This is a genomic window from Legionella sheltonii (genome assembly GCF_026191355.1).
Lineage (GTDB): Bacteria > Pseudomonadota > Gammaproteobacteria > Legionellales > Legionellaceae > Legionella > Legionella sheltonii.
In genome coordinates this window covers 372364-430034 of sequence record NZ_JAPHOQ010000001.1, presented here as the reverse complement: position 1 = coordinate 430034, position 57671 = coordinate 372364, and the positions used below count along the sequence as shown (strand labels likewise).

Genomic DNA, 57671 nt, shown 5'->3' with positions numbered 1-57671 from the left:
TCGCGGTTTGAATTCTGCATTCACTGTTCGTAAAATCTCTCACGGTGTTGGTGTAGAGCGTGTGTTCCAAACTTACAGTCCTATTGTTGATAGCATTACCGTAAAAAGACGTGGTGATGTGCGTCGTGCTAAACTTTATTACCTCCGTAACTTAGCTGGTCGTGCAGCACGTATCAAAGAAAAGTTAACCGGTAAAAAAGCAGATTAATACCTAATTCCTGGACATCAATGATCCCCGTGCATACGGGGATTTCTTATTTATAGTAAGCATTAACGCCCTATTCACTAAAAGTCTTGTGTCAAAATTAAGCCCAAAGATTCAAACTGCCCGCTAGACTTTTTATACGAAAAAATTTTGCTTTGAAACTAAAATATTCCTAATCCAAAGTTTTTCTAAAAAGTAAAACTGCTGAAAAAACCATAACAACCATAAAGAGTAGAATAGGCCAAATATCAGGCCAGAGAATGCTAAAATCCGCCCCCTTCAACATTATATTTCGTGTAATTCTTAAAAAGTGCGTTAATGGGATCAATTGACCTATGTATTGCGCCCACATTGGCATTCCGCTGAATGGAAACAAAAAACCCGAAATCATTATTACAATTAACATATAGGCATTAGTTGAAGCAACCGCTTGAAATTGGGTTTTTGCGAAGGCGGACATAGCCAACCCCATTGCCAAACTTCCAATAGAGTAAGGTGCCATGATGACCAGATACAGAAGTAAACTTCCATGAAAAGGCACAGAGAAAACAAAATAAGAAATAAATAAGAGCATAAATAAGATCAAATACCCCACTATAAAATGTGGAATGACTTTACCCAAAATAATATTTGCTGCGCTCAGTGGCGTGATTAATAGTGTTTCGAAAGTACCTACCTCATATTCAGCTGTAATTGACATCGCAGTTAGAAGGGTCAGTGTTGTAAGCATCAATACGGCAATTAATCCAGGAACAATATTATATTGTGAGAACCCTTCAGGATTAAACTTGGCATGTATATCCAATTCAAAAGGGGTCTGTTTTGAAGAAAGATAAGCAAGAGAACCACGCAGATCATGTTCAAATAATTGGGCCGGGAGAGCGGCGGCTGCTCGAAATGCATTTGAAATTGCAACTGGGTCGGAGGCATCCGCTTCAATGAGCACATGCGGTTTTCTTCCTCTCAATAAATCCCTTGAAAAATTGGGCGGTATATTAATAACAAAAAGGCCTCTTCCGCTAAGCAATAAATTATCGGCCTCTTTTTCAGTTCGGGCAATAGAATCTAAGGAAAAGTATTCTGTATGTTTAAGACCTTCCAATAAAGTGCGGGTAAATGAATTAATTTCAGAGGATATAACGGTCGTTGGTAAAAATTTGGGATTCGTATTAATCATAAAACCAAATAATAATATTTGCAGAACAGGAACTAAGAATAGGAACATAAACGTAGAAATGTTTCGTTTGATCTGGATAAATTCCTTTTTAGCAACCGATATGACACGACAAAAATCTGTTTTTATCATTTATAATCTCTGATCGCCATACGTAGAGAGCCAAACAAAAACATCATCTAAAGTCGAATCAATTATTTTCCCATAAAAACACTCACTTTCGATATAGGGCTGGATTGCTCTCGACAAATCCTCCTTATTTTTACTGCTTACATGGAGTGAATTATGAAATCGTAAAACTTGATCGACTCCCACGGTAGACTCTAATTGATGGGATAGCATCGCAATATTTTTGCCTTTTATTTCCCATGTGGTCAAATTTACAGAGTTTAAAATTTCTTCAATCGTTCCCGACATGAGGGTTCGTCCATAACACATGTATGCAATTTTATTACATTTATCTACTTCATCTAAATTATGAGAACTCAATAAAATGGTAATTCCTTCTCTTGATAATTGATGCATCAAATCCCAAAACTCTCGTCTTGCTTTGGGATCAATATTAGCGGTTGGTTCATCTAATAATAACAATAAGGGATCATGCAATAAAGAAACAGCCAGTGATAAGCGTTGTTTCCACCCCCCAGATAAAGTTCCTGAAATTTGATCTTTGTATTTTTCCAAATCAAATTTGTGCAAGTACTTTTCTATTTGATTCTTTCGATCAACTACACCATAAACCTCAGAGAAAAAAAGCATATTTTCATAGACAGTCAGATCTTTATACAGACCAAAACTCTGCGACATATATCCAACAAGTGCTTTGATCCGACGAGATTCTGTTAAGATGTCAAAGCCAACACACTCACCAGTACCCGAATCAGGAATGATCAGACCGCATAGCATTCTTATGGAAGTAGTTTTTCCAGCTCCATTGGGACCAAGAAAGCCATAAATATCACCATATTCAACTTTAAGATTAAGATTGCTAACTGCCTGATAGGTATTGAATTTTTTAGTTAAATTTCTTACATCGATAATATAATTGCTTTTATCCATAAAAAACCTTATTTCTTTCCAGAAAATTTCAACCAAAGCTGTTGAAATAAAGATGGTTGATGTATGGTTATAAATTTTTTAACAAGCTCTGTTTCTATAACTAATAACTCACTATCAATTTTTGCTAACGCGGCTTCAGTTCTCTTTATATCCTTCATAAATTCTGCATCCCCAAACATTTGATTTATTTTAATTACCTTAAGAGTGCTCTCTTTTTTATTAAGAAGAACAACCTCACCTTTGAGGAGATAATAACAAGCATCAGCAGCATCCCCCTCTTTATACAAATAGGTACCTGAAGTAACCTGAATATTTATTGCTGTTTTCACCATTGTCTGTATTTTCTCATGGGAAAAATTACTAAACAGATGATGAGCACGAATAAACTGAATTAAAAGAAATTCTTCACTTAACTTTTTCAAATTAGGATATTTTATCTCCGGCTGCTCCAAAAAACCGAGAAAATCATAAAGACTAATTTTTAGTAATTGCATAGGGGTAAGTGCTTTCACTGTGGCCGTACGAAGACCTGTCTGAGAAACAAAACCCTCTGAGGATAATCCTATAATATCGCCTTTTCTTAATTCAGATATACGCATAGACTGTCTTGTTCCCTGCGCATGCACAGCTCTTGTTACTTCTGCTCTTCCTGCAACGATTAAAAAAATACAATCAATCGGTTCACCCTCAACAACAATAACTTGATCCGCTTCAACATGCCCAGGTTTCGCATATCCAATTAATTGATGCGCATTTGAACGATTGAGAAGACAGAAAAGAGGATGCTGTAAAATAAGCTCCTCATAATTGTCAGCATTCTTTTTCATAAACTATCTGTTCTCTCATCAGCAAGACATTATTATCATGATAAATTAGTCTAAGGTTCTTCTAAAAAGTACGATTCCCAAAAAAATAATAACTATGGAAAATAAAATTATAGGCCACGTATCAGGCCATAAAATATCCCAACCGGCACCTTTTAACATGCTGTTTCTCGTGATCCTTAAAAAATGCGTCAGCGGTATCGTTTGACTGATTGATTGTGCCCAATGTGGTACGCCAGTAAATGGAAATAAAAAACCCGAGACCATAATTGCTACCAGACCATAGGCGTTCGTTAAACCTACCGCCGCAAATTGTGTTCGAGTAACAGCCGAGATGGCAAGTCCTGTTCCTAGGCTGGAAATAGAGTAAGGGGCTAAAAGTAATAAATACAGGAAAAAGCTGCCATGAAAAGGAATGGAAAAAATAAAATAAGCGATTGCCAACAATATAAATAAAAGTAAATACCCTAAAATAAAATAGGGTATCACCTTACCAAAAATAATATTAACTGGAGTTAAAGGCGTTATTAATAAGGTCTCGAAAGTTCCTCGTTCAAATTCTGAGTTTATAGATACCGCTGTTAAAACAGTTAATGTTGAAAAGATCAATAAAGCAATTAATCCAGGTATGGTATTGTATTGTGGAATACTTTCAGGATTGTATTTAGCTTGAATATCAAAAATGAATGGAGCATCCGTGGATGCTAAATAACTCAGTGGGCCCTGTAAATCATGTTCAAAAACTTTAGAAGGTAATTCAGATGCAGCACGAAACGCATTTGAAACCGCTACAGGGTCTGAAGCATCAGCCTCGATCAATACATGCGGGTGCTTTCCACGAATTAAATCCCGGGTAAAATTGGGAGGAATATTAATAACAAAAAGGACCTTTCCACTCAGTAATAAGCGCGCGGCTTTTTTTTCATCCGCAGTTATGGTTTCAATTGAAAAATAATTCGTGTTTTTTAGACCCTCTAACAAAGTTCGGGTTAAAGGAGTATCCTCAGAGGTAATCACTACGGTTGGAAGATTTTTGGGATTGGTGTTTATAATCGCCCCAAACAATAGTATTTGTGTCACTGGGATGATAATCAACCATGAGAAAATCAAAAAATCTCGTTTGATTTGAATAATTTCTTTTTTTGCAATCGACCAGATACGAAGAAATTCATTTTTTATCATTTATCATCCTTGAATGAGAATTAGAAATACTCAATTTTTCTCAAAACAATGTCTGAATTTTGCCAGAAAATGTCCAAATATCCATAAAGATGATTTTGTTGATACGGGGCATTATGGTCTATGGTATCGTAATATGATCATCACTGACAGTCTATTTTTCAATGTGATTTCTTTCACTAATGAACAACAGTCACGAAATCGACAGTCAGCAAGCAGACAATAAGCAACATGTTAGGGTTCCTTGATATAGGCGCGGTTTTTTGGACGAAAAAAGGTAATTTTTAAGAGCTATTCTTCTAAGTAACAGAGGAGAATAGAATGAGCAAAAAAAGAAACTATTACACGGCATCAAAAAAATCAAAGATAGCAGTTGCGGCAATTGAAGGAAAATTGACTCAGGCTCAACTGACCAGCGAATACGGTGTGCATCCTACCCAAATTAAAGCATGGAAGCAAACAGCATTGCAGGCTATTTCAGATGCTTTTTCCAATTCTCATGATAAGGATAAAAAAGAGCAAGCCGAGCTTGTTGGTGCTTTGTATGAGGAAATTGGTCGACTTCAAGCCCAATTATCATGGTTAAAAAAAAAGACTGCCACTGAGCTTGGATGAAAAGCGTAAGCTGATTGATAGCAACGCTGAAATATCAATCCGAGAACAATGCATGCTACTCGGATTGAGTATTTCCAGTTATTATTACAAAGCGTCTCCTATATCAGCAGAGGACGAGCGGCTCATGGCGCTGTTAGACGAGCATTATCTCCAGTATCCATGTGAAGGTAAAGTGAAGCGCGCACAATGGTTGTCCCTTGAAGTTGGCTATCCTGTTGGTAAACGACGCATCAAGAGACTCATGGAGGCTATGGGATTAGAAACCGTCTACCCAAAGCCAAATACAAGCGTTCCCAATAAAGAGCACACCGTGTACCCCTATCTATTACGTGACATCGATATCACTAAGCCTAATCAGGTCTGGGCTGCTGATATTACCTACGTGCGTATGAAGGGAGGCCATGTTTACTTGGTTGCCATCATGGACTGGTATAGTCGGTATGTGCTTCAATGGGCGGTGTCCCCAACATTAGAAGCAGAATTTTGTGTAGAGGCGCTAAAAAACGCGTTATTACAGGGGCGGTGTGATATTTTTAATACCGATCAGGGTGCTCAGTTCACGTCTAATGATTGGATCAATACCTTGAAGGCCCACAAAATCTCTATCAGTATGGATGGGCGCGGCCGATACCTCGATAATATTTTCATAGAACGTTTATGGCGCAGTGTTAAGCAAGAAAAACTCTATCGGTATGATTTCGAAACAATCGAAGAGATAGAGCTGGAATTAGCTGAGTATTTTGAATATTATAACAACCGAAGACTCCATCAGTCTTTTGGATATTTAACACCAGCTCAAGTGTATTTCGGACACCCTAGTACGGTTTCTAAAACATAGTTCGGTGTGTCATGGCTTACCCACAGGGTCCACAGGCCTATCCGAGACGATGAAGGCTCTACTGGCCTATGGACTTGTGGATAAGCCATTCTGTGAGAGCAGGAGTTAATAAACCAATTCGGAATAGCTCTTATTTTTCCTGAATTTTGTTCCAGATTACCAGACCTAGATTACCTGGCATTACTTTTTGACGCAATTTTAAAATTAATTACAAAAAAACTTTTCATTTTCTTAGATATACTTATGTCAGTGTATTGTCAGGTGCTGTCATTTGGTGGTAAGTTTTTTTATTTGTTTCAATTCATTTGATTGATTCGTTTGAGATCAAAATAATATGCGAAAACTCACTCAGCGAGGGTTGTTTCTATTGATAATTTGCACACTTACAGTGAGTTGCAAAAGAGAGAACAATTCATTGCAGGGATATATCGATGCTGATTATACTTATATCTCAAGCAATTTTGCAGGTAATCTTATCAGTCTTGATGCCTCTAAAGGAACTATGGTTCATAAAGGAGATAGGCTATTCACCCTGGATGTACAACCACAAAAATCCCAGCTCAACAGAGCTCAAGCCAATCTTACCCAAGCTTTGGCACAAGTCGAAGTAAAACAAGCCGAACTTGATTACCAGAGTAAATTATTAACTCGTTATCAAAGACTGGTAAAGTCAGGCGGGGTTAGCCTTGAAGAACTTGAAGAAGTAAAAAATAATTACCTTAATGCTAAAGCATCATTAATCTCCCAACAGGCATTAGTCGAATCGTCCAGGGCAGACTTAACCGAAGCAAAATGGAACAAATCAAATAAAGAAGTATATTCTTCAATTTCAGGCTATGTTTACAACACCTATTTCACTGTTGGTGAATTAGTATTATCTGGACGCCCAGTATTATCTATCGTTTCACCTGAAAATCTAAAGGTTGTTTTTTATGTTCCTGAGCCCTTATTAGCTCAGTTAAAATTAAACAGCCAAGTCACCATCAGTTGTGATGGGTGCAAAGAAAATTACCCTGCGACGATAAACTATATTTCTTCAAAAACAGAATATACGCCTCCTTATATTTTTAGTGAGAGCTCAAGAACCAAATTTGTTTATCGTGTCGAGGCAAAACCAATCAAAACAGCATTCAATAATTTACATCCAGGACAGCCGGTCAGTATCAACTTGATTTTATGATCGTTTAAACGAATTGGTTTTGTTCTCATTGTTAATACATCTATTTAGATAAGAAGATCAAATGCAAAGAATCTATTTATTTTTATGCACATTAATCCTTACAAGTTGTAAAGTTGGGCCTAATTTTCATTCACCAGATGCTCCAAAAGCAACCCACTATAATACAGGTCCGGTGAAAAATAGAACAGTTGGCGTAAAGAGCCGAGCGGGTCAACCCCAACACTTTAATTTTAAAAAGAAGATATCCGCATCATGGTGGGAGATATTTCATTCCAAAGAATTAAATTCATTTATAGAAAAAGGATTAAAAAATAATCCATCAATAGAAATGAGTAAGGCTAATTTGCGTAAAGCACAGGCCAATTTACTTGCTGAGGCAGGACACAATTTATTTCCTACCGTGGATACTCAATTTCTGGCGAGTCGTGAGAGAAATAGTTTACTTGCCACCGGAATTAATATTACACCTATTCCGGGAACTAAACTTCCATTTTCTTCAGTCAATACTTTCGACCTGTACAATACCTCTATCAGCGTTCGATATAATTTAGACTTATTTGGCGGCACTCGTCGTCAATTAGAGTCCCTAAGAGCCGCAATTGATTATGAACGTTTTGAATTGGAAGCGACTTATTTAACGCTAACAGCGAATATAGTGACAACAAGCATCACGATTGCATCATTGCAAGAACAGATTAAAACCACAAAAGAGCTTATAGCATGTCAAAAGGAATTGGTAAAATTAGAAAATAGCAACTATGTTCAAGGACATACTTCCAAGCTTACTCTACTCGATAGTGACAATCGACTTAAGAAAACTCAAGCACAACTCCCTACCCTCAAAAATGATTTGGCTAAAAAATATAATGCTCTTGCAATACTTATAGGATCATTGCCGAGCGAAACAGAATTTTTTGATTTTACACTGCAAAATATCCGTTTACCCACGGATCTTCCCGTTACTCTGCCTTCACTTCTTGTCAAACAACGACCCGATATAAAATCCTCTGAATCATTACTGCATAAAGCGAGCGCAGAAATTGGAGTGGCAACCGCTAATCTTTACCCTCAATTAAATATAGGTGCTACCTATGCCTGGTACTCAACTGCACTAAGTACCTTGTTCAATCCTGCAAATAATGTGTGGAATTATGGTGGTCAAATATTCCAAACACTGCTGAAAGGAGGTGAATTACGTGCAAAACGCCAACTCGCTATTGCGGTGTATGATTATGAACTTGCACGATATAAGAAAGTGGTACTTGATGCCTTTCAACAAGTTGCAGATGCCTTACATGCTCTTGAGTTCGATGCTGAGTTATTGCGTGAACAAGTGAATTCAGAAACAAACACACGGGAACAATTTAAAATAGTGAGAATGCAATACCAACTCGGTAAAGCGAACTATTTAGCCGTTTTAAGGGCAAAAGAATCCTATTTAAAAATACACTTAAAAGTAATTCAAGCTGAAACAGCTCGTTATAATGATACTGCCGCGCTCTTTCAATCACTCGGCGGAGGCTGGTGGAATAATGGGTAGGCCCTGTTTTCAATTCTACTTTCTTGGCCAAAATGCGTATAAACAGACCCTAGTGTTTCTGGAGTTCGTATCCCACTCCTTTTCTTTCCACAGTTGCAATGGTACGAAGTTTCGCTAAATTTAATTTCATTAACATCTTAATATAAAACCAACCGAGATCAAATTCATCATCCAACAAGGATAGTTTTGCAGAGGTAGGATTGTTATGATGGTTGTTATGTAATTCTTCCCCATTCAACAAAATACCTATATGCATTAGATTATGCGAATTATCCTTTGTGTTGAAGTTTCGATAACCATATACATGAGTCAAAGCAGCAAATGCTCCGAATAATACCATAGTAATCGCAATAATATTGATGTCCCACATGACCATACCCCACAACCCAAAGAGTAGAATGTATAGAGATAAAAAGATGACTAATCCTAACGATTGAAATTTACTAAAGAGCAATTTCTCAAGCGCGTCGTTATCAGAAATACTTCCATATTTTTCTATAAGAGATGAGGGGTTACATTGAGCACAAATTTCAAACCCCCCCACAAATAAATTTAGTGTCCCTTTATATAACGGGCTATGTGGATCATTAGGCGAATCTGGGTTTTGATGGTGTAATCTATGGATTGCAACCCATTCTGCTCTGTTTAGTCCCGTAGCAAACCAAAGCCAAAAACGGCTAAAATATCTTATTGAGGGTGCGAGCTCAATTGACCTATGAGTTTCGCTTCGATGTAAATAAATACTGAATACAACAATCGTTATGTGGTAAATAATAAGACAAAATATGACTTTTCCTTTCCATCCTAGATTCACTAACCCGTGAATAAGAATTTGATTGTTGAAAATCAGACAAGAAAACAAATAAATAAACAGAAAAAAGGATACTACTAAAACATCTTTAGATAGAATTCTTTGATTTTGAATTTTCATTACTACCTCACTTCCCTAAAACTTAGATAAATCAAATAGAGTCATCGCCCATACATTAAAAAACTCTATTCCGCATTTAACTTATTAAAGTTTTTTTCATCCAAAGATTTGATTACCCCATTCGTTTTCCTTAACTCCATTGGAACTCTATTAAGATCATGAACAACTTTAATTTTCTCTAAAAAGCATAATAAATAATAAGTTATATCTATTTGCCACCAGCGAAATCCCTGGCTTGTTGATCTCTGATAGTAGTGATGATTATTGTGCCAACCCTCACCCAGAGTAATTAAAGCCAGTAGGAAATTATTGCGACTCTCATCTCCTGTATCAAACGGTTTTGTACCCCATACATGACAGAGAGAATTGATAGAAAAAGTAACATGGAAGAGAATAATTGTTGAAATAATGCCCCAAACAACTAACTGTAGACCATTAGTATGCAGATTAGGATAATGATTTTCTAAAAAACCACCCATAAAATAGAGTAAGAACAGCGTACAAAGAGGTACCACATTATCAAAACGATTCAACCAGCGTAATTCTGGATATTTTGCAAAATCCCGTATTGCAGTGTAGTCTGTTTTAAAATTGTTTGAATAAAAAATCCATCCAACATGGCTCCACAATAAACCATGTTTTATAGGAGAATGAGGATCTTGTATTTGCTCTGTATGTCGATGATGAATACGGTGATGGCTTGCCCACCAGAGTGGTCCTCTTTGTACGGAGGCATTACCCAATACTGCAAAAATAAATTGCCAAAAACGATTTGTTTTAAAAGTCTTATGTGAAAAATAGCGATGATAAAAACCAGTTATTGCAAACATCCTAAGGAAATAGAGCACAGCAGCAGTAAAAACCGATGTAAAACTCCATCCAACCCAAAACACCCCCAAACAACACAAATGAAGTAATACAAAGATGAAAACACGAGCCCAATGTATCGTGTCTTGTTGTACATTACTTTCTTTTAATTCGGTATCCAACCACCCGTATATAGAGAGAACTAAAGACTTGAGTTTCATTTTTGCCATCTACAAAAAAACAAATGAAAATGAACTGAGTGAAAGGTTTTATATCTTCTCTGAGTCAAGCATCTTAATTTTTAAAATAAGCTTGTTGTTTTTTACATCATTTGAAAATACAACGCTCCCACTAACATTAACCCAGCATCTGTCTATGTTGCAGGCAGAAAACCATGATTTTAAAAGTGTAGCAGATACTAAAAATTTGGTATTAAATATAGGCTAATAAGCAAAAAAATTACTGAAATTTAACAAAACTAAGGGTTAAGGCCTCCATCCTTTCCCGAAATTAACTCGCTAATTGATTTTTCATGTAAGACCAAGCTGAAAAAACCAATTCCTATCCCAGTAACCCAACGCCAGGTATTTTCGAGGGCTGAAGGAGGGCAAATGTTATCCAAACACGCTAACTCTCCTTTCCCCGGACCCAATTCACGAAGCGAGTTCACATAAGTAGCAATTACCTCGGCTACTTTGGGGGTCAACTCCGTTTGTTCATATAAATAACCAAGAAAGCGTTTTGCCATGCTTAATCGTGTGGCATAAAGTTTATCGTCTTTTATTTTTATGCGTTCTAAATGCAAAATATAATCTTCAAGGAGGTATCTAGGCTCAGTAATAGCACGGATATTTTTAAAAGCATCAACTACCTCTTTTTGATCAGCACCTTCTGCGTACTGATAAAACTGTGTTTGCATATCTTCTAATCGCTTTTTATAGGTAAATGGGTTTAACTGAGCAAGATTTTGTGCAATCAGCAAATCTGCTTCACGGGGCTTTATTTTTTTTTGCGGGGTTAAGGACACATTGATATCTGAGAGCCTAAAAACCATGCACATAAATAATGCAGTAGTAATTATTTTAAGCGAATAATCCAATTTACCTTGTAACGTTTTAGACTCCAAATCATATACCGCCTGTAAGACAGCTACTTTTTTTGCATCCTCTTCTGAATAATCATTGCTTAGCCATTCAAGAATCAAAAAATTTACGGTGTCTTCTGCACCCATCAGCTCATATTTCTGAGTAATAAAATCGACCCACTCCAAAAAAAGGAGGTACTTTCCTTCATGTAGCGCTTTAATGTATTCAGAACTAGATAAAAGCATAATGGTCCCTTGACTGCTTTTTTCGAATCTTATCCTATACTTAAAAAACACAAACATGCAAATGGTGCACACTATGAAAAGGAAGTGGTATGTAACTATTGCTGTATCTCTTTTACCCTTGAGTTTAGCACTTGCCAATTCCGCAAATTGTGATTTAACACAATTTCGTTGGGAATGTGATTTACCGGTACAGGTTAAACCAAAGCCTGGAGCCACATCACTGGTGTATTGTGGTAACTCTTATGGCTATCTCACCAAACAGGAGTATGACATATTGGCTCGCTATCAACGCGCCAATGTGAATATGGTTTTAAATATTAATGGTGAATATATAGACAGTCCTTGTATCGGCGCGCAAAGATAGTACAATAGATCGCTTTCTTATCCCGATTATATATTTGGGAAATATCGTAGCCCGGGTACAGCGCAGCAGAACCCGGGTTTTTCTATATTTAGTTTTCCGAATAAGTAGATTAATGAGATGATCATTGAACTCGATGGTATTCCTATAGAAATATCACGAAAAAAAATTAAAAACATGCACTTACGTATTTATCCCCCTGATGGATTAGTTAAAGTGAGTGCCCCTCTGCGGTTCAGTGAACAGCTGATAAGACAAAATCTTGAATCTAAAACTGCATGGATACATCAGCAAAGAGAACGCATCCGTAATCGGGCCATTGCTGAAGAATGTACCTTTGCAACGGGAGCCACTGTACCATTCAAAGGGAAAAAGTATTTACTAATCATTGAAGAACATCATGGCCCTACACAGATTAAAATTAATGATGAGCTGATGTACTGTTTTACACAGCCTAATAGTTCTCCTCCACAGATACAAACCATTCTAGAACGTTGGTATAAACATCAAATGCAGATATTATTGCCTGATCTCATTCAACATTGGGAAACGATAATTGGTGTCAAAGTCAACGAATGGGGAATAAGAAAAATGAAAACCCGTTGGGGTTCATGTAATACTAAAGCAGCACGTATCTGGCTGAATCTCAACCTCATCAAAAAACCTGCGATTTGTCTGGAGTATGTTCTTGTTCATGAATTAATTCATCTGCTGGAACCAAGCCATAATAAACGCTTTTATGAACTAATGAGCCAATTCATGCCACAATGGCGTGAATATGAATACCAACTTGAAGGACGAGTGCTTTGATTGATTCAGAACAACTTATTCACAACCTTTGTACTCAAGGGTTTTATATTATCGACGGTTTTTTAGAACCCAACCAATGCCGCTCATTACGTCTAATAGCCCAAGAATTGTATGAACAAGGGCTATTTCGAGAGGCTAAAATTGGCCGTAGATTGTATTCGCACCATAATGAGATCATTCGCTCTGATGAAATTTTTTGGTTGGATGAATATGAGAGCAATCCGACAATACAAGTCTTCTTAGAGCAAATGCTGTATTTAGCTCAAATATTGAATCAGTCACTCTTTTTAGGTTTACATGAATTTGAAACCCATTTTGCTGCCTATCAGCCAGGCACCTTTTATAAAAAGCATGTCGATCAGTTTGCCACACAAAAAACACGCAAAATCTCTTGTGTCTATTATTTAAATAATAATTGGGAACCTGAATATGGTGGTGAGTTAAAACTCTACAACACAGAAAATCAATTGCTTAAAAAGGTTTTACCCTCCGAAAATCGCTTCATATGTTTTAATAGTGAATTACCTCATGAGGTTTGTGTTACTCATCAACCTCGATACAGCATTACTGGTTGGATGAAAACTCAATCGTCTTGTTTATTGAATCGGAGCGAGTTCTCCAATTCACTCACATCATCCAAAGGGTAGAAACTCAACGCAGTCGCATCGTGTTACGATGAAAGCTTCCTCTTCATTTGGGGTGAGGGAGGAATGACTCGCGAAATCATAGGATTAGAGTGTATAATAATCTTTTTATTTTCACTAAATCTCTATGCACGCCTTAGACATTAAACAGTTACATAAAACCTATGCGAATGGGGTACAAGCCTTAAAGGGCATTGATTTAACCATAAACCAGGGTGATTTTTTTGCTTTATTGGGTGCTAACGGCGCGGGAAAATCAACTACCATTGGTTTAATTACCACATTACTTAATAAGACCTCTGGAAGCATCAGTATTCATGGTTATGATTTAGAAAAAGAAGCGGAGAAAGCCAAATCGTGTTTAGGACTTGTCCCCCAAGAAATCAATCTCAATATTTTTGAAACCTGTGAACAAACCCTCCTAAATCAAGCCGGCTACTATGGAATTTCACGAAAATGCGCACAACCCCGAGTTGAGTCCCTTCTACAGCAATTAGGCCTCTGGGAAAAAAGAAACTCAATAGCACGCCATTTATCGGGAGGAATGAAACGTCGACTCATGATCGCCAGAGCCTTAGTCCACCAACCCAAGGTATTGATTCTTGATGAGCCTACGGCTGGTGTCGATATAGAAATCCGCCACAGTATGTGGGAATTCTTAACCCGAACCAATGCAGAAGGGACAACCATTATTCTCACCACTCATTATCTGGAAGAAGCAGAACAACTGTGTAAAAACATTGCCATCATTGATCAAGGAGAAATAATAAAAAATACGTCCATGAAGGCGTTGTTACAAACCCTACACCATCAAACGTTTATTTTCAACACAGAAAACCGTATCGATCTTTTACCCGATTTACATCCCTTTAAACCGGCTTTGATTGATAGCACTACAATAGAGCTCCGGGTAGATAACCATTTGAATTTAAACGATGCATTTGCCCTGTTCACAAAACACGGCATAAAAATTCATAGTATGCGTAATAAAACGAATCGCTTAGAAGAACTCTTTTTGGATCTGATAAAAAATGGCCATTAAAAAACAAACTATCGCATTATATACTTTGGTTAGACGCGAATTAGTTCGTATGTTTCGCATTTCAACTCAAGTCTTTTTGCCACCAGTGATTACGACGACACTTTATTTTCTCATCTTCGGTAGTTTAATTGGACCTCGTATCGGCTCGATTCAAGGAGTCAGTTATCCAATGTTCATTGCTCCTGGATTGATTATGATGTCAGTCATTGTCAATTCCTATGGAAACGTATCTTCCTCACTTTATAGCGTCCGCTTTCAAAAAAGCATTGATGAAATGCTCGTAAGTCCAATGCATAACAGCCTTTTGCTGCTTGGATATGTTTTGGGAGGAGTATTTAGAGGATTAATCGTTGCTGCATTGGTCTATATTGTTGCTAGCTTTTTCTTAACTATTGAGCTAGGCCATTTGCCTATGACCTTGCTGGTTGTATTGCTGGTCTCTGCTGTATTTTCCCTGGCAGGTTTTACCAATGCCATGGTGGCCCGAAATTTTGATGATATTATGATTATTCCAACCTTTGTGCTCACTCCCCTCACCTATTTAGGTGGAGTATTTTACAGTATCAACATGCTTCCTGAATTCTGGCAAAAAGTTTCTTGGCTTAATCCTATTCTCTATATGGTCAATGCGCTTAGAAATGCGATGATTGGTCAAAGTGAAGTCAATACATCTTTAGCCATGGGAATTATTGTCCTTATGTTGGCATTGCTCACGCTCCTTAACATGATTTTATTAAAAAAAGGGGTGGGGTTTCGCGAATAATCGCCGCCTTCTTTTTCCGGAGTTGCCCGCAGAATCAGGAGAATACGTTAAAACACAGCCCCCCCCCCCGCGAACAAGCGCCAGGAGTAGGCAGAGTGGAAACAAAAGACAGGTGCTACAAACGTTCCATCTCCAATAGGAAGACTTAGGTTGGGCCTTGGCCCAACAGCATTCTGCTCCTGAGTAACCCATTAAAGACTGGTCGGGCCAAGGCCCAACCGTGCAACCGGGATGAGACTTTAAATCACGCCTCCTTTTGCAACCAATCAGGCTTCACCCGAGACTTCCTGGAGTCAGGCAAATTATGGAAATATCTGCTATTGCAGCAGCTTGAGCAGCTTGTGTTGCTGTAGAAGTTGACGTTGCGGTTACTTGCGTTGTAGAAAGATAGGACACACTGTCAACACCACTCCCAGCATCATTAGTGACTGTCTTCCCCGCCCCAGTTGTGACTGATACAACATCAGCGGTCGTTGTGACTTCCCCCTCTTTAGGGAAAGGAGCATTAACAATCTTATCTGCAGTAACGCGAACACTTGCTCCTGGTCGAAGGTATTCATTTCTTGCCAAAACAAGTCCTTCAATCACCTCGATATAGGTCATGCCGTGAGAAGGGACGTAGATACGCACATCGGTTCCAAGTATTGCAAGTGATAAAATTGGCGTTTTAAGTGACTCTTTAATTTTTGCCGGGGTTTTTATTTCTGCCTTCCCCTTGCTCAACTCCGCCTTAATTTGCACCGACTCCTTGGGAGAATAAGCCAGAATTTTATAATTTGAATTCCCGCCGATGTTAACTAATGCGCCATTTGTATATTGGAGGCTCGCTGCCGCACCATCACCTGTAATCACTTCATCACCAGGATCCAAAGCCGAGCCACGAGTCAACACCCGCTCCACACCATTATGATGTGCTAGCACTTGTTTCTGAGTGAACAAAACAGTAGCAGCAGATTGAGCAAATACTTGACTGGCTATCATGAATAACCCTGTAATTATTATTTTTTTCATATAGATTCCTGTACAATTTTTCCATTAAAAATAGTTATGGGTACCGAGCATAAGCCTATCGTTATTCATTAATCTTTTCATAAGATAATGAAAAATTATTTATGCAGATGCATATAGACTCCATTCCAGTCGTCAGGAGGAGGAGTTTTCATGAACGCTTGACTGCGTTCATGATACATCTGATATAAATAAACATCGGGAAATTTGTTTTTTAGCAAAGCAAATTTTTTTTCTGCAGACGTCCAGTTTTGTGCGGAATACTCACCCAAAGCTTGATGGTACTCTTTGAGCTCCGTTAAAACCTCCTCAGAAACTTCATTAACCCTGCCTAGCGGTTGGTAGATAACTAACCCACTTTTTCTTCCCTTAACTGTAATTTTATCGATGATTCTCCAGACAAATTGATTTTGTCCAGTACGTGTTCCATCACTCACTAAAATATTCACCTGATAAAATTTCGTTAAATCTTGTAATCGAGAAGCAAGATTCACTGTATCACCAATGACTGTATACGCCCGGCGAAACGCTGAACCCATGTCTCCCACATTCATCATTCCTGTTGCTAAGCCAATACCGATATTCACTGCTGGCAAGTCTTTTTCTTGCATTGTTACATTAATTTCGGGTAGTTTTTGGGCTATAGTTAACGCGCAAATAATGGCATGAGAAGCATGTTCTTCATCATGTATAGGCGCCCCCCAAAACGCGACAATCATATCACCTACATATTTATCAATCGTTCCTCTAAAGCTAAAAATGATTTCCGTAACTGGCGTAAAAAAAGCATTTAATAACCGCTTCACATGAGATGCATCTAACGTTTCACTCACCCCTGTAAAATTACGTATGTCACTAAATAGAACCGTCATGTTACGTTCTTGTCCTTCCATACTGTATTGATCAGGAGATTCGATTAGTTCTTTAACATATGCTTCTGGGACATATTGACCAAACAACTGATTTATTTTTCTTTTTTGTTTTCTTTCAATGATAAATAAATAAGCATAATTCGTTATGGTAATCAGTACGATTAAGGTTAACATCAGTGCTATTGGAAGATAGAAACTTTTGGATACAAAGAGATAGATTGATAAAGCCCTAATACCGATAATACTAATTACTGCAAGAATCAACATTCCGGAAACACTCAAGAAAGAGATTAAAAAGGTAAAAAGTAATCCAATCAATACTAAATACACTCGTCCTTGAGTAGTCTTCCAATCAAATTCTGATACCAATTGCTGTCCAACAATACCTTGAACCATATTCCCTACCATCTCAACACCAGGAAACGATTGGGCAACGGGAGATTGGTGCAGATCGGCCAAAAGGATGATTGTTGAACCAATGATAGCAATGGCTCCCTGCAATTCGTCTGGGTTAATTTTACCTTGTATAACATCCGTCGCAGAATAATAATTAAGTGTCCCAATTTGTCCCCAAAATGGAATAAGAATTTGTCCGCGCGAGTTTGTAGGGATAAATACATTCCCCATTTGTATTCCATATAATTGATGATCATGAATTTTAAGTTCAATGTGCTGTGCCATTAAATAATTCATGGCCGTTGCAAGAGCTAAAGTTGGATAGAGCTTGTTCTCATAACTGGCTAACATAAGCCCATGTCGCACCGTCCCATCCAGATCAGGTACGTTGGTCACCGCACCCGCTTGGGTGGATGCATTCAGAAATAAGGGTAAACAACCGTTATATCCAGAGAATTGATGAAGGGGAAGATGATCTCTGCATAAATATTGATTCTCTGGATTAGTTAAAGGAGAAGGTAACACTCCTTTCCTAATTTGCGTGTCATTATGAAACAAAAAGCCTAATACCACATTATGCTCCATCAATGCCTGAGCCAAAATACGATCATTGTCTACTTTGGGGGCAATCTGCTCGAGCAAATTAGGTAATTGCTTTTGTTCTAGGGACAATTGAGGCATTAATTTATTTAATTCATTTTTTAAACCAATCGCATAATTTACCTCTGCCTCAGCCATAACAATATCTGTTGCAATCGTAACGACCCCATTTTTCTTTAATTGATTAATTAAATCAGCCATCTTGTCTCGAGACCAAGGCCATCGGCCTTCTTGTTGTACTGATTTATTATCAATATCAATAATAACAACTCGAGGAATTGTTTGATGAGGACGCCAGTTTAATTGAACCACTTGATCATAGGTTCGATAGTCTAATTGAGTAATAAATGAACTTAGAAGCGGGATTTGAATGACATCCGTGCAAAAAATTAGAGCCACCCAGAAGAGACCTAAAAGGATTTGTATCCATTTAGATTTCATAGCTTTCGGCGAAAAATAATAGTTCTTCTTCACGAGATATCGTCCTTAATACGCTTCGCAACAACACTGAAAGGAAGCAAAGATATAGAGCCCTATAACATCTTCGCCTCATTCTTTTGCGCCTTGTTTAAATCATAATGGTTGACGCTATCAAGTTCTATCCTAGGGCCTGGGTTCAAAAAATCAAAATGTTTTGGTCAAGAGAGTACCGATGAAACGGGTCCTAACCAAATTGATATTCTAATGCGGCTAGAGTTTGATAGCTCTGAAACACGCCACCAGCATTATAATATTTTTCTTCAACTCGAATGGTTGCATTTTTATAGGTTATGGCGATACCTCCCCCTACGCGAAAACCACTTTTATCCATATTCAATTGGGGTAGTGAACCATTAATGACGCTCGCAGGATTTATTAGTAGGCGACTATTGGAAAATTGTGCTACCTGAATTAATCCACCACTCAGAAAAGGCATTACCGTGGGCTTAATGTAATAACCCAATTCAATATTTTCCAAAATTAAAGTTGCTTTATTGGTTAATGGTTCAATCACTTGAAAGGTATCAGTAGCCGGGAAAAAATAATTATATCTTCCCGTATCAATTTGGCTGTACAACACTCCGGCATTAGCTCTCATCAGAAATTGTTTCCAGGTTTTTCTATAAATTCCATTAAAGCTAATAAACCAGTTGTTATTATTATTCGTTGCTTGAGCGATTAAGGGCGCAGGCTCTGTGGCTATCTCTGTTAAGGTAATAAACTTATTAAAACCATATCCCCCACCCAAATCAGCATAAATCTCGGGAGTAAAAATTTTAAACAAATGGCCAAAAATCGTATTATTGTGTATGGTCTGTTCTGAGGTAGTTACAGATCCAGGAGTGAGTAAAAATTGAGAAGTAAGCTCTGTATCAATCCCAAAATAATAAACACCCACCATCATAGTCTGGCCTAGAGAAACATGGTCTGCTCCTGCCGAATAGAGATTTGAATGTCCATTATATCGGTTAAAATTGGTCCCTGAAGTCGAATCAAAATTAAAATCGGTATATCCATACAGAAATTCTGGCGTTATTTTTCTAAGAAATTCTGAACTCTTTGCTTGATTGGTTGTACCATCCTTTGACAGCGTATTTGCATTGAGACAAAATCCGCTAAATATCAAAAAAACAGATAAAACTAATGACTGAATTTTCATCACATCCAAATTCCTTTTTAGAGAAGGTATAAACTTTTAGACTATAAGTAATCTTTCACGACCCTTGTCATCCTGAGTTCACCATAAATGATCTCCGGATTTTAGCCATATCATAATGCTGATACTACATAACCAGAGAGCTTTCACTGCGTTCGAGTTGACATAGTCCAGTGTAGGTTTCGTGTATAATCATATGCTTAAACATACAATTGCACAAGAACTGAGACACAGAGATAAAGGACATTATAATTCTTTGGAACATTTTACTTACGCTTAAATCCCAAAGCGCGTAAACGAGCATCAATTGAAGGATGTGTTGCAAAAGCGCTGCTTAAAGATTTAACCGGTTGCATATCAGAAGGATCAAAGAGATATGATGCCTGCCTTACCTGTTCGTGAGGCGTATTACCATATTCTTGAGTATACTCTTCAGCATGTTGCGCATGATCATCGCTAATTTTGAGGAGCGCCCGCGCTAAAGGCTCATTGTCACGCATTAATTCCACACAACCCGCATCAGCCATGTATTCACGTGTTCGACTTAAGAATAAAGTTAACAGGACAGTAATTAAAGGTAAAACATAACGAAGGACCACTATAACCATTAACAGGCGGTTATCTTCACGTCTGTCGTTGCGCCTAAATAATGCTGAATAAAACAAAATATCGACTACAATCAAAAGAATATTACTTAAAACCGCCACCATCAAAGTTAATTTAATGTCATAATGACGAATGTGGCTTAATTCATGAGCCATCACCGCTTGCAATTCTGCTCTGTCTAATTTTCCTATTAAACCTCGAGTAATTGCTACCATTGCCGATTTTTCACTGTAGCCACTTGCAAAAGCATTCATATAATCTGCTTCGATAATAAAAACCTTGGGCATATACTGCAAGCCCGCAGCAACTTTCATTTCCTCTACCACATTATATAATTGTTGCTCGAGTAAATTTTGGGCTGTTTTGGGGGTTATTTCACGATATTCCGTACCTAATAGCATGATGCGATCGTAAAATGCATACGTTATCATTAATGACACTACCGCAAAACCAACCATAAGAATAGTCGCATAAGGAATAACTTTCAGCTGAATCAATGCGAGGAAACATTGCTCAAGAGTAACTTGCGGGTAAGTTGTATGCAAAATAAATAGATCGGCAATGAAGCCTACAGCAAAATAAATCGCAATAAAAATAGCAATCACTGATCGTGTCTTGCGTTTATTTAACCGTATTTGCTCGCGCCAATTACCTACGCCGCCGTGATACTCTTCAAGCCCCATATCCTATACTCAAAATTTTACGGTATAGTCTTCTTTTGCCTGGATCTGCTCTTCAGGAAGTCCCCAATAAACAAAATCTTTATCTAAAGAGGAAGCAAAGAAAGAGACTACCATGGATTCAAAGAACGATTTCTTTTTGGCATTATAACGCTCTATACCATCGTTATAAGCTTGCTTCGAATAAGCTAACTTATTTTCAGTATTGACAATTTCTTCCTGCAATTGCATTACATTCTGACTTGCTTTTAAATCAGGATATCGTTCAAATACTACATTAAGTCCAGAAGCAATCTGGGAAATTTGATTCTCTGCAGCAATACGCCCTGCTTCATCCCCCGCAGCTTTAGCTGCTTGAGCCTGATTACGCAAAGCCACCACATCTTTCAGTGTAGTTTGTTCGTAATCCATATATTTTTTTACAGCTTCAATCAAAGATTCAAATACTTTGAAACGACGATCTAACTGGATATCGATTTGTTTTTTGTCGTTATTAATCGCTTCGATTAAGTGAATTAAGGTATTGTAAACACCTATAGCCCATATTAATAAAAGTACTACAATAATGATAAGAACAATAAAAAAAGTACCCATTTTTCTTCCTATGCAAAATTTCCTACAATTTAGTTATAGATCGAAAATATAAAAAAAAACAGTAAGCGCTTTTTAAATATTTCGAGGTTGAACAAAAGCGTATGATTTTTGAGCACCGAAAAGGGGCAGACAAATACCAGGGCATTCTGAGTAATCGGCTCCATACTGTAGCACGGTTTTCGCTGGGATAGGAACGCCCTGGCTGCACTTTGGGATGATGTGCCTATTGGAATTGGAGAGGATTTTTTACTCCCAAAACATAAGAGTAGAACTGATGAATAAAAGTAGGATCGGCTGGTGTATCCATTTTTCATCTTATTATTTGTGTTGGATAGCCTGTTTTTATTTTGCAGCACAAAACGATGTATATCTTGGTCCAATTATTGGCTTTCTAATCATTGCCGTGCAAATCTTATGGCAATTAATTAATCGATTGCCTTATTTAAATGCCCTGTTTTTTGCATTTCTTATTGCATTTATTGGTTCGCTTACAGACACAATTTGGCTTCATCAAAACTATATTTATTTTAAAGCAAATCCCTTTAGTTCCTATTTTACAGCCCCATGGATGATTTGTATTTGGTTAAGTTTCGGATTAAATCTGATTATTCTTAATGAAAAATTCACACGTTACTATTTCATTTGGTTTCTACTGATTCTTTTTTTGATGCCTTTTGCTTATAAAATTGGCGCATCGTGCAATATCGTCGTCATTGAAAAAAGCTACCCCTTTTATCTTTCGGTGGGGATTACCTGGGCATTACTCCTACCAATCAGCTTTTATGCATATAATTATTTAAAAAAAACGAATCGTATTGAGGCATAATTCGGTTGCAGGTCACCCGAACGCAGCAAGGAGTCTCCACAATGCAGCACCGTGTTACAATGGGAAACCACTTGCTCTGTTTGAGATGGGGCGGGGGTAGGAAAACTCATCGTGTAGCCAAAATAGGCTTCAAAAATTGCCCTGTATAAGAAAGCTCGCATTCGGCAACCTGTTCTGGCGTACCCGTTGCCACGATACGTCCGCCTTTACTTCCTCCTTCTGGCCCCAAATCAATAATCCAATCCGCCGTTTTGATCACATCCAAATTATGTTCAATAATCACAATGGTATTGCCTTGTTCCCGCAAGCGAAATAATACCGATAACAACTGTTTGGTATCATGAAAATGCAATCCAGTTGTTGGTTCATCAAGAATATATAGAGTGCTTCCTGTATCTCGCTTTGACAGCTCACGCGACAATTTGATTCGCTGTGCCTCCCCACCGGAAAGGGTAGTCGCACTTTGCCCTAACTTGATATAAGACAAGCCCACATCCATCAGAGTTTGACATTTTCTGGCTAATGCCGGAATTGCTGCGAAAAAATGGCTTGCATCTTCAACCGTCATTTCTAAAACTTCATGAATGTTTTTGCCTTTGTATTGAATATCAAGAGTTTCTCGATTGTAACGCTTGCCTTTACATACATCGCATGACACATAAATATCAGGCAAAAAGTGCATCTCGACTTTAATAAGTCCATCGCCCTGACATGCTTCACAGCGCCCCCCACGCACATTAAAGCTAAACCGTCCAGGCTGATAACCCCGTGCCCGAGACTCAGGAGTTGCGGCAAATAATTCGCGAATATGAGTAAATATTCCAGTATATGTAGCCGGATTAGAACGCGGAGTCCTGCCAATCGGACTCTGGTCAATATCAATCACCTTATCGCATAAATCTAAACCCGTGATTTCTTTAACGGAACCAGGAGTAAATAAACTGGCCCTATTTAATAGATTTGCGGCACTTGGATATAAAGTGTCATTAATTAAACTGGATTTTCCGGAACCCGAAACCCCGGTAATACAAGTAAGCAAACCCAAAGGAATACTGACATCGACATCGTGTAAATTATTACAAACCACCCCTTTTAAATGAATCATTTTTTCGGGATTAATTGGCCGGCGGTTTTCAGGAATTGCGATGGATTGTTTCCCAGATAAATATTGACCCGTCAATGAAGCTGGAGATTGCATAATTTCTTGAGGTGTCCCACGGGCAACAATTTCCCCGCCATGAACGCCAGCGCCAGGACCTATATCCAGAACAAAATCAGCACTACGAATCGCGTCTTCATCATGTTCCACCACAATGACCGTATTTCCCAGATTCCTTAAGTGCATTAATGTTTTTAATAAGCGATCATTATCTCTTTGATGCAAACCAATGGAGGGTTCATCCAAAATATACATCACCCCCACTAATCCCGAGCCAATTTGACTGGCTAAACGAATACGTTGGGCTTCCCCTCCTGACAATGTTTCAGCACTACGTGTTAAAGAGAGATAATCCAGGCCTACATTGACCAAAAACCCTAATCGCTCAACAATTTCTTTGTTAATCTTTGCTGCAATTTCACCTTTATAGCCGGTCATATGCAAATTTTTAAAAAATACATAGGCTTTTTCGATCGAATAAGCGGTAACTTCAGGTAAATTTTTGTTATCAATAAACACATTCCGGGCGGATTCACGCAATCGTGTTCCTTGGCAACTCTGACATGGGCGAGATGATAAATATTTAGCAAGTTCTTCACGTATCATTCCCGAATCGGACTCCCGATAACGTCGTTGCATGTTAGGAATAATGCCTTCAAAAGGATGCCGCTTGACCATATACCCACCATTGGGCCTATGATAATGAAAATCGATAACCTCATTTCCCCCATATAAAACAATTTGACGCACTTCCTCAGGCAAATCACAAAATGCAGTATGAATATCAAAACCATAGTGTTGTGCAAGCGATTCGAGCATTGAAAAATAATAAGTCGTTTTCTTATCCCAACCACGAATAGCCCCTTCGGCCAAACTGGCTGTTTGATCATGAACAACACGATCCGGATCAAAAAACTGATCAACACCCAATCCATCACAAGAGGGGCAAGCACCAACTGGATTATTGAATGAAAAAAGTCTGGGCTCTAATTCACTTAGGCTGTATCCACATTCTGGGCAAGCAAATTTGGAAGAAAAAACCAGATCATCAAATTGATTCTCCATAGAAGCAACAATTGCAAGGCCCTCTGCCAAATTTAAAGCATTTTCAAAGGACTCGCTTAAACGCTGCGCAATGTCAGGCCTGACTTTAAAACGATCCACCACAACTTCAATCGTATGCTTAGTACGCAGACCCAGTTTAGGAGGCGAATCCAATTCATAGAGTTCTCCATCAATTCGAGCACGTACATAGCCTTGAGCTTGTAACTGCTGTAAAAGCTGGACCTGCTCTCCTTTGCGTTCTCGCACAACCGGAGCCAAAATCATCACTTTACTGTCCGTAGGCAAAGCAAGTACTTGATCCACCATTTGACTAATCGTTTGCGCATGCAAACTAACGTGATGCGTAGGACACCGAGGTTCGCCCACACGTGCGTAGAGTAACCGCAGATAATCATATATTTCAGTAATGGTCCCGACTGTCGAGCGAGGATTGTGCGACGTTGCTTTTTGCTCAATGGAAATTGCCGGTGATAAACCCTCGATTGAATCCACATCAGGCTTTTCCATCATCGATAAAAATTGTCGCGCATAAGCAGAGAGCGATTCGACATAACGACGCTGCCCCTCAGCATACAATGTATCAAAGGCTAACGAGGATTTCCCTGAACCGGATAACCCCGTAATTACAATGAGTTGATCGCGGGGTAAATCCAGGTCAAGATTTTTAAGGTTGTGGGTTCGTGCACCACGTATGGTGATAGTATGCATAAAATTCGATAATTTTGGTTTAAGACAGATTAGTTATGGTTTAATTATTTGCGGCTTCGAAAAATCTAATTATACGTCAAAAAAATAGAGCGTATAGATCAAATAAGTATTTTTACTTTGGAAACAGATCAAAAATAATTTTTTATTTTAGCACATTTTTACACAGAAAAAATGAAATTGTTAGACTCCTGTTTCTAATTTACAGAGTGTACTACAATAAAAGACTTAACCTCTTCATTTTAAAAACTTTAAAGGATTTTAAATATGAATACGCTTTTGCAAAGGATATTGCTATGGCTCGTACTTTTCATATCTCCATATGCTCTTTATGCACAAAATGATTATACACAGAATGATGCAGAAGTATGTCAGTGGGTGAAAAAAATTCTATTGAGTACCTTATCCGTAGATTACAATTATGACTCAAGTAATGATACAGAATTACATAAAAATTATACGGGAAATGCCTGGAATGCCTTAACCGACTTCCTGGGCAATTATCTTGAGGTGATCAAAAACCAACAACTCACACTTCACCCCACATTGATTACAGAGCCCTATATCGCTGAAAAAGGTATCGCTTTAAATATTCATTATTGGCGCGTTAATGAAGTGGTCTCAATTCCTGAATTAAATCTTACGATTGCTTTTTCCCTCATAGTTATTGAAGCAAATCCACTGCCTCATGGACATTTGCTCATTCAAAGTATGGATATGGTAAAAAAGGAAAACCAATGAACATGTTGACTCGTTTTAAATTCTTTCTTTGGAAATTTAGTCATTTTCAAGTACCCCTGATCGGCTACTTAAAACCCCGGCTCATAAAACTTACCGATACTGAAATCATTATTTGCCTCCCTTTAAATCGGCGCAGTCGTAATCATTTAAATTCCATGTATTTCGGCGCTCTCAGTGTTGGTGCTGATTTAGCGGGAGGTTTACATAGTTTTTATCATGCAAGCCAAAAAAAATTAAATCCTTCTATTGTTTTTAAATCATTTCAGGCCCAATTCCTACGCCGCCCTGAGTCTGATGTTTATTTTGTTTGTGATGAAGGAGCAAAAGTCGAAGCCATGTTAGAGGAGTCTCAAAAAACTGGGGAACGAATAACTCAACCTATCCAGATCAAAGCCTATACAGATTACCCGGCTTTCACGGAGCTGGCTGCAGAATTTACTTTGGAATTATCCGTAAAAATACATTCAAAATCCCTGTAGCATAAACAATAGAGACAGAAGTTATTATTGTTTTATCTACAATTTCAGTCGAAAATATTATCAAGTTGAGATATTATTAGTACCGACTTAGTAATGCCCAATAAAATAATTGATGATTAGGCTACTGTAAATGATATTTGAAGAATATGTAAAATTATTAGAGTCATTTAAGAAAAACCAGATATCTAAAATACTGGAGCAAATTGACACTAAAATTTTCGACATTCTATACAGCAAACATGTTAGTCCTCTAATAGTTCCTTATTTTCCTCGCTACGAGCTTTGTTTCATGTCGGATGAAACAGAATTAAAAGATAAAAACATCTACATAAGGGAAAAAAATGGAAAAATTGCCTATTCAGTAATTATTCCCTGTGAGGAGGGGGCTAAAGATAGAAGGGAGGTTAAAGATGTTGTTTTAACAGAGCTCGACGCACCAATCCCTTTTAAATACAACATTGGCTTAATGACCCGCGGCTTAGTCCCTGAAAAAGGCTCTTTTTATGCCCGTATAATTGATGCAGGCCTTGAATATACCGTTATTGATCCACAAGGAAAATTGATAACGTCGATAATAAAAAAAGAAGAATTAAAGCTTAACTTACGCTCAGGTTTTTCACCTAAGGATCTTGAGCCTTTTATGCCCGAAATTCTCAAAATTACATCAAAAAGAAATCACACCCTTCCTTTTACACCCGATGCATTTAGAGCGCGTGTATTATCAGCGGCAGCAAGAAATGGTCATATTCAGTGGGCTCCTTTTAGCAACTATGATCTGGACCCTGATAATATTTCTCAAATTAAAAAACTAATCAATGCACTCTATCATGCGCGTCTTACATTTTTAGATTTGGAAAATATTGATGTTAGAGATCTTAAGCGCAGTTATACTGATCTGACTTTACTCTACGGTAAAACAATTAATTCAGCTTATGAAGCAAGTTATCTGCTTACTCATTTAGACGTTGATTTGACAGACATGTTTAATGAGGAGTTAGCCCTTATTTTGCCTGTATTCAGTCAAATTCAAGCGTTTGCAGACAACCATGCAAAAGAACAAAAGGCTTTTGTCCAAGCGCTTAAACCTACGCCATTAGCATCGCAAATAGGGGAAGTAGCCGGAATCGCCGTCGATCAACTGCGCCCCATTAGTAGTGATGTGGATTATAATTTTCTGGCTCAGTTCAGTGCCGTTTTACCGAGTTATATTGATAAATTAACTCATTACATAGAACAATATTCTTCACAGATAAAAAAATCAGAACCTAAACTGAACCAAGAAAAGCTGGCCGAACTGCAAAAAGCAGCACTAAGCCTCCTAAATGATATAGAAAATTTAAAAGGAAACCGCTTTTTTCTTTCATTTAAATTTTTAAATTATATCCACATAATTAGTAATCTAATTACTTTATCGATGAGCACTTTAGAACAAATTGGAGAGCTCAGTGAATCATCTCAAGATCTAGTTCGCGATAAATTAGCGCAGCTTAAGTACACTTTGTTACCCACTTTATTTGGTTTTGTTGATAAAATTGAAGACAACGCCATGTTAAAGCCTGGCACTTTGTCTGTTCCTTTAATGGAAAAAATCAAAGTTTTATACGAAAAAATACTTTACCTGCCCAAAAAGGCAATTGATTTTAAAGAGAAAGGAGCGGATTTACTGGAAATAGAAGATCCGCGCTTTATCGAATTAAGATTAGAAATGACGTATAAAAGGATCGATAAAGACAATAAATCATTACATAAAATTAAAAAAGCAAATACCGCATGTAAAGAATTTTTTGAACTGTTACAAGATCCTCGTTATAGAAATCTTCGTTTGTATCAACTCCCTTCAGAGGTTAAAGAAGAGCTTGTAAAGCTCTATAAGCTTATTAAGCCTTATATGGCCCAACTCGACATCGATTTAAATGAGGTCATAATCTCGAGATTAACAGGTCCTGAAAAAGAAGGTTGGTACTCTTTTATGGGCTCGAGCATAAGCAAGTTAAAAAGACAACTTCCTTCAGACCATATCAGTTTTGTTTTGAAAAAAGAAAATGCGTTAAAGAATTTAATTACTAAAGATGAAAACAGTAAGGTTTTTCATATTAAATTAAATAAAGACCTTATTGATTCGGTGCACAAAAAAGCAAATTTAGTTTTATTTCCTTACAGTGAAAAAGCAAATGTGTATACGGTTGATGAATCAATACCGCTGCAAGTTGAATCAAAGCAAGATAAGACATCAAGGATTAGCAAAAGCAGATTTCTGCAGATCCAAGCTGCTTATTTGCGTTTTGTCCATCTAGTAAAAGAACAAATTGACGCAAAACCAGGCTCCTATGAAAAAAATTTGGATCTAAGCAAACTCGATGATGCTGTAAAAGCAGAGTGCCAACAATTATTTAAAGTGTTTCAACCGTACTTGGGATCTATGACCTCCACTGAGTGTAAAGACTCAGCAAAAAATCTTGAACTCTATCTAGCCGATTTATTTGCACAGAATCCGATCACCAATATCCCCCTAAAAAGTTCTTTTCTCAGTCTGGATAAAAATATCCAAAGCTTTTTTGATTACATCAATTTTGAGTGGTTCAATAAAGATGAGTTCCAGAACATTCGTACCGCCTACACACAATTTTCTCAAATAATAAAAAAGCAGATCGAAGAAAAACCCCAGCTCTACGGTAATAACTTGCTGTTAACCAGTTTTGATAACGAGACAAAAAATAAGTGTCTTCAGTTATTTCAAGTCTTCCAGCCCTATTTTAAATTGGGAATACCACGAGAGCTTAAAGAGGCTGCTCAAAATTTTGAAAAATATTTGGCTGCATTCCTTGCCAATAAGCCAGTAGAAATATTAGAAGCGCCCCCTGTATCCTTGTTTTTACAATTGGATAAACATACCCAGGACTCCTTTGCCAAATGGCAGGATAAAAGCCAAACATTTTATGATTTCGCCAATGCGCGATTTCTTGATGAGAAAGAATCGGAGGCTCTGAAGAGTAAACGAGAAAAAGATGCAAAACTGCTTTTTAAACAAGTAGAAGACGATAAATTGCTGCATGATCTTGATCAATTAAATTCGGATCAAGCTCTTGAAATCTACCAATGGTATCAAAATAAGCATAATAAATTCCTGGTTGTGACCAATGCATATTCTCAATTTCTCGAGTTGCTCCATAAAGTAATAAAAGACAACCCTCAAATTCGAAAAAACATATCGTTGTTAAGTTCTCTTAAACCAGGAGTAAAAGCTCAACTACGCAATTTATATAGTATTTTTCAACCCTACTTAATTTGTGCCCTCCCCCCCGAACAGCAAGAAGATGCGATAAATTTTGATAAATATTTGGTTGCCAGTTTATCAAACAGAACGGTATATCGCAGGGATGCTCCACCTGTACTAATGTTCTTAGGATTAAAAGACCATTTCCGGGATACCTTTATTCGCGTCACTAAAGAATGGAAACGAAGAAAGGAGCGTTTTTATAACTTAGCTCAAGATAAATTTACTCTCGAAAATGACGCAGCAGTACTTAAAGCCGATCCCAAAACAGGTAGAGAACACTTTGTTATCCAACATACTAATTATTCCAAATGCATTCATGCATTCAGACAATCTTTATTTGAGGTAACAAAACTATTTAACTCTTCAATGCAGCAGGCATTAACTCCCTATACACCACCAAAAATCATAGATATTTCACCAATTGGCATGTTTAAAGAGGCCGTGCAAACTGTATTCCCTCCCTCATTAGTACCATTCCCTGAAATGGAGGATAATAACAAGCGATTGAGTCAAAGCAGACAAGTCTGTGCATTAAAAGACATTTTTAACAGTTTGTTCCATTTGGAAGGAATTGTTCATGAGTTAGAAAATTTAAATAATCAAAGTATTAAAACTCAATACGTACGTTATTTATTACAAGCCTATGAGCATCTCAATGAAATCATTAAGTCAGCACAGCGTTTGGCTGAAGATCCGCACTTAAGGTTCATAGCTCGTGATTTACTTAATAAGGCCCAGGATCTTTATGCCACATTCCAGGAACATTCCGATGCATACCAAGTAGCACCAGAACAAGTCTCCTACGGAGCAGCTAAAGTTCAATACAACGCACTTTGGTATATTATTAATGCCTTTTATATTAGCCCTAAACATATTCGCGCCTTAAATAATACAAATTATCTAACTACTGAAGAACTTGATGAGTTACATTTTCGCGCCAAAAAATCAACTTCAATTATAGAAGGCTTGATTAATAATTCTAATTCCTATTTTAAATTGTTCCTGCAATCCCCCAATATGATTTATCTTTACCAGGAACTCACAGCAAAGCTGAATGAATTTACCAGCACTTCTCATGACGCCATAATGGATAATATGGAAAATATGCGATCAAGCATATTTACACCAATGCTTCTTGAGGCAGATCGCTGGGAAAACCGATTAGGACTCTCACCAGGAATTTTATCCGGCCCCTTAAGGCAAATTACTAATGAGTTTTTTAAAGGTCTAGTGCATCCACTGCCACTGAGTAGTTTGGATTCCAAAACACGCATCCGATTAATATATGATAAAGAGCCACTAGAAAAAAGAATTAGTCTGGCTACAAAACAGATCAAAAGAAACCAAAAATATCTCAAAAAAATAGATAAAGACTACAAAGATATTGAAAATCTATACTATTGGTATCGTCAAGTAACTACCCCACTTGATTTTTTTGATTTTGCCACTCCCCAACCGCAAGTTGAGCCAACTAACGCAAAAATGGAGTTATGTGCTGCTTATAAAAAAGCCCTACCCAAACTAGCGCAACTAAAACGGAATAAAAAGGTCGAAATTGCTTCAAGCCCATACCCTGAACATCATAGGCTGGATGGGCTATGTAATTCTGGACTGAAAGCATATGATCCTCATTTTACCGAAATCGAAGCGTTAATCGTTGCTAGCCATCATTATTACTTGGGTTTAAAAGCAACGCATCAAATGCGACTAGAAACTACAGAAGAGCATTTAGCTTATCTCAATAGTTTAGAGCCAATCCAAGAGCAAGAAAAACTGTCTTTCATTGAAGAGTATACTACTGAATCATTCGAAAAAAATCTTGAAGCAAAGTGTAATCCCATAGACTTGCAATTTACGGATCAAGAATACGTTGCTGAGCTTAAAGCCTATTTAATGAAACTCAAAGATGAAATAATTGCGAAAGCAAAAGTGTCTAAGAATATTGATCGAAGTATCGAAAAGCTGTTGGAAATAGAAATCAGTAAATTTGAGAAAAAATACTATGCTGAATACTATCATCTTGATACGGTACAAGTGGCTCTGGCTCAATTTAAAACTTATTTCAAAGATTTGAAAGCCGCCAGCCGCAATAGAAATTCTATATTTGAAAGCAAAGAAACTTTAAATAAAAAATCTAAGTGCATTCGCCTTTTAGATGAAATTGCCCGCAATAAAACACTAAAGGTACAAGAACGCATACAGCAAATAAAATTACAGGTTGAAAATCCCAATTTCTCAAGAATTATGCTAGCGCATAAGCAAGTGGATACTTTTAGTTGGACTTACTTAAAAATGTGCTTTTTATCCCTGCTCGAAGCATTGAACTTATATACACCAACTCGACAAAAGCTCCTCGATAATATTAATGAAGCCGTGCACAATCCACCTGAAATCAAAGCGTTAACTCAACGACTTGGTCTATTTGCTGCAAATACTGCTAAAGATGCCGATGCAAAAAGATATGAAGCCCCCGCAATGCCTGCCGCGACTCCCTCTGCTTGATAATATTTACCCCAAAGATTCTTCATCCTCTAAATGCTCTGCTGCAGCTATTTCTGTATGATCTGCCGCTAATAACAAATACATTGACGGCACCACAAAAAGCGTAAACAAGGTACCTATCGAAATTCCCGTTGCGATGACTAGACCAATATTATAACGGCTCTCAGCACCAGCCCCTGTAGCAAAAATCAAGGGGATAACCCCTAAAACCATTGCCGCGGTAGTCATCAAAATAGGACGCAATCGAATTGCGGCTGCGGCTTTTATGGCATCTAGCTTTTTTTGCCCACTTGCCTGTAAGTCATTGGCAAATTGCACAATTAAAATGCCATGCTTGCTGATGAGCCCAATCAGGGTAACCAGTCCCACCTCACTATAAATATTCAGTGTGGCATCACCTATCCCTAAACTGATAAAAATCATGGCTCCACAGATCGACATAGGCACACTAATCAAAACAATAAGAGGATCACGAAAGCTTTCAAACAAGGCTGACAATGATAAAAAGATAATGATTAAAGCAAAGAAAAAAGTAACAATAAGACTGGAGCCTTCCTGAATGAATTGACGTGATTGAGCAGCATAATCGATATAATAACCTTGAGGGAGAACCTGTTTGGCAATATTGGCCAGCGTATCCAACGCTTTGCCCATAGAGATACCAGGATAGGCAACCGCAGAAATTGTAGCGGAATTAAGTTGTTGAAAATGGTTTAATGATTCAGGAACAACTTGTCTTTGCAAATTAGCAACCGTGGCAAGAGGTATTGAGGCTCCCGAAGAAGTTTTTATGTAATAATTCAATATTTGATCCGGGTTTAAGCGTGTCGCCCGCATTACCTGTGGTATAACCTGATAAGAGCGTCCTGCTAAATCAAAATAATTGATATAGCCTTCACTTAAGGCGGCTCCAAATACATTGCCAAGATCTTGCATGGTCAAACCAAACTGAGATATTTTATCCTGATCTAAATTAATTTTTGTCTGTATTTGGTCGATTTTGAGATCAGGATTAATATAAGCAAAAATACCCGCCTCATCCGCTTTCTCTAAAACACGCTGTAACACAATATTTAATTTTTCAAACGTTTCTGTAGTTGTAATAACAAATTGGATGGGCAATCCACTTCCACCTCCAGGCAATGAAGGTAATTGAAACGCTGCTACCTTGGCTCCAGCAATTTTATTGAGTTCATTTTGAACCAGGGGCTCTAAATCATTGGAGGTTCGTGTGCGCTCATCCCAAGGCTTTAAAACCATACCAATGATGGATGTATTTAATCCTTGGTAACCATCAACTTGGAAAATATGATCCGTTTCTGGAAACTTTCTAAAAATGTCATTCACTGCATTGGCAGAAAGTTGTGTTTGCGCGAGAGAAGCGTTTGCTGATGCGGTCACCTGAGCAATGACAATACCCATATCTTCTTGGGGGGCCAACTCAGTCTCCGAAGTAATAAAAAGAAAATAATTACTGAAAAGGATGATGATTGCAAAGACAATAACTACCGGCAAGTGATTTAATGTAGCAGATAAAATTCGTTTATAAAAATGTTCAAGTTTTGTAAAGGAATCATCGACATACGTCATAAAACGCCCTTTAGCTGCCCCATCTCCCATTTTAAGAAATTTGGAACACATCATGGGCGATAAACTTAATGCAATTACAGCCGAAACAGTAACCGCACCCGCGAGTGAAAATGCAAACTCGGTAAATAGCGCACCGGTTAATCCACCCATAAAGCCAATCGGTAAATAAACAGCAATTAAAACTACCGTTATTGCAATAATGGGATTCGCTAACTCACGCGCGCCTATTAAAGCAGCTTTAAACCGTGTTTGTCCTTCTTCTATATGGCGTTGCACGTTTTCAACAACAATAATTGCATCATCAACTACCAATCCTATAGCCAGAACTAAAGCCAACAAAGTAAGCAAGTTAATTGAATACCCCAAAATGAGCATTATCCAAAATGCCCCAATCAAAGATAAGGGAATAGCAACTATGGGAATAACAACCGAGCGAATTGAGCCAAGAAAAATAAAAATGACAACAGTTACGATTAAAAAAGCCTCTAATAAGGAAAAGATTACTTCATTTATCGAAGAATTCACAAATAAACTGGCATCATATACAATTTTTCCCTGTAAACCTTGGGGAAATTGTTCCTGGATACTGGGAAATATTTTTTTAATCTCATTAATTACGGTCAAAAGATTGGCTGAAGGTGCAACTACAATCCCAATATATACTGCTGTTCGCCCATCAAAACTCACTGCAGAATTATAATTTTCTGCTCCCAGACTGACGTTAGCCACGTCTTCCAAACGAATAATCGCCCCATTTTGAGCTTTAATAACCATTTTCTTGAATTGGTTTACATCCGATAGATTAGTGCCCGCAGTAAGATTTTGGATGAACATTTGCCCATCAGTACGGCCCACTGCTGAAATAAAATTATTATTTGCAAGAGCAGTTCCAACTTCTGCTGCGGAGATTCCATATCCTGCAAGTTTAACGGGATCCAACCACGCGCGCAGGGCAAAAGTTTGATTCCCTAGAATTTGAGCATTTTGAACCCCATTAACTGCCTGTAATTTAGGCTGTACTACCCGAATTAGATAGTCTGTAATTTTATTAATCGGTAATTCATCGCTATAAAAACCAATATACATAGAATCAATGGTTTGTCCTACTGAAACGGTGATGACTGGTGTTTGTGCGTTTTTGGGAAGTTGATTCAGTACTGCATTCACTTTAGTAGTAATGTCGGACAAAGCTTTTAGTGGATCATAATTGAGAAGAAGGTTTACTGTGATCGTACTCGTACTCGGAGAGCTGATGGAAGTCATGTAATCAATTCCATTTGCTTGAGCAATGGAGTTCTCTAGTGGAGTAGTAATAAAACCAGCAATAATATCAGGATCTGCACCAGTATAAGTGGTAGTTACAGTGACAATAGCATTTTCAGTAAATGGATATTGCATTATGGGTAAAGAACCAATAGAACGTAAGCCCATTGCTAAAAGCATCAAGCTGATCACCGTAGCCAGTACAGGTCTTTTAATAAAAATATCGGTAAACCGCATTATCTAATCCTTAGATTATTCTTTATCTAAACTGCTTACGTCATGGTTCATCGTACCTTGGTTAAGACACAAGCCCTAACCGCGACTTATAAGTTTATTTCATGTCCTCAGCTTCCCAGATTAAGTTAGCTAAACTGGGATTGCATTATTAACGCTCAGTGACTTTTGGCGATGCCTCATCACTAGGTTGTATTGTATTATTAATAAGAACATGACTACCATTTTTAAGTTTTAATTGGCCGCTGGTTACTACAATATCACCCTCATGCAATCCTTTTAACACAGCAATTTGATCCCCCCGCGTCTCTCCAACAGTAACAAAAACCTGTTTGACCACAAGGATTGGTTTATTATTCTTATCTTTTTGATCGCTTTGTTTCACCAAAAAAACAATATCACCATAGGGATTAAAACTAATCGCTGACTGGGGTAAGGTCAGATGGCTTTGTTTTGCCCCAGTTTCTACTTCAACACGAGTAAACATACCTGGTTTCAACAAATAATCAGGATTAGAGATAGTCGCCTCTACCTGCACATTACGAGTTGCGCTATCGACAATAGGTTCTATAGTGGTAATTTTTCCCAAAAATACTTTCTCGGGAAAAGTATCAGTAACAACTTTCACAGTTTGTCCCAATTTTAACTGAGCTAACTCTTGTTGTGGCAAATAAAAATCAGCATAAAGAGGATCTAATGCCTGTAATGTGGTTACCGTGTCCCCTACGTTAAGATATTGTCCTGGGTTAATGTTGTTGATACCTAATTGACCTGCAAAAGGTGCGCGAATTGTCTTTTTTTGAACAGTTGCTGCTTGTTGGGCAACTTGAGCCTCCAAATTCCTGAGATTCCATTCATCAGTATCTACCGTTTGCCTACTCACTGCCCGAACCGCATATTGTGCCTTATCACGCTTATAAGTAATTTTTGCTAATTCAACCTGTGCTTGTAATGACCGTAATTGTCCCTGTTCTGCATCGGCATTTAATTGCGCTAAAACAGTCCCCTTTTTGACTAGAGCTCCTGGGGTAAACAAGATTGTTTGCACCATACCCGCCAGCTCTGTTGTAACATTCACACCTAGCCGTGCACGCAAACTCCCCACCGATTTCAGAGTAGGTTGCCACAAGGAAGCTTCGACTTTCATGGTAGACACGGTAACTGCAGGTGATTTCATCTGCAGAAAATATTGGTTCATCATATAGTTACCAATTGCCTTCCAACCAAAAATCAAGCCAAACAAAATGCCCACTGCAACCAGCATAATAATTATTTGTTTTTTTAAAAATATCTCTTTCATCATAGACACTCTTTGACACACCAAGGTTTATGCCACCAGCCCCCGCCTAACGCCTGGAATAATGCGGCCGTATCACTGTAACGCACAGCTTGTGCCTGAATACGATTAATTCGAGCCTGTTGGTACTGCTGTTGCGCGTTTAATAAATTAATATAACTTACCCCACCTAACCGATATTGTTTGAGGGTGAGATTTAGGGAAGCACGTGCTGCATCTTCAGCCTTAATCTGCGCTTGTAATGTGCGCGCATCTACTTCCAAACCTCTTAAAACATCGGCTACATTTTGAAAAGCTTGCAGTACAGTTTGTCGGTACTGAGCCCAAGCTTGCTGATAGGCTGCGATCGCCGCCCGTCGCTGTGCCAGTAATGCCCCTCCATGAAATAAAGGTTGCATCACCTGGGGCGCTACAGACCACACATTATTTTTTGCACTATAAAGGCCTGAAAAGGTAGTACCAAGCCATCCCTCATTGGCATTTAGAGTAAATTGAGGGAATAAATTGGCTGTTGCTACACCGATATTAGCGCAAGCCTGATGAAGCGATGCTTCCGATGCACGCACATCGGGGCGTTGACGAACAAGATTCGAAGGTAAGCTTACCGGTAACTCAGTAGGTAATTTTAATCGGTCTAAACGAATAACTGGTAAGGGTTCATCTGGAAATGTGCCCACGAGTGCCGCTAAGGTATGTTTGGCTTGTGATAAACTTTTTTGTAATGGGGGTAATGTTGCTTTTGATTGTTCGAGCAAGGTTTGTTGCGTCAATATATTTGCTTGAGACACGCCCCCCAAACGATACTGATTATTTAAAATATCAAGAATCCCTTGCTCCGCCTTAATAAGGTCAAGAGTTGCATCAATTTGCGCTTGATATGATGCAATGGCTACTGAAGTAGTAACGATATTAGCAGTCAGGGTCAAGTACGCAGCAATTACTTGAAATTGCTGATAATCAACCTGGGCACCTAATGCTTCAATTTGACGCCGCGCACCACCAAAAACATCTAAAGTATAAGATAAATTGAATGAGGTATAATAGATGGTAAATATGGCGGTTTCATTCGGGATACCAATTTGGGCACCGGAGTAACGTTGGGTTTCCATGAGGTTCGTGACATCGACTGAAGGAAACATTGAATTACCAATTTGTTCCTTTAAGTTTTCCTGAGCTTGACGCAAAGCAGCAGATGCTGCAGCTAAATTAGGGCTATGTGCTAACCCTTTACGAATGAGCTGATTAATCTCTGGAGAACGATACAATTCCCACCACAATAAAGGAATGTCCTCATTAGTGATAAAAGCTTGTGCTTGACCACCTGCACCGCGAGTAGCTACAGTTTTTTTGGGTAGAGGTGTTTCCGTAAGTCTTTTGACTTTGGGTGGCGTGGGTGACTGAAAATTAGGGCCAACCTTGCACGAGGTTTGCAGAACGGTGCTCAGCAAAACCAAAATAAATACACTTACATGTTGTCTCAGGTTAAACACTAACCACAATCCTTTGCGAATCATTCAACGAATAATGGTTAATTTATCATGGAATGGAAAGGGTTGACAGTGTAATTGTTATCTCCATTCCAACACCCCATATTTGATTAACAAATAACCACACAGTATAATGCGCCTCTATTATCTTCCATTTCTCGAAAATTTCGAGTATCTCGATGGAAGCAATAAAGGAATTGAGTATGCCAACTGTAAAAATTACAGGAATGGGACGTTATCTACCCCGAAAAAAAGTTCTATCGTCAGAACTGGATAGTCAACTAAATTTACCCGCCGGAAGTGTACAAAAAAAATCTGGCTTGATTTCACGCCACTTTGCTTCCCCTGATGAAACAACTTCTTATATGGGAGCACAGGCTGCATTGATTGCAGTACAGCAAGCCAATATTCAACTCACAGAGCTTGATGCCATCATCAGTGCTTGTGGGGTGAGTGAGCAAGCAATTCCTTGTACCTCTGCTTTAATTCAGAAACAATTAGGGCTAGAGCAAACTGGAATTGCTTGTTTTGATATAAACAGTACGTGTCTCAGCTTCATTACTGCCTTGGATATTGCCTCATATCTCGTTGAGGGAGGCCGATATAAACGAGTACTTATTGTGTCGAGTGACATTGCTTCAGCGGGACTAAACTGGCAAGACATGGAAACATGCACCATTTTTGGTGATGGGGCTGCAGCATGTGTACTTGAAAAAAGCGATGGAACACATCGAATTTTATCATCACATCATGAAACGCATAGTATTGGTGCCACTTTTTGCCAAATTGAAGCAGGTGGTACACGTTTGCCTGCAAAAAATCCACTGAAGAACTTGGAGCAAGGTCTTTTCTATATGGATGGTAAAAAAGTATTTAAATTAGCCGCTAAATTAGTCGATAGCCTGGTGGAAAATCTTTTATGCAAAGCCAAATTAACCATGCGTGATATTGATTGGTTTATCCCTCATCAAGCAAGCTTGCTGGCGATGCACCACATACAAAAAAGAGTGAATATCCCAACTGAAAAATTTGTTTCAATTTATTCTAATCATGGAAATCAGATTGCAGCATCTATTCCTACCGCATTATGCACTTTAATTGACAGCAAACAATTACACCGTGGACAATTAGTACTCTTAATGGGTACCGGTGCTGGTTTAGCCGCTGGTGGCATAATTATGGAGTATTAAATATGGTATGCGTTGTTACTGGTGCCACAGGTTGTCTGGGACTAAGCTTGACTCAGCGATTAGTAGCAGACGGTTATAAAGTCATCGCTTTAGGGCGCAACGAACAACTTGGCAAATTGGTTACCGAATTCGGTGCTCAATTCATTGCTGTAGACTTACTCGATAAAGAAAAGTTAAAAAAAATTGCACAAGATGCCCAAACCATTTTTCACTGTGCCGCTCTTTCTAGCCCCTGGGGACGATATAATGATTTTTATAAAGCCAATGTTCTTGGCACCCAGCATGTCATTGCAGCCACGCCCCCAAATGCCCGATTAGTTCATGTTTCATCACCAAGCATTTATTTTAATTTCACGGAACAACATAATATAAAAGAAGACTCTTCATTGCCCCTGAAACCGGCCAATTATTATGTAAAAACCAAGCTACTCGCTGAATCCCTCATTGATAAGGCCCATAGAGAACGCGATTTGAATGTGATCACCTTACGTCCACGTGCCATTTTTGGCCCCTATGATCGCGCCATTTTACCTCGCATACTTCAAAATGAAAAAAATGGCATTTTGCCCATTATTGGTACTGGACAAAATCTAATCGACATTACATATGTCGAAAATGTTGTCGACAGTTTGTTGCTTGCAGCACAAGCAGATCGACAATTTTGTGGCAAGAAATACAATATAACTAATGCTGAGCCACGCGCTCTAATCACTATCCTATCTGAACTTTTTAGCGCATTAGAAAAACCTTTTAAACCTAAATTTATTCCTTACTCGCTTGCAAAAATATATGCAGCCTCGATGGAAAAGCTATATCGCCTGTCATTAACTGGAAAAGAACCTCGTCTGACTCGCTACAGTGCAGCAGTTTTTTGTATGGGGCAAACGTTAAATATTGAAGCGGCACAAATGGATTTGGGCTATCAACCCAAAATCAGTATTAATCAAGGCATAGAACGTTTTGCAACGTGGTATCAAAGAGCATGATAGACTATCAATTATTCGAAGCCGGTTATTGCAGACATTGTGAGCGAATGACCCTAAAAAAAGGGCGTTGGAAACAACGCGAATATCCAGCAATTTGTGCCTTAATCAAGCACCCAAGGGAAGGATATATTCTCTTTGATACAGGCTACAGCAATCGATTTTACACATTAACTCAAAAATTTCCTTATTCCATCTACAGACGCTTAACACCCGTGGAATTAAAAAAATCGCTTAAAGAACAATTAGCGGAAAAAAATATTCACGCCGATGAGATCAAGGGTATTGTGATTTCGCATTTCCATGCAGATCATATTGGTGGTTTAAAAGACTTCCCAAACGCACGCTTATTTTGTCATGCCGAGGCGGTAAAAGACATACGCCATAAAACAGGAATCAAAGCATTGTTGCAGGGATTTTTACCTGGACTACTCCCAAAAGATTTTTACGAACGAGTGGTCGTATTAGAACATGAAGTACGACTCGAAACGAACCTATTACCCTTTACCACTGGATTTGATCTGTTTCATGATGGACAACTTATTGCTATTCTTTTGCCAGGACATGCTAAGGGTCAAATCGGCCTGTATTTTAAGGCGCCGCAAGAAACGTTCTTAGTGGCAGACAGTTGTTGGCATCAAGAATCTTTTAAGGAAGGCGTTTTTCCAAGTGATCTGACTTATTTGATTCATGATAATAAAGAAGCGTACCAGCAAACCATTAGAAAATTACAGCAGCTTTTTAAAAACAATAAAGAAATCGATATTATTCCTTCCCATTGTCAACACATCCGTGCTCGCCTTTTGGAGAATCAACGATGATACTGAGGCTTCTTTATTATTATTTTAAAACCCATTATCTTCGGAAACGGTTTAAATCACGAGACCAATTGTCGGCCTACCAGGAAAAAAGATTTAAAAAGTTAGTCAAGTCAACTTTATCCAAGTCTTCTTTTTATCAACCTTACCTGGACAAGCCCCTGAATGAGTGGCCAATTATCAATAAAAAAATAATGATGCACCATTTTGATGAAATCAATACGGCAAACATCAAAAGGGACCACGCCTTGGAATTGGCATTAAAAGCAGAAAAAACCCGCGATTTCTCTGCCTTAATCAATGGCATCGCAGTGGGTCTTTCTTCTGGAACATCAGGAAATCGCGGTTTATTTTTAGCCAATGCGAAAGAACGCGATGCCTGGGCTGGAATTTTACTGGCTAAAGCGTTACCCGAAGGATTTAAGAAAAATGAGTGCATTGCTTTTTTCCTCAGGGCAAATAGCAAACTTTATACAACCCTGAGTAAAAGCAAAAAAATCCAATTTCATTTTTTTGATTTATTTGATCATTTCGAAACCCATCGAGATCGATTAAATGAAATCCAACCTACCATTTTATCGGCACCGACCTCTGTATTGCTGGCCTTAGCAAAGGAAAAATATCGCTTATCCATTAAGCCCCAAAAAATATTCGCGGTTGCGGAAGTATTAGAACCACGTGATGAGGCGATTATAAGCACGGCCTTCAACTGTCAGGTAGCACAAGTTTATCAATGCACCGAAGGCTTTTTGGCTATTAGTGATAAAGAAAATAATCACTTATTAATGAATGAGGAATATTTAATTATTGAAAAAGAATGGCTGGATGAACGCCGCTTTGTTCCTATTATTACGGATCTGTTGCGCACAACCCAACCCATAATTCGCTATCGTTTAGATGATGTGTTGATTGAGGAACCTTCAAAAGGTATTTTTACACGACTGGCAGGAATTGAAGGCCGTGTAGGTGATATTTGTTATGCAACCAAAAATAACCAATTATTTCCCATTTTTGCTGATTTGATTCGTCAAAAAATGGCATCGTTCCCTTTTCAATTTGATGACTACACCATCCAGCAACAGGCTTTAAATCAATTCACCATCCAAATCACTCCTGATTTACCAGAAAAAGAAGCCTTGATTTCTCATTTAAATGAGTTATTTCATGCTCATAATTTTGATATTCCTTTATGGCACTGGCAGCCATTTATCAAGAGAGAAATGGGGGCAAAAAACCGAAGAATCCAAGCATTACCTGAAATCTCCCAATCAGAATTATGAGTTTTTCAATCAATATAATCCGCTAAAAAATGAAAAATAATTGCAAAATGTGCTTTAATTAAAGTCAAGGGTGTTTTTTTTATAAATGGCTTTTTTATGAAGATATCTGTAGGACAAGCATTATTAATTCTCCTCGCAAAATATCAGGATGATAAAGATAAATATAACGAATTAAAGCATTTGTATTTAGCCGGTGCAAAAAACGAAGACACTCGAACTGCAATTGACCAGTATCTCAAAGACTCTGCATTGGCAGGCTTCCAAATCTCCAAGTCCCCTGAGGACATAAATAATGACAGCTCCCGTCGATATTTTGAGACACATTTGGCTTATGAAACGTTAAGTAGCCAGCTGGGACAATTTACATTGAATGAAATGAGCCAACATTTAGACGCTATTAAAGGAACCGCATATAGTTCTTACGCAGGATTATATGAAGAAGTTTTGCAAGGAGAATATACGCCATCTGATGATACAGAGCATGAATATGCGGATTATTTAACAAAACTACGAAACAAAGAAATATTCGGTCAATTTTCTAATGAGCAAAGACAAAAAATCATTGAAATAGTCTCATCTGCTTTCGTCGCAATGATTATTGCCTCACAGGGTCCCCATTTATTGCCTTTGGACATTTATGGTGAAGATATCTACCTAGAAAGAGGAAAAATAGCCAAAGAAAATCAGTCTACTGCTATAAAGACTGCGCGAGGGGTACTACAAAATACCACAACGACCAGTGCGCTTGGTATTCTACAAAATCGCGATCCAGTGCCTATAGATGATCCTGCACGTATGGCCAAAACCCAAGACTTTTTGAAACCTTCCGATCAATCAACCTATGATACCAACGCTCAATGGGTACAAGATAATTTTTCGCGCTTAGTTCATCCATTCTCAAATGCTATATCAGGAACCATGCTCTGCCAATTGCGTGCTTTAGCGAAAATAAAAGAGCTTAAAAAATTAGCAGACTATATGGATGTCCTAGCAAAACCATCTGATGGTGCAGAGCAAAGCAAACCGCTCGATGAAGCCACGAAAAAAAATCAAATAGATCTGGTTATCAGTATCATGGATTCCGGTAAAGTCACCGATGAGGTTCTAGCTCAAGCTGCTGAACTGATAATGGAAGGCAAAATATCACCTGAAGTAATAAAGCACATCCAAAAAACGACTGACGAGACTCTTTTAGCATCTAAAGAAAAATTGGGATCTTTTTTAAAACTCTATGTTTCTGCCTTATTGTTTAATGCCGGAGGACATAGCTTACATGAGTTTGTTGCCCCAATCGGTATCACTAAGACGCAACAAGAATTCGCTCATATTGATGGTTTTGATACTTTAGATTTAGAAGAGTTATTTTTAAACACGAATCAGGATGCCTTTGATAAAGCATTGGCTAAAGCAATAGCGTACAACGAATTAATGCTTAAAAAAACTGCTGTCCTGGACGATTTAAAAGATTTGAAAAAAGCTTTTGATAAAGAATCAATACCTGAATTAATCAACAGTTCCAAACTGAGCTCTGATTTAAAAGAGAATCTTTTAGCAGTTGCCAAAAAAGACGTACATCATGCAGTCGATTGTTTTAGATTAGTGGAAAAACTACAACGGATAATCGCTATAAATGATGCTCGAGTTCAATCAGAGTATTTTTCATTCTTTAGACAAGGTGCACAAAGACAGGTAGTACTCAATAAAAATATCAACACTGCAATAATAGAACTCAGCAAAGGTAATGCGCAACAAGCAAAAGCAACTATTGAAGCGACACTACAAGAACTCAAAAATTATAAATCAGGTCACAAACCGGAGTTAAAATCGCTTCAGAGATTTTATGATTTAATGGAGGATCAAGTCGTTACTGAAAAACAAATGCACGTTGGAAAAAGTTAAGTTGTTTTCCATTAGCAAGATAGTTAAAATATTAACCGACCCACATGATGATACCTATTATTTATGCCTATCCTGAATAAAATCGATGATCAAGGAAATTATCTGGAATTTCCCGGGGTTACTGTTATGGCTGATGTAGGCCAAACAAACCATCATCTATGGCACGAGATTCATCATTTTCTTAAAAACACCCCCGTGCTTTGCGACTATTTTTCTCCTTTGCCGCGTCAAAGTTATCATATGACAACCTGTAATTTATATACAAAAGAAGAAACACTGGAAGATTGGGTTTCATTTATATCAAAAAAATTGCCCTTTTTTCAAAAAATCAATAAAAAACTGTCTGAATTGAATTTTACCCCCACAATTTCGGTTGAATCTATAGACTATTTTTCTGGGTTACAGCTCATTTTATCCATGCCTGAGGAACAAAAAAAGGTGATTCAACAGATCGCGAAAGAATTAGGTCTGGAAAACAAAGTTCCTGGAGTATTTCATATTACTTTAGCTTATGGATACAAAGAAATTGACGATGAGCAAGTTTTTAAAGAAATTCAAAATAAAATAGGAGAGCTGTTAAAAATTTGTAAAAAATACGATCAAAAAATTCTTTTATCTTCACCTAAATTATGTTTTTTTCAAAGCATGGAGCAATATACTCCTTGGGATGGGATAACCAATCCATTCGTGTTGAAATCTACTTCTGTGCGCTGGGGATTATTTAACACCGAAAATAGAACGCACAAACATGAAGTTTCAGATACTTCTTTTTGCATCACAATGTAATTTTTAATGACAATCATGACCAAAATACCACTCCAGTAGGATAAGTGCGCTTCAATTTATAGGCGGAGAAGCAAAAGAATTTTACGAAATAATCTGGGAGGACATAAGCCATTTTTAACTCGTGGCGAGCAATCGATTACGATTAGAGTAATACCCTCTACTTAGGAAGTGATCACAGAAATCCTGGTCGACGAAGAGTCAGCCCACAGGCACAAAACAAACTCCCTATAGTATTAGCTATAGGGAGTGAGAAAAATGATTACCGTGAGGCTCTTTGAATGTCTTTACCCACATGCGATACGTCTTGTCCGAAACCATGAACAGTTCCACAGGAACTTAACATTCCAAGTGTGGAGAGACAAATGCTAACTATGATTATTTTTTTCAGCATGTTATTCCCCTTTTTTATTTTAAAATTATTCTTTATGTAAATTATTCTAGACCATATTTTTATAAAATTAACAATAAATACCAAAATTTTTAAATAAATTCATCAATGTATTTTCTCAAAAAATATTGATACAGTACTCAATTCCATTAAACCAAAAGGGATATAAATTTTGCGCTCGTTTTTTGTAATTTGTGCATTAACCACACTCGCATTAACGGGCTGTTCCCTCTTTGGTGAGCTCCATACGAATACAGAACCACTTCATGCAGCTGACTTAGCAATAAAACATAGTTACAGACTTCCTAAAAAAATAAAATCAACCCATTATCTTAAACCGCTTATCGATCCACAATTAAAACAACTCGTTTCTGTGGCCCTCGCTGATTCACCTGATATGCGCAGCGCTGAAGCGCGAGTTCTACAAGCTCAACAACTTGCAAAAATTGCCTATTCATCACTTTGGCCATTTATAGACTCAAGTGGTTATCTGGAAAAGGCATACTTTCCAATACATGGCAAAGTTCCTCCACCAATCAATTTTATCAAAGTCGATCAAGCGAACATTGCAGACATTGGCTTAAAATTTAATTATGAGCTGGATTTTTGGGGTAAAAATAGAGAAAACTTAGCGAGTAAAGTAAGTGAAGCCTTTGCTGCACAGATGGATCTTGCTGAAACACGGCTCATTTTGAGTACTGCCGTTGCTACAACTTATTTCGACATTCAAAATTATATAATCCAACAACGGTTAGCCAAAGAAAATGCACGCTTGTTAAAACAGCTTGCGGATATCATCGTAGGTCGCGAACAGCAAGGTATTGAATCCAATATTCCAGTAAAAACCGCATTAGCCAATGCTCAAGCAGCCACACTATCAATAGAAGATTACAAACGCGCTGAATTGCAGTCACGCCATCAATTAGCCGTATTAATGGGAAAAAACCCTTTGAATACACAAATTGAGACAGCAGCTTTTGTTTACAATAAGAAACAACTCCTGTTGCCTGCAGTAATTCCTGCAAACATACTTGCCCAAAGACCGGATATCGCCTCAGCTCGGGCCTTAACTGAAGCTGCCGCACATCAAGTCAATGTAGCTAAAACAGCATTCTTCCCGAATATTAACTTGAAAGGTCTGTTAAGCCTGCAAAGTATCTATTTTACTAAAGCATTCAATATATGGCTGCAAAATGATAATGTGAGTGCTGCCTTTGAGTTACCTATTTTTGATGCGGGTGCCCGCAAAGCAAATCTAGGAGCAAATTATGCGCAATATGAGCTCGCAGTGAACCAATACAATCAAACCATTTTAAATTCATTACAGCAAGTAAGTGACCAATTAGCCGCCCTGAAAACACTGGATGCTCAAATTACTGCGCAAAGCCAGGCATTAAATTATACTGAATCGAATTACAAATTACTCCGAGCTCGTTATACTCAAGGAATTATTGATTACACCCAACTTATTGAATTAAAACAGTTATTAATCCAAGAAAAAGCTATTTTATATAATTTGCAAACGCGTCAAAAGCAAGCTTTTGTAGGCTTATTAGCAGCCTTAGGTGGAGAGCTATAAATTATGGCAGAAAAAAAAGAATCTGAAGCCCAATCTAAAGAACAGGGTGGTCCAACAGCTGAAACTTTACACAAACGCAAGACTGCGATGTTGATTCTTGGCAGTATTTTTTTACTTATAGCGCTAATATGGTTTCTCTATTGGCTTATTTCGGGACGATTTAAACTATCCACCGATAATGCCTATGTGAACGGGAATATGGTTCAACTTATGCCTCAAGTCCCCGGCACCGTCGTTAAAATTAAAACGGATGACACGCAACTGGTGACTGAAGGCCAGACCATAATTCAACTGGATCCCACTGATTATGTGGTCGCGCTCCAACGAGCCAAAGCAGATTTAGCACAAACTGTACGGCAAGTCCGTCAATATTTTGAAAATGCCGCACAAGCGCAACAAAATGTGATTGCAGGTAAAGCAAATCTGATTAAAGCACAACTGGATTTGAAACGCCGGGAGGGGTTGGTTGGAAATCGAGCAGTATCTCGTGAAGAGATGCAACATTATAAAACAGCCTTAGAGGCAGCTCAGGCGAATTATGATCTTTCTATACATCAACTTGATGCAGCACTTGCGTTAGTTGAAAATTCTCATCTTTATACTCACCCATTAGTTGAAACGGCGAAAACAAATTTGAAAACGGCTTACTTGAATTTTCGCAGAGCAACTATTGTTGCGCCTGCTACGGGTTATGTAGCGAAACGTAATGTCCATCCCGGACAACAGGTGTCTATGAACTCCGCCATGTTAGCGATTGTTCCCTTAGATGATACTTGGGTCGATGCAAATTACAAAGAAACTGAATTAAATGATATCCGTGTAGGCCAACCCGTTACGCTCTACGCTGATGCTTATCCCGGAATGACTTATCATGGACATGTGGTGGGCTTAAATGCAGGAACAGGTTCAGCCTTTGCCTTACTTCCTCCACAAAATGCTACAGGAAACTGGATTAAAATCGTACAAAGACTTCCTGTGCGCATTAGTTTGGACCCGGAAGAATTGAAAAAAACGCCATTACAACTCGGCCTATCCATGCGGGTAACCATTGATATTCATAATTTAAAAGGAACTCGCTTGGCTCAAATAACAGAGCCTAAAGTTAAATTTCAAACCAATGTTTATAAAAAACAGCTCGCGGAAGTAGAGTCGATTATTAATGAAATTCTACATGCAAACTCACCAGATATGTCCTTGCCAAGGAAAAAAGCATAATGACTGAGCGTCCCCCACTGACTGGCAGTAGATTGGCTCTAATGACCATTTCTTTATCACTGGCCATTTTTATGAATGTCCTTGATGTCTCTATTGCTAATGTGGCAATCCCCACTATTGCAGGGGATTTAGGTGTTAGTCCTGATAATGGAACTTGGGTTATTACCTCTTTTGCAGTAAGTCAAGCCATTATGCTTCCTCTGACCGGATGGCTTGCTAAGCGTTTTGGTGAGGTGCGTTTATTTCTTTTTTCTACGACCTTATTTACCATCGCTTCAGTGCTCTGTGGCCTATCCATAAATCTGGAAATGCTGGTTTTTTTCCGTGTTATTCAGGGTGCTGTTTCAGGTCCTATGATTCCCTTATCACAAAGTATTCTCCTTGCCAATTACCCTCCCGAAAAGAGAGGATTGGCAACCGGAATATGGGCAATGACTGCTGTTGTAGGTCCAATATTTGGCCCTATCATGGGTGGTGTTATTACTGACAATTATACTTGGCCCTGGATTTTTTATATTAACGTTCCAGTTGGAATTTTTTCTGTAATCTTCACCATGATTACTCTTAGCGGAAGAGAAACCGCCATCACTAAATTACCTATTGATTATATTGGCTTGCTTCTATTATCGATAGGCATTGGTTGTTTACAGGTTTTATTAGATAAAGGCAATGATCTCGATTGGTTCAAATCAGAATTTATTCTAACTTTGGCGATTATCTCAACGATTACTTTGAGTTTTTTGATTATTTGGCTTTTGACCCAGGAACACCCCATTATTGATTTGTATTTATTTGCCCATCGTAATTTTACCATTGGCACGATTGGTTTGACTTTGGGGTTTATGGTCTATTTCGCTACTGTAGTTATTTTTCCATTATGGTTGCAGACCCAAATGGGATATACCCCCACGTGGGCGGGGCTTGCGGTTGCACCCGTAGGCGTTTTGCCCTTTTTTTTAACCCCCATTGTTGGTAACTATATGGGAAAATTTGATTTACGCATTATTATCAGCTTAGGGTTTATTGTGTTCGTTCTTACCTGCTTGTGGCAATCTACCTTTTATACTGAAGTGGGTTTTATCCAACTGATTACTCCTCGATTTATACAGGGAATTGCTCTTGCATTTTTCTTTACCCCATTAATTGCCTTAATTTTGGCCGATTTACCCCCTGAACGGTTAGCCAGTGCTTTAGGCGTTGGCAACTTTTTTCGAATTTTGGGAGGGAGCTTCGGAACGTCAATCAGTGTTACTTTATGGAGTCACAGAGAAGCCCTCCATCAAAGCCATCTTGTAGAACAAATTACCGCATACAATCCTTTGGTCCAACAAGCAATAGATCAATTGCACTCATTAGGAATCTCGGGTCTAAAAAGTTTTGGTATCATTTACACCCAAATAATTAATCAAGCATTTATGCTCGCTACGAACGATATTTTCAGACTCTCCGCTTGGATTTTTATGATTTTACTTGCATTGATTTGGCTTGCTGAACCAACCTATGCCCGCTCGTCTGCAGGCATTGCAGCAGAGTGATTGTTTTATGATCAATACTTCCCTATAATCCCATCGGTTTTAATAATAATAACAATAAAAGGTGTTCTGAAATGAAAAAATGGATGATATTAGCGACAACCAGCTTGATGATGATGAATGCTCATGCAGATAAATCTTGGTGCGGTTATAAAGATTACTTTCGTTTAAGCGATACTTCTCACCCAGGCATCTATGTAGTAAACGGATTTAACGATGCTGATGTGTTTCTCCACATCATTGGCCCCCGTAGCTTTGAAATTTTAGATTCATACCAATGCCGCAGTGGCTATGCCCATGTTACCGTTGCTTATGACTCAGAAAATTGGTGTGTGCTTGATATTAAAGATGGTCCATTAATGAATCACCCAACTGTTAGTGCTTCCTGTAACGGAATTCGTTATATTGATACAGTATATGATGGCATGGGTAGCTACTCTTATACTATTAATCTCGATTAATACATTCGCAGGGAAACACCATCCCTGTATATGCTAGGTAATTCGTTGACAAAAATAGCTAGGGTGCAACGTGCCGCGGATAAGCCGCGGCACGTGACCGATTGCTCTTGCCGAACCTTTTTTGAAATTAGCTGCTTTGAATATGCGCTTTGGGCCTTGGATAAACACATATGGACGCTGCTGCTAGAGTGCATAGCCCATGATATGCTGCGTAATTTCCATCGGCAAATTGTGCTGCTGAGCAACGTTATCCAAGAGCTTTTCTATTATACCTTGATGGTAAATATTATAAATCATTACGAAGAGTGACTTGGCCCTATTCGTCTCCCAACTTTCCCCCTGTGCCCCAAGTTTCCGCAGTCGTGCTAAAAGGGATATTTTATCATTGTCATTGAGGCTAGAAGCATACTTCATAATCAGGTAGCGAGCCATATAGGGACTATCATGATCCAAATGTTCTATCAAATGATGGATAACCTTGGTGCGTTCAGACTCGTTGAGAATAGGCATTAACTCTTCTAATAATCGATAGTTTTTATCAACACAGTCGAGATTAATTAGAAGATTATTTAATGTCGCTTCGAGTACTGGCAATTGCTGTTCAGCAGGCAACCAGTCTCTTAAGGTAAAAAGTGCTTTAATAAGCTGAGCCTGGTCATTTTTTTTAGTGTTTGGTATGGTTTCAATTAAATCAAACATAAATTTAGTTTTTTGTTCGGGCGCTAGCCAATCCTGTAGCGCAACGATGGATTGGTAGAGCGCTTGCCAAAGATCCGTATCGGTAGTGTTCTTTATTGTATCAATTAAAGCAGAGGTAATACTTCGCTTTAATTCGGATTTTTGTGTCGTGCTAAATTGACACAAGGCCCGACAGGCAGCAATTTGAAAATTACGATGTTTGGTTTTTAATTGAATAACGTCAATAAGAATGGGAACCACCGTTTCATAGACAGGCAGCGGATTTCTTTTTTGCTCTTCCTTAATGAAGTTGATAATGCTTACTTTGACTATTTTCTTTTTTTGGGGATTTTTTAAGTAAGTAATTAGGGATTCAGCAACAGCGGTACGTTTTTGGGGGTTGAGCATCGCTTGTAGTTTTATAAGTGCTGCAATAGCATCGCATTTCAGGCCGGGAGCTCCTTTTTTATGAATAAGAGCAAGCAATCCATCATTTACAGCCTCACAGGTGGCCTCGTCTAAGCCCGCGGAGAGATGCGCTATCAGTTTTAAAGCAAAAGGCTTCTTGCTTCGGTGATAATATTTTGCCTTTTGATTAATTAAATCAAACAAATCTTGAATCGCTTTGATTTTGTATTCATCAGATAAATGCCAATGCAAGTGATTCAGTGTTTTTGTTGCTGTTGAGATAGTCTCATAATCTTGCTCCTTATCCATCACAAGAACCATGAGATCATCAAAAAATCGGGTATGCATTTCCATTTTCTCAGTAACAGTACCCATTAAGGCCGCGATAATGGTTATCGAATTAATCATTGCCTGACTATTCCACTCTAAAAAAGTCTTGCGTGTATCAAATAGATCGGGTACGGATTCAACAATCATTTGAGAACGTGCATGTTCAATAAGTTGTTTTTGTTTCTCTGGAGACATCATTTCAATGAGTTTAGAAAAATGTTCGTTAACCGGTTTTGAAATAGTTTCCCAACCATGATAACGGATAAAACTCTTAAATAAGTCATAGCATAGGTTTTCCCGTGAGGTGCGAGTCATATTGTCGCCGAATTTGATGAACGTATCGCAAAAATCATTAAAATGACTACGCGGGGGCGAGCGATCTTTATGATAACGTAACAAGCGGACTATTTTTGCAAGCACATCGTCTTGTATGTCTGGGGGTAGGGGTACGTGTAATTGGTTGAACGACTTGCAAAGAAGGCCACTTAGTGCAACATCAGATACCTGTAAAAATTCTTGGCTAAGAGATGCCATCAACATCGATTGGCAATCGGGGGAAGCGAGCTCACTATACCTATTAATATCATTAAGTATATTAAATGCACCTGTTCTTGATCCGAGCTTTTGCAGGAAGTCTCTGTGATTGAGTAAAGCACTAATACAAAAATCAATGGGTTTATAGAAAATCCTACCCTCCATAAATTTATTTATGGTTTGTGAGATTGGGTATGCCAGTTCATAATTATCATGTGCCAAAAGAAAGGCCAGGTTCTCCACAATTTCTTCTTTCGATGCGGGAGAAATCCAGGCTGTCAATTGCCCCAGCCCAGATATCAGGCTCCTTCTGTCTTCACTATTCATCCATTTTCTTTTTAGTCCGGCCTGGGCGTTTAGGGTAAATAATTGCTGAAATGAGGACGTATTCTCAGGCATCCAGCTTTGAACGGCGGATAATTTTTCAAAACTACTTTTTCTGGCATCACCAGTGCTATAACTCATGTCAACCAGTAAAGGGGCCACCCAATCCCCATAAGTAATAGCATCCCAGAGATTGTGAACTTGTAATTGCTTGCTCAGCTCTTCAGAGAGACCATCAGTATAGTGCCTGTACAAAGAAAAAAAGGCACATAGTATTTGTGCAGCGCCCTGTTTCATATCCAACTTCTCAGGATGTAAGTTTAGATATTTCAGTAAATGATAAATCGCGGCATCACCCATACGCCCCGTAGCAAGATCAGGATTTAATAACTTTAAGCAGTGTTTGGCGAGAATGAGATCTGTTTTACGATTGGGCTGCTCAAAAAAAGAGGAAGAGAGAAGATGTGTATTTATTTTGTTTATATAGTTTTCTAATAATCTAATTAGAACTTGGCTCGCGTCTGTTACTATTTGCTCACAATGGATTTCCAGAATGGTTTCAGCCGCTATTTCATATTCTTTATGTAGTTCATGCTCTTTTTCAGAATCAGAATCCAGTTCGTCGAGGTATTTTGAAAGTTTGGCAAGCAATTTTTCACTGGTTCGAACTAATTTTTTTACTGGTTCTTGTATCTCATCTTCTTCCTCACCATGCATGCCAGGGTTCTCCTCATTACGATATAATCTCATGCGCATTTTTATGCGCTACCTATGTAGTGCTGCTTCCGATATTATCTCAGTGTTTGTCCAGCATTCAAGGAACGTATAATCCAGCTTACGTCTATATTCTTGCGAGTCAGCGCAATATCTAACATCTGCAATCCCGAACATAGTAAGGGATCTCGAATAGGGGTATGAGACATAATGCTCAAATTAGGAGATCCTTCGTCGTAAACTCCTCAGGATGACTAATCGTAAACAGCGACGAATACCAACTTGTGATGAGGACAAAGGCTAAGAGTTTCCTAGGCATTAGTTGCGATTATTTATTGCCTTTATCCATTGACCCATTCTTCTTCCCTGGTTCTAAAGACCAACCCCCGCCTAAAGCTTTAATCAACTGAATACTGGCAATTTGTCGACGCGTATAAATGTTGATTAATGAAAGTTTTGATTGCAATGCAGCATTTTCAACAACCACCACCTGCAGAAAAGTAACAAGACCACCTTTATATCGATACAATTCCTGATCCCAAGCTCGCTTGGCTGCACGAGCCGCTGCTTTTTGACTTTGATACTCCTTATCAAGCTGAATGATTGCAACCAAATTATCCTCCACTTCCTGAAATGCAGTTAATACGGTTTGTCGGTAAGTAGCTACTGTTTCGAAATATTGTGCTTTAGCTTGATTGAGTAGACCTCGCAATCGCCCCCCATCAAAAAGAGTCACTTCAGCTACAGGTTGAGTTAAGGATAATAAACTCAAAGGACCGAGCGACCAAAAAAGACTGGGTTTCGAAATGAGATTGGATAAGCTCCTGCTCTGAAAACCGCCACTACCAGTTAAATCAATTACAGGAAAAAAAGCAGCGCGCGCTACGCCAATATTTGCATTTGCGGCAATAACTCGAGATTCAGCAGCTACGATATCAGGTCTTCTCTCTAAAATAGTTGAAGGTAAATTAGGGGCTATTGCTAAGAAAACTCTAGGTGACTTTGCAGGGGCCAATGAAAAATTACTAGGTATTTCTCCAATTAATACCGCAATCGCATGTTCAAGCTGAGCCCGCTGTAAGCGCATGTCGGCAGCCATTGTTTTGGCATTCTCAAGCTGTGTTTCAGCTTCGTCGACATCAGATATAGGTGCCGCCCCGCCTTGATAACGTTTTTTGGTTAAGTAAAGGGCTTTTTGATAAGCAACAACGGTGGTGTCTAAAATTCGTTGTGCCTCATCACTTCCCCTTAAAGCCAAATAATTGGTGGCAAGAGCGGCTTGTAAACTTAATCGAATCGAAGCCATATCCGCAGCACTCGCCTTGGCATTACTTTCATTGGCAAGGACTGTGTTGCGGATACTGCCCCATGCATCCAGCTCATAACTAAGAAAACCACCTAATAAAAATTGATTAAATACGGGAGTCGCTGGAGGATTAGCAACGGTTCGTGAATTTTGTTGTCTATCCGCATTGAATAACCCTTGAACAGTAGGAAAAAAATACGAACGGGCAACCTGAACCAATGAAATGGCCTCCTGAAAATGGGCATAGGCTAATTTCAAATCTTGGTTTGCCACACTCAGCTGTTGTTCCAAATCATTTAACACCGGATCGTGAAGGGCCAACCACCAAGCATCAGGAGCAGCAATTTGGGGTGTTGATTTAATTTTCACCCATTTTCCAGGTTCCTTAAACTGTTCAGGGATTGGCATGGCTGGACGATGATAAGGGGGGGCTAAGGAACAACCCGCCAATGCAAAAACGAGAACCCCGGCACTGATCAACTTTTTCATGAAACAACCCGCACGACTTCGCCGTTTATAATAGAATCAGGAGGATTAACCACAATTCGGTCGCCTGGCGATACCCCAGTAGCAATTTCAACTTTGGCACCAAAATCACGTCGAATTGTTACTGATTTCAATACAATTTTATTGTCATTACCTAAAGCAGCTACTTGTAATCCCTGTGCACGAAAGAGCAAGGTATTAACGGGCAAAATGACTGTCTTAGGAGGAACGGGTAAAGTAAACCATACTTCGGTGTAACCACCAGGTAATAATTCCCCGTTTTTATTTGGGGAAATAAATTGAGCGAGTAAAGTTCGCGTCTTAGGGTCAATAGCATGTGCTGTTTCATATAATTTTGCAGGAAAAACCTGTTTAGGATGCTCTGCAAAATGCAGTTTTACTGTCATATTCGGTTTGATACGTGCTGAATAATACTGAGGAATTTTGACGTAAATTCGCAAAGGACTTGTTTGCGCAATACGAAATAATGGTTTTACGGTTGAGCTACTTCCCGCATCAATTAAGTCACCGATGTCTGTAGCACGATCCGTGATGACTCCGTCAAAAGGTGCGGTAACCTGTTCAAATCCTACCAGCTCTTGTAAACGTTGCAAATTAGCCTTCGCTGAAAGCATGGCGGCCTCAAGAGCTGCAGCGGTGCTCACCTTTTCATCCGTTTCCTGTTGGGAAACAGATTCCGTTTTTAATAAATTAAGCCAACGCTTTGCTGTAATCTGTGCCAGTTGATTATTAGCAATTGCGGTATTTAAATCTGCCCTTGCCTGGCGTTCCTGTGCATCAAGCTCTGGAGTTTCAATGACAGCAAGCAAATCCCCTTTTTTCACACGACTGCCAATATCGACATACCATTTTTTTACATAGCCATTAGTCCGGGCAAAAATAGGTGATTCATGCCAAGCCTGAACATTACCAGGCAATATAATTTTATCAAGTCCTTTTTCTTGTTTTGCTTTCATCACGCGAACGACAGGAACTGCATCTGCAAGTGTCTCATTGCGCAAGCTTATCGCGGCATAAACACGTAAAACAATGAGCACTAAGAGAATGAATAAAAAAACAGTAAGCGCCATAATAAGTCGTTTATGGCGGTGGTTCTGTATCTGCGACTTGATCCTTTTAAGCATGATCCTTCCTTTGCTTTTTCTTCAATTTGCGTTCATGAATGACATAAAAAACCGCAGGGACAAAAAAGAGTGTTGCTACCGTCGCAAAAGATAACCCTCCAATGACTGCACGTCCTAAAGGAGCATTCTGTTCACCGCCATCCCCAAGACCCAGCGCCATAGGAAACATACCAATTATCATCGCTAACGCAGTCATCATTACCGGTCGTAAACGCGTTTTTCCTGCTTCAAGGGCCGCTTTCATTGGATCATTTTCAATTGCAAGATGATCACGAGCAAAACTAATAATAAGAATACTATTTGCTGTTGCAACCCCCATGCACATAATTGCTCCCGTTAAAGCAGGTACGCTTAGTGCCGTATGAGTAATAAACAGCATCCAAGCAATTCCAGCAATCGCGGCTGGCAATGCAGTAATAATAATAAAAGGATCAGTCCAGGATTGAAAGTTAATAACAATCAATAAATAAACTAACAAGATTGAAAATGCCAATCCCCAATATAATCCATTGAACGCATTTTCTTTGGTTTCAATTTGTCCACGTATCGCTACAGAGGATCCTTTTGGCAAATCTTTTTTTGTATCGTGAATAATTTTCTCGATATCTTTTGTCACCGAGCCTAAATCTCTGTCTTGTATCGAAGCAAAAATATCAATCACCGGTTGAACATTATAATGAGACTCAACCACAGAGGTCCAGGTACGTTTCAATGTGGCAAAAGAACCTAAAATTTGTGCTTGGCTCGGTGTGGTTAAACTTCCGATTGGGATATTGAGCAAGTCATTTAACGATGTCATCACATATTGTGGTGCTTGCGTCACAATAGGATAAGAAACACCGCTTTTGGGATCCAGCCAAAATGTAGGGGTTGTCTGAAAACTACCAGATAACGTAATTAATAAATCAGAGGCAACATTGAATTGAGTAAATCCAAGTTCATTTGCCAAACTGCGGTCGACGTCTACAAAAAATTCAGGGTAGTTATTGGCCTGTCTTATTCGTACATCAGTTAGACCAGGAACTCGTTTCAACTGACTCATCAATTGATTCGCATAATGTGCATTTTCCTCTTTTTTTAAGCCGATAACTTGAATATCAATTGGTGATGGCAAACCAAAATTGATAATTTGATTTACAATATCGGCCGGTAAAAATGCAAAAGTCACTTGAGGAAAACGTTCTCTTAAAACAGATCTCAACTGGTGAACATAACTTGGACTTGGGCGATGCCCATCTTTCAGGGAAATTAAGATATCGGCATCTTCTGGACCATTTGTTGCTGAATTACTGTACG

Annotated in this window: 46 protein-coding genes and 1 pseudogene (2 of these 47 only partly in view); 26 read left to right on the top strand and 21 right to left on the bottom strand. The window is 38.5% G+C overall.

The window, feature by feature from the left end:
- Positions 1-208, top strand: the 3' portion of a protein-coding gene (gene rplS, locus OQJ26_RS01960; RefSeq protein ID WP_028381313.1) for a 50S ribosomal protein L19. 158 nt of this gene lie to the left of the window's left edge; the window shows 208 of its 366 coding nt (coding positions 159-366); its start codon lies beyond the left edge, outside the window; it ends in the stop codon at positions 206-208.
- A gap of 169 nt (positions 209-377) precedes the next feature.
- On the opposite strand, the gene OQJ26_RS01955 is transcribed toward rplS, so the two are convergent.
- Genes OQJ26_RS01955 through OQJ26_RS01940 form a run of 4 tightly spaced genes read right to left on the bottom strand, consistent with a single transcriptional unit; the run spans position 378 to position 4444 of the window.
- Positions 378-1511 carry an ABC transporter permease gene (locus OQJ26_RS01955; protein ID WP_265702192.1) on the bottom strand — a complete coding sequence of 378 codons (1134 nt, stop codon included), beginning with the start codon at positions 1509-1511 and terminating at the stop codon, positions 378-380.
- On the bottom strand, positions 1512-2438 hold the full coding sequence (locus OQJ26_RS01950) for an ABC transporter ATP-binding protein (protein ID WP_265702191.1): 927 nt from the start codon (positions 2436-2438) through the stop codon (positions 1512-1514).
- A gap of 8 nt (positions 2439-2446) precedes the next feature.
- Positions 2447-3265: a cyclic nucleotide-binding domain-containing protein gene (locus OQJ26_RS01945; RefSeq protein ID WP_265702190.1), complete on the bottom strand. Its 819-nt coding sequence runs from the start codon at positions 3263-3265 to the stop codon at positions 2447-2449.
- Positions 3266-3310: 45 nt separating this feature from the next.
- Positions 3311-4444 carry an ABC transporter permease gene (locus tag OQJ26_RS01940; protein WP_265702189.1) on the bottom strand — a complete coding sequence of 378 codons (1134 nt, stop codon included), beginning with the start codon at positions 4442-4444 and terminating at the stop codon, positions 3311-3313.
- Between the two features lie 13 nt (positions 4445-4457).
- Here OQJ26_RS01940 and OQJ26_RS01935 point away from each other — a divergent pair, with 13 nt between their 5' ends.
- From OQJ26_RS01935 to OQJ26_RS01915, 5 genes are all read left to right on the top strand, one after another.
- Positions 4458-4667 carry a hypothetical protein gene (locus OQJ26_RS01935; RefSeq protein ID WP_265702188.1) on the top strand — a complete coding sequence of 70 codons (210 nt, stop codon included), beginning with the start codon at positions 4458-4460 and terminating at the stop codon, positions 4665-4667.
- Positions 4668-4762: 95 nt separating this feature from the next.
- Positions 4763-5056 (top strand): hypothetical protein, encoded by a 294-nt coding sequence (locus OQJ26_RS01930; RefSeq protein WP_065235619.1) that lies wholly within the window; start codon positions 4763-4765, stop codon positions 5054-5056.
- Positions 5049-5894 (top strand): IS3 family transposase, encoded by an 846-nt coding sequence (locus OQJ26_RS01925; RefSeq protein ID WP_082650874.1) that lies wholly within the window; start codon positions 5049-5051, stop codon positions 5892-5894. Before OQJ26_RS01930 ends, OQJ26_RS01925 begins: the two co-directional genes overlap by 8 nt.
- 388 nt (positions 5895-6282) lie before the next feature.
- Positions 6283-7074: an HlyD family secretion protein gene (locus tag OQJ26_RS01920; protein ID WP_265702187.1), complete on the top strand. Its 792-nt coding sequence runs from the start codon at positions 6283-6285 to the stop codon at positions 7072-7074.
- A 61-nt stretch (positions 7075-7135) separates the two neighbouring features.
- Positions 7136-8614, top strand: coding sequence for an efflux transporter outer membrane subunit (locus OQJ26_RS01915; protein WP_265702186.1), 1479 nt, complete (start codon positions 7136-7138; stop codon positions 8612-8614).
- Between the two features lie 49 nt (positions 8615-8663).
- Here OQJ26_RS01915 and OQJ26_RS01910 read toward each other — a convergent pair whose 3' ends face one another.
- The 3 genes from OQJ26_RS01910 to OQJ26_RS01900 form a co-directional block, all read right to left on the bottom strand.
- The gene (locus OQJ26_RS01910) at positions 8664-9545 is read right to left on the bottom strand and encodes a fatty acid desaturase (RefSeq protein WP_265702185.1); all 882 of its coding nucleotides are present in this window, start codon (positions 9543-9545) and stop codon (positions 8664-8666) included.
- Between the two features lie 65 nt (positions 9546-9610).
- Positions 9611-10573 (bottom strand): acyl-CoA desaturase, encoded by a 963-nt coding sequence (locus tag OQJ26_RS01905; protein ID WP_265702184.1) that lies wholly within the window; start codon positions 10571-10573, stop codon positions 9611-9613.
- Positions 10574-10830: 257 nt separating this feature from the next.
- Positions 10831-11682, bottom strand: coding sequence for a helical bundle domain-containing protein (locus OQJ26_RS01900; RefSeq protein WP_265702183.1), 852 nt, complete (start codon positions 11680-11682; stop codon positions 10831-10833).
- 73 nt (positions 11683-11755) lie between these two features.
- Between OQJ26_RS01900 and OQJ26_RS01895 the strand changes: the two genes are divergently transcribed.
- From OQJ26_RS01895 to OQJ26_RS01875, 5 genes are all read left to right on the top strand, one after another.
- Positions 11756-12046, top strand: a complete 291-nt coding sequence (locus OQJ26_RS01895; RefSeq protein WP_028381321.1) for a hypothetical protein — start codon at positions 11756-11758, stop codon at positions 12044-12046.
- A gap of 117 nt (positions 12047-12163) precedes the next feature.
- Positions 12164-12853, top strand: coding sequence for a M48 family metallopeptidase (locus OQJ26_RS01890; RefSeq protein ID WP_265702182.1), 690 nt, complete (start codon positions 12164-12166; stop codon positions 12851-12853).
- On the top strand, positions 12850-13500 hold the full coding sequence (locus OQJ26_RS01885) for a 2OG-Fe(II) oxygenase (protein WP_265702181.1): 651 nt from the start codon (positions 12850-12852) through the stop codon (positions 13498-13500). The genes OQJ26_RS01890 and OQJ26_RS01885 overlap by 4 nt, the downstream gene beginning before the upstream one ends.
- A 124-nt stretch (positions 13501-13624) precedes the next feature.
- On the top strand, positions 13625-14539 hold the full coding sequence (locus OQJ26_RS01880; protein WP_265702180.1) for an ABC transporter ATP-binding protein: 915 nt from the start codon (positions 13625-13627) through the stop codon (positions 14537-14539).
- Positions 14529-15302: an ABC transporter permease gene (locus OQJ26_RS01875; RefSeq protein ID WP_265702179.1), complete on the top strand. Its 774-nt coding sequence runs from the start codon at positions 14529-14531 to the stop codon at positions 15300-15302. Before OQJ26_RS01880 ends, OQJ26_RS01875 begins: the two co-directional genes overlap by 11 nt.
- Positions 15303-15575: 273 nt before the next feature.
- Here the strand turns inward: OQJ26_RS01875 and OQJ26_RS01870 are convergent, their stop codons facing one another.
- The 5 genes from OQJ26_RS01870 to OQJ26_RS01850 all read right to left on the bottom strand — a co-directional run bounded on the left by OQJ26_RS01870 (position 15576) and on the right by OQJ26_RS01850 (position 21694).
- A complete protein-coding gene (locus OQJ26_RS01870; RefSeq protein WP_265702178.1) occupies positions 15576-16313 on the bottom strand; it encodes a FecR family protein in 738 nt (245 codons plus the stop codon).
- A gap of 95 nt (positions 16314-16408) precedes the next feature.
- Positions 16409-18619 carry a CHASE2 domain-containing protein gene (locus OQJ26_RS01865; RefSeq protein ID WP_416209934.1) on the bottom strand — a complete coding sequence of 737 codons (2211 nt, stop codon included), beginning with the start codon at positions 18617-18619 and terminating at the stop codon, positions 16409-16411.
- Between the two features lie 223 nt (positions 18620-18842).
- On the bottom strand, positions 18843-19817 hold the full coding sequence (locus tag OQJ26_RS01860; protein WP_265702225.1) for an autotransporter outer membrane beta-barrel domain-containing protein: 975 nt from the start codon (positions 19815-19817) through the stop codon (positions 18843-18845).
- 263 nt (positions 19818-20080) lie between these two features.
- Entirely contained in the window at positions 20081-21103 is a 1023-nt protein-coding gene (gene htpX / locus OQJ26_RS01855; RefSeq protein ID WP_265702176.1) for a zinc metalloprotease HtpX, read from the bottom strand.
- 9 nt (positions 21104-21112) lie between these two features.
- On the bottom strand, positions 21113-21694 hold the full coding sequence (locus OQJ26_RS01850) for a LemA family protein (RefSeq protein WP_265702175.1): 582 nt from the start codon (positions 21692-21694) through the stop codon (positions 21113-21115).
- 274 nt (positions 21695-21968) lie between these two features.
- On the opposite strand from OQJ26_RS01850, the gene OQJ26_RS01845 reads away from it, so the two are divergent.
- A complete protein-coding gene (locus OQJ26_RS01845; RefSeq protein WP_265702174.1) occupies positions 21969-22520 on the top strand; it encodes a DUF2878 family protein in 552 nt (183 codons plus the stop codon).
- Positions 22521-22626: 106 nt separating this feature from the next.
- On the opposite strand, the gene uvrA is transcribed toward OQJ26_RS01845, so the two are convergent.
- Positions 22627-25452, bottom strand: a complete 2826-nt coding sequence (uvrA, locus tag OQJ26_RS01840) for an excinuclease ABC subunit UvrA (RefSeq protein ID WP_265702173.1) — start codon at positions 25450-25452, stop codon at positions 22627-22629.
- A 264-nt stretch (positions 25453-25716) separates the two neighbouring features.
- Between uvrA and OQJ26_RS01835 the strand changes: the two genes are divergently transcribed.
- The 3 genes from OQJ26_RS01835 to OQJ26_RS01825 all read left to right on the top strand — a co-directional run bounded on the left by OQJ26_RS01835 (position 25717) and on the right by OQJ26_RS01825 (position 32448).
- On the top strand, positions 25717-26190 hold the full coding sequence (locus OQJ26_RS01835; RefSeq protein WP_265702172.1) for a hypothetical protein: 474 nt from the start codon (positions 25717-25719) through the stop codon (positions 26188-26190).
- Positions 26187-26669, top strand: coding sequence for a PaaI family thioesterase (locus OQJ26_RS01830; protein ID WP_265702171.1), 483 nt, complete (start codon positions 26187-26189; stop codon positions 26667-26669). Before OQJ26_RS01835 ends, OQJ26_RS01830 begins: the two co-directional genes overlap by 4 nt.
- 130 nt (positions 26670-26799) lie before the next feature.
- A complete protein-coding gene (locus tag OQJ26_RS01825; protein WP_265702170.1) occupies positions 26800-32448 on the top strand; it encodes an SdhA in 5649 nt (1882 codons plus the stop codon).
- Between the two features lie 6 nt (positions 32449-32454).
- Here OQJ26_RS01825 and OQJ26_RS01820 read toward each other — a convergent pair whose 3' ends face one another.
- From OQJ26_RS01820 to OQJ26_RS01810, 3 genes are all read right to left on the bottom strand, one after another.
- Complete coding sequence (locus tag OQJ26_RS01820) at positions 32455-35538, bottom strand: efflux RND transporter permease subunit (protein ID WP_265702169.1); 3084 nt, start codon at positions 35536-35538, stop codon at positions 32455-32457.
- Positions 35539-35686: 148 nt separating this feature from the next.
- A complete protein-coding gene (locus tag OQJ26_RS01815; RefSeq protein ID WP_265702224.1) occupies positions 35687-36835 on the bottom strand; it encodes an efflux RND transporter periplasmic adaptor subunit in 1149 nt (382 codons plus the stop codon).
- The gene (locus OQJ26_RS01810; protein WP_265702168.1) at positions 36835-38322 is read right to left on the bottom strand and encodes an efflux transporter outer membrane subunit; all 1488 of its coding nucleotides are present in this window, start codon (positions 38320-38322) and stop codon (positions 36835-36837) included. Before OQJ26_RS01810 ends, OQJ26_RS01815 begins: the two co-directional genes overlap by 1 nt.
- 200 nt (positions 38323-38522) lie before the next feature.
- Between OQJ26_RS01810 and OQJ26_RS01805 the strand changes: the two genes are divergently transcribed.
- From OQJ26_RS01805 to OQJ26_RS01780, 6 genes are all read left to right on the top strand, one after another.
- Entirely contained in the window at positions 38523-39509 is a 987-nt protein-coding gene (locus OQJ26_RS01805; RefSeq protein WP_265702167.1) for a beta-ketoacyl-ACP synthase III, read from the top strand.
- A gap of 2 nt (positions 39510-39511) precedes the next feature.
- Positions 39512-40495: an NAD-dependent epimerase/dehydratase family protein gene (locus OQJ26_RS01800; RefSeq protein ID WP_265702166.1), complete on the top strand. Its 984-nt coding sequence runs from the start codon at positions 39512-39514 to the stop codon at positions 40493-40495.
- Complete coding sequence (locus OQJ26_RS01795) at positions 40492-41313, top strand: MBL fold metallo-hydrolase (protein ID WP_265702165.1); 822 nt, start codon at positions 40492-40494, stop codon at positions 41311-41313. The genes OQJ26_RS01800 and OQJ26_RS01795 overlap by 4 nt, the downstream gene beginning before the upstream one ends.
- Positions 41310-42590, top strand: a complete 1281-nt coding sequence (locus OQJ26_RS01790) for a F390 synthetase-related protein (RefSeq protein WP_265702164.1) — start codon at positions 41310-41312, stop codon at positions 42588-42590. Before OQJ26_RS01795 ends, OQJ26_RS01790 begins: the two co-directional genes overlap by 4 nt.
- 96 nt (positions 42591-42686) lie before the next feature.
- Positions 42687-44489: a hypothetical protein gene (locus tag OQJ26_RS01785; RefSeq protein WP_265702163.1), complete on the top strand. Its 1803-nt coding sequence runs from the start codon at positions 42687-42689 to the stop codon at positions 44487-44489.
- A 63-nt stretch (positions 44490-44552) separates the two neighbouring features.
- Positions 44553-45275, top strand: a complete 723-nt coding sequence (locus tag OQJ26_RS01780; protein ID WP_265702162.1) for a DUF1868 domain-containing protein — start codon at positions 44553-44555, stop codon at positions 45273-45275.
- 259 nt (positions 45276-45534) lie between these two features.
- Here OQJ26_RS01780 and OQJ26_RS01775 read toward each other — a convergent pair whose 3' ends face one another.
- On the bottom strand, positions 45535-45666 hold the full coding sequence (locus OQJ26_RS01775; RefSeq protein ID WP_081776882.1) for an entericidin A/B family lipoprotein: 132 nt from the start codon (positions 45664-45666) through the stop codon (positions 45535-45537).
- Positions 45667-45835: 169 nt separating this feature from the next.
- On the opposite strand from OQJ26_RS01775, the gene OQJ26_RS01770 reads away from it, so the two are divergent.
- The 5 genes and pseudogenes from OQJ26_RS01770 to OQJ26_RS01750 form a co-directional block, all read left to right on the top strand.
- Complete coding sequence (locus tag OQJ26_RS01770; protein ID WP_265702161.1) at positions 45836-47242, top strand: efflux transporter outer membrane subunit; 1407 nt, start codon at positions 45836-45838, stop codon at positions 47240-47242.
- A 3-nt stretch (positions 47243-47245) separates the two neighbouring features.
- Complete coding sequence (locus OQJ26_RS01765) at positions 47246-48457, top strand: HlyD family secretion protein (RefSeq protein WP_265702160.1); 1212 nt, start codon at positions 47246-47248, stop codon at positions 48455-48457.
- Positions 48457-49992 (top strand): DHA2 family efflux MFS transporter permease subunit, encoded by a 1536-nt coding sequence (locus OQJ26_RS01760; RefSeq protein ID WP_265702159.1) that lies wholly within the window; start codon positions 48457-48459, stop codon positions 49990-49992. Before OQJ26_RS01765 ends, OQJ26_RS01760 begins: the two co-directional genes overlap by 1 nt.
- Before the next feature lie 71 nt (positions 49993-50063).
- Complete coding sequence (locus OQJ26_RS01755) at positions 50064-50450, top strand: hypothetical protein (protein ID WP_265702158.1); 387 nt, start codon at positions 50064-50066, stop codon at positions 50448-50450.
- A 93-nt stretch (positions 50451-50543) separates the two neighbouring features.
- Positions 50544-50645, top strand: a pseudogene (locus OQJ26_RS01750) (F-box protein); the annotation flags it as partial.
- Here OQJ26_RS01750 and OQJ26_RS01745 read toward each other — a convergent pair.
- From OQJ26_RS01745 to OQJ26_RS01730, 4 genes are all read right to left on the bottom strand, one after another.
- Complete coding sequence (locus OQJ26_RS01745) at positions 50634-53480, bottom strand: hypothetical protein (protein WP_265702157.1); 2847 nt, start codon at positions 53478-53480, stop codon at positions 50634-50636. The pseudogene OQJ26_RS01750 and the gene OQJ26_RS01745 sit on opposite strands and share 12 nt — an antisense overlap.
- Positions 53481-53766: 286 nt before the next feature.
- Positions 53767-55233, bottom strand: a complete 1467-nt coding sequence (locus OQJ26_RS01740; RefSeq protein WP_265702156.1) for an efflux transporter outer membrane subunit — start codon at positions 55231-55233, stop codon at positions 53767-53769.
- Complete coding sequence (locus OQJ26_RS01735; protein WP_265702155.1) at positions 55230-56375, bottom strand: efflux RND transporter periplasmic adaptor subunit; 1146 nt, start codon at positions 56373-56375, stop codon at positions 55230-55232. The genes OQJ26_RS01740 and OQJ26_RS01735 overlap by 4 nt, the downstream gene beginning before the upstream one ends.
- On the bottom strand, positions 56368-57671 hold the 3' end of the coding sequence (locus OQJ26_RS01730; protein ID WP_265702154.1) for an efflux RND transporter permease subunit. The gene runs 1861 nt beyond the window's last position; the window shows 1304 of its 3165 coding nt (coding positions 1862-3165); the start codon falls outside the window, past its right edge — the gene reads right to left on this strand; it ends in the stop codon at positions 56368-56370. The genes OQJ26_RS01735 and OQJ26_RS01730 overlap by 8 nt, the downstream gene beginning before the upstream one ends.

Coding starts and splice junctions, on each gene's coding strand:
- OQJ26_RS01880 (WP_265702180.1), top strand. CDS start 13,625: ATGCACGCCTTAGACATTAAACAGTTACATAAAACCTATGCGAATGGG.
- OQJ26_RS01835 (WP_265702172.1), top strand. CDS start 25,717: ATGAATACGCTTTTGCAAAGGATATTGCTATGGCTCGTACTTTTCATA.
- OQJ26_RS01945 (WP_265702190.1), bottom strand. CDS start 3,265: ATGAAAAAGAATGCTGACAATTATGAGGAGCTTATTTTACAGCATCCT.
- OQJ26_RS01905 (WP_265702184.1), bottom strand. CDS start 10,573: ATGAAACTCAAGTCTTTAGTTCTCTCTATATACGGGTGGTTGGATACC.
- OQJ26_RS01930 (WP_065235619.1), top strand. CDS start 4,763: ATGAGCAAAAAAAGAAACTATTACACGGCATCAAAAAAATCAAAGATA.
- OQJ26_RS01915 (WP_265702186.1), top strand. CDS start 7,136: ATGCAAAGAATCTATTTATTTTTATGCACATTAATCCTTACAAGTTGT.
- OQJ26_RS01805 (WP_265702167.1), top strand. CDS start 38,523: ATGCCAACTGTAAAAATTACAGGAATGGGACGTTATCTACCCCGAAAA.
- OQJ26_RS01740 (WP_265702156.1), bottom strand. CDS start 55,233: ATGAAAAAGTTGATCAGTGCCGGGGTTCTCGTTTTTGCATTGGCGGGT.
- OQJ26_RS01940 (WP_265702189.1), bottom strand. CDS start 4,444: ATGATAAAAAATGAATTTCTTCGTATCTGGTCGATTGCAAAAAAAGAA.
- OQJ26_RS01900 (WP_265702183.1), bottom strand. CDS start 11,682: ATGCTTTTATCTAGTTCTGAATACATTAAAGCGCTACATGAAGGAAAG.
- OQJ26_RS01895 (WP_028381321.1), top strand. CDS start 11,756: ATGAAAAGGAAGTGGTATGTAACTATTGCTGTATCTCTTTTACCCTTG.
- OQJ26_RS01755 (WP_265702158.1), top strand. CDS start 50,064: ATGAAAAAATGGATGATATTAGCGACAACCAGCTTGATGATGATGAAT.
- OQJ26_RS01820 (WP_265702169.1), bottom strand. CDS start 35,538: ATGCGGTTTACCGATATTTTTATTAAAAGACCTGTACTGGCTACGGTG.
- OQJ26_RS01935 (WP_265702188.1), top strand. CDS start 4,458: ATGAGAATTAGAAATACTCAATTTTTCTCAAAACAATGTCTGAATTTT.
- OQJ26_RS01850 (WP_265702175.1), bottom strand. CDS start 21,694: ATGGGTACTTTTTTTATTGTTCTTATCATTATTGTAGTACTTTTATTA.
- OQJ26_RS01890 (WP_265702182.1), top strand. CDS start 12,164: ATGATCATTGAACTCGATGGTATTCCTATAGAAATATCACGAAAAAAA.
- OQJ26_RS01845 (WP_265702174.1), top strand. CDS start 21,969: ATGAATAAAAGTAGGATCGGCTGGTGTATCCATTTTTCATCTTATTAT.
- OQJ26_RS01830 (WP_265702171.1), top strand. CDS start 26,187: ATGAACATGTTGACTCGTTTTAAATTCTTTCTTTGGAAATTTAGTCAT.
- OQJ26_RS01785 (WP_265702163.1), top strand. CDS start 42,687: ATGAAGATATCTGTAGGACAAGCATTATTAATTCTCCTCGCAAAATAT.
- OQJ26_RS01910 (WP_265702185.1), bottom strand. CDS start 9,545: ATGAAAATTCAAAATCAAAGAATTCTATCTAAAGATGTTTTAGTAGTA.
- OQJ26_RS01795 (WP_265702165.1), top strand. CDS start 40,492: ATGATAGACTATCAATTATTCGAAGCCGGTTATTGCAGACATTGTGAG.
- OQJ26_RS01860 (WP_265702225.1), bottom strand. CDS start 19,817: ATGAAAATTCAGTCATTAGTTTTATCTGTTTTTTTGATATTTAGCGGA.
- OQJ26_RS01875 (WP_265702179.1), top strand. CDS start 14,529: ATGGCCATTAAAAAACAAACTATCGCATTATATACTTTGGTTAGACGC.
- OQJ26_RS01765 (WP_265702160.1), top strand. CDS start 47,246: ATGGCAGAAAAAAAAGAATCTGAAGCCCAATCTAAAGAACAGGGTGGT.
- OQJ26_RS01735 (WP_265702155.1), bottom strand. CDS start 56,375: ATGCTTAAAAGGATCAAGTCGCAGATACAGAACCACCGCCATAAACGA.
- OQJ26_RS01950 (WP_265702191.1), bottom strand. CDS start 2,438: ATGGATAAAAGCAATTATATTATCGATGTAAGAAATTTAACTAAAAAA.
- OQJ26_RS01745 (WP_265702157.1), bottom strand. CDS start 53,480: ATGCGCATGAGATTATATCGTAATGAGGAGAACCCTGGCATGCATGGT.
- uvrA (WP_265702173.1), bottom strand. CDS start 25,452: ATGCATACTATCACCATACGTGGTGCACGAACCCACAACCTTAAAAAT.
- OQJ26_RS01815 (WP_265702224.1), bottom strand. CDS start 36,835: ATGAAAGAGATATTTTTAAAAAAACAAATAATTATTATGCTGGTTGCA.
- OQJ26_RS01780 (WP_265702162.1), top strand. CDS start 44,553: ATGCCTATCCTGAATAAAATCGATGATCAAGGAAATTATCTGGAATTT.
- OQJ26_RS01870 (WP_265702178.1), bottom strand. CDS start 16,313: ATGAAAAAAATAATAATTACAGGGTTATTCATGATAGCCAGTCAAGTA.
- OQJ26_RS01955 (WP_265702192.1), bottom strand. CDS start 1,511: ATGATAAAAACAGATTTTTGTCGTGTCATATCGGTTGCTAAAAAGGAA.
- OQJ26_RS01865 (WP_416209934.1), bottom strand. CDS start 18,619: ATGAAATCTAAATGGATACAAATCCTTTTAGGTCTCTTCTGGGTGGCT.
- OQJ26_RS01790 (WP_265702164.1), top strand. CDS start 41,310: ATGATACTGAGGCTTCTTTATTATTATTTTAAAACCCATTATCTTCGG.
- OQJ26_RS01825 (WP_265702170.1), top strand. CDS start 26,800: ATGATATTTGAAGAATATGTAAAATTATTAGAGTCATTTAAGAAAAAC.
- OQJ26_RS01800 (WP_265702166.1), top strand. CDS start 39,512: ATGGTATGCGTTGTTACTGGTGCCACAGGTTGTCTGGGACTAAGCTTG.
- OQJ26_RS01775 (WP_081776882.1), bottom strand. CDS start 45,666: ATGCTGAAAAAAATAATCATAGTTAGCATTTGTCTCTCCACACTTGGA.
- htpX (WP_265702176.1), bottom strand. CDS start 21,103: ATGGGGCTTGAAGAGTATCACGGCGGCGTAGGTAATTGGCGCGAGCAA.
- OQJ26_RS01760 (WP_265702159.1), top strand. CDS start 48,457: ATGACTGAGCGTCCCCCACTGACTGGCAGTAGATTGGCTCTAATGACC.